This is a genomic window from Phaeodactylibacter xiamenensis, from assembly GCF_000759025.1.
In the GTDB taxonomy this organism is placed as follows: Bacteria; Bacteroidota; Bacteroidia; order Chitinophagales; family Saprospiraceae; genus Phaeodactylibacter; species Phaeodactylibacter xiamenensis.
In genome coordinates, this window is record NZ_JPOS01000012.1 from 1 (window position 1) to 57,671 (window position 57,671).

At 51.1% G+C, this 57,671-nt stretch carries 44 protein-coding genes, 1 other RNA gene and 1 pseudogene (1 of these 46 running past the window's edge); 16 read left to right on the forward strand and 30 right to left on the reverse strand.

Going from position 1 to position 57,671, the window contains the following annotated elements:
- The 8 genes and pseudogenes from IX84_RS03680 to IX84_RS03730 all read right to left on the reverse strand — a co-directional run.
- Positions 1-2,219: pseudogene (locus tag IX84_RS03680) on the reverse strand (hypothetical protein); the annotation flags it as partial.
- The gene (locus tag IX84_RS03685; RefSeq protein ID WP_044216680.1) at positions 2,204-3,217 is read right to left on the reverse strand and encodes a hypothetical protein; all 1,014 of its coding nucleotides are present in this window, start codon (positions 3,215-3,217) and stop codon (positions 2,204-2,206) included. The gene IX84_RS03685 and the pseudogene IX84_RS03680, both read right to left, overlap by 16 nt.
- Before the next feature lie 351 nt (positions 3,218-3,568).
- Positions 3,569-3,793 (reverse strand): flagellar basal body L-ring protein FlgH, encoded by a 225-nt coding sequence (locus IX84_RS03695; protein WP_044216682.1) that lies wholly within the window; start codon positions 3,791-3,793, stop codon positions 3,569-3,571.
- Between the two features lie 702 nt (positions 3,794-4,495).
- Positions 4,496-5,575: an Rpn family recombination-promoting nuclease/putative transposase gene (locus IX84_RS03705; protein WP_044216684.1), complete on the reverse strand. Its 1,080-nt coding sequence runs from the start codon at positions 5,573-5,575 to the stop codon at positions 4,496-4,498.
- Positions 5,576-5,651: 76 nt separating this feature from the next.
- Positions 5,652-6,203, reverse strand: coding sequence for a hypothetical protein (locus tag IX84_RS03710; protein ID WP_044216685.1), 552 nt, complete (start codon positions 6,201-6,203; stop codon positions 5,652-5,654).
- Positions 6,204-6,779: 576 nt separating this feature from the next.
- Positions 6,780-7,766, reverse strand: coding sequence for a succinylglutamate desuccinylase/aspartoacylase family protein (locus tag IX84_RS03720; protein WP_044216687.1), 987 nt, complete (start codon positions 7,764-7,766; stop codon positions 6,780-6,782).
- 363 nt (positions 7,767-8,129) lie between these two features.
- The gene (locus IX84_RS03725; RefSeq protein ID WP_044216688.1) at positions 8,130-9,374 is read right to left on the reverse strand and encodes an NAD(P)/FAD-dependent oxidoreductase; all 1,245 of its coding nucleotides are present in this window, start codon (positions 9,372-9,374) and stop codon (positions 8,130-8,132) included.
- Positions 9,375-9,633: 259 nt separating this feature from the next.
- The gene (locus tag IX84_RS03730; protein ID WP_044216689.1) at positions 9,634-10,455 is read right to left on the reverse strand and encodes a prohibitin family protein; all 822 of its coding nucleotides are present in this window, start codon (positions 10,453-10,455) and stop codon (positions 9,634-9,636) included.
- Positions 10,456-10,810: 355 nt separating this feature from the next.
- On the opposite strand from IX84_RS03730, the gene IX84_RS03735 reads away from it, so the two are divergent.
- Positions 10,811-11,455, forward strand: a complete 645-nt coding sequence (locus IX84_RS03735; protein ID WP_044216691.1) for a carboxypeptidase-like regulatory domain-containing protein — start codon at positions 10,811-10,813, stop codon at positions 11,453-11,455.
- Between the two features lie 17 nt (positions 11,456-11,472).
- Here the strand turns inward: IX84_RS03735 and IX84_RS03740 are convergent, their stop codons facing one another.
- Together IX84_RS03740 and IX84_RS03745 are read right to left on the reverse strand one after the other, a co-directional pair.
- Complete coding sequence (locus tag IX84_RS03740; protein WP_044216692.1) at positions 11,473-12,267, reverse strand: hypothetical protein; 795 nt, start codon at positions 12,265-12,267, stop codon at positions 11,473-11,475.
- 6 nt (positions 12,268-12,273) lie between these two features.
- Positions 12,274-12,759: a hypothetical protein gene (locus IX84_RS03745; RefSeq protein ID WP_044216694.1), complete on the reverse strand. Its 486-nt coding sequence runs from the start codon at positions 12,757-12,759 to the stop codon at positions 12,274-12,276.
- Between the two features lie 153 nt (positions 12,760-12,912).
- Between IX84_RS03745 and IX84_RS03750 the strand changes: the two genes are divergently transcribed.
- The 4 genes from IX84_RS03750 (at position 12,913) to IX84_RS03765 (ending at position 16,444) form a co-directional block, all read left to right on the forward strand.
- Positions 12,913-13,128 (forward strand): hypothetical protein, encoded by a 216-nt coding sequence (locus tag IX84_RS03750; RefSeq protein WP_044216696.1) that lies wholly within the window; start codon positions 12,913-12,915, stop codon positions 13,126-13,128.
- 2 nt (positions 13,129-13,130) lie between these two features.
- Positions 13,131-14,087 (forward strand): threonine ammonia-lyase, encoded by a 957-nt coding sequence (locus IX84_RS03755; protein WP_044217247.1) that lies wholly within the window; start codon positions 13,131-13,133, stop codon positions 14,085-14,087.
- Positions 14,088-14,198: 111 nt separating this feature from the next.
- The gene (locus tag IX84_RS03760) at positions 14,199-14,648 is read left to right on the forward strand and encodes a hypothetical protein (protein ID WP_044216697.1); all 450 of its coding nucleotides are present in this window, start codon (positions 14,199-14,201) and stop codon (positions 14,646-14,648) included.
- A gap of 17 nt (positions 14,649-14,665) precedes the next feature.
- The gene (locus IX84_RS03765) at positions 14,666-16,444 is read left to right on the forward strand and encodes an Ig-like domain-containing protein (RefSeq protein WP_044216698.1); all 1,779 of its coding nucleotides are present in this window, start codon (positions 14,666-14,668) and stop codon (positions 16,442-16,444) included.
- 92 nt (positions 16,445-16,536) lie between these two features.
- On the opposite strand, the gene IX84_RS03770 is transcribed toward IX84_RS03765, so the two are convergent.
- Positions 16,537-18,252: a M3 family oligoendopeptidase gene (locus tag IX84_RS03770; RefSeq protein ID WP_044216699.1), complete on the reverse strand. Its 1,716-nt coding sequence runs from the start codon at positions 18,250-18,252 to the stop codon at positions 16,537-16,539.
- Positions 18,253-18,542: 290 nt separating this feature from the next.
- On the opposite strand from IX84_RS03770, the gene IX84_RS03775 reads away from it, so the two are divergent.
- Complete coding sequence (locus IX84_RS03775; protein WP_044216701.1) at positions 18,543-19,292, forward strand: isoprenyl transferase; 750 nt, start codon at positions 18,543-18,545, stop codon at positions 19,290-19,292.
- A 242-nt stretch (positions 19,293-19,534) separates the two neighbouring features.
- Positions 19,535-22,123 (forward strand): outer membrane protein assembly factor BamA, encoded by a 2,589-nt coding sequence (gene bamA / locus IX84_RS03780; RefSeq protein WP_044217248.1) that lies wholly within the window; start codon positions 19,535-19,537, stop codon positions 22,121-22,123.
- 59 nt (positions 22,124-22,182) lie between these two features.
- Here the strand turns inward: bamA and IX84_RS33260 are convergent, their stop codons facing one another.
- The 6 genes from IX84_RS33260 to IX84_RS33265 all read right to left on the reverse strand — a co-directional run bounded on the left by IX84_RS33260 (position 22,183) and on the right by IX84_RS33265 (position 28,353).
- Complete coding sequence (locus IX84_RS33260; protein WP_160213649.1) at positions 22,183-22,350, reverse strand: hypothetical protein; 168 nt, start codon at positions 22,348-22,350, stop codon at positions 22,183-22,185.
- 58 nt (positions 22,351-22,408) lie between these two features.
- Positions 22,409-23,359, reverse strand: coding sequence for a ribosome small subunit-dependent GTPase A (gene rsgA, locus IX84_RS03785; protein ID WP_072013641.1), 951 nt, complete (start codon positions 23,357-23,359; stop codon positions 22,409-22,411).
- Positions 23,360-23,422: 63 nt separating this feature from the next.
- Positions 23,423-24,178, reverse strand: a complete 756-nt coding sequence (locus IX84_RS03790) for a phosphoglycerol geranylgeranyltransferase (RefSeq protein WP_044216702.1) — start codon at positions 24,176-24,178, stop codon at positions 23,423-23,425.
- A 61-nt stretch (positions 24,179-24,239) separates the two neighbouring features.
- Positions 24,240-26,138 carry a DUF3857 domain-containing transglutaminase family protein gene (locus IX84_RS03795; RefSeq protein WP_044216703.1) on the reverse strand — a complete coding sequence of 633 codons (1,899 nt, stop codon included), beginning with the start codon at positions 26,136-26,138 and terminating at the stop codon, positions 24,240-24,242.
- A 4-nt stretch (positions 26,139-26,142) separates the two neighbouring features.
- Positions 26,143-28,086, reverse strand: coding sequence for a DUF3857 domain-containing protein (locus IX84_RS03800; protein ID WP_044216705.1), 1,944 nt, complete (start codon positions 28,084-28,086; stop codon positions 26,143-26,145).
- Positions 28,087-28,188: 102 nt separating this feature from the next.
- Positions 28,189-28,353 carry a hypothetical protein gene (locus IX84_RS33265; RefSeq protein WP_160213651.1) on the reverse strand — a complete coding sequence of 55 codons (165 nt, stop codon included), beginning with the start codon at positions 28,351-28,353 and terminating at the stop codon, positions 28,189-28,191.
- A 201-nt stretch (positions 28,354-28,554) separates the two neighbouring features.
- Between IX84_RS33265 and IX84_RS03805 the strand changes: the two genes are divergently transcribed.
- Positions 28,555-29,013 carry a DUF6565 domain-containing protein gene (locus IX84_RS03805; protein ID WP_044216707.1) on the forward strand — a complete coding sequence of 153 codons (459 nt, stop codon included), beginning with the start codon at positions 28,555-28,557 and terminating at the stop codon, positions 29,011-29,013.
- A gap of 12 nt (positions 29,014-29,025) precedes the next feature.
- Here IX84_RS03805 and IX84_RS03810 read toward each other — a convergent pair whose 3' ends face one another.
- Positions 29,026-29,706, reverse strand: a complete 681-nt coding sequence (locus IX84_RS03810) for a hypothetical protein (protein WP_044216708.1) — start codon at positions 29,704-29,706, stop codon at positions 29,026-29,028.
- Between the two features lie 99 nt (positions 29,707-29,805).
- Positions 29,806-30,675: a nuclear transport factor 2 family protein gene (locus IX84_RS33890; RefSeq protein ID WP_081968598.1), complete on the reverse strand. Its 870-nt coding sequence runs from the start codon at positions 30,673-30,675 to the stop codon at positions 29,806-29,808.
- A 143-nt stretch (positions 30,676-30,818) separates the two neighbouring features.
- Between IX84_RS33890 and IX84_RS03825 the strand changes: the two genes are divergently transcribed.
- Positions 30,819-31,994, forward strand: coding sequence for a sensor histidine kinase (locus tag IX84_RS03825; RefSeq protein ID WP_044216710.1), 1,176 nt, complete (start codon positions 30,819-30,821; stop codon positions 31,992-31,994).
- 169 nt (positions 31,995-32,163) lie between these two features.
- Here IX84_RS03825 and IX84_RS03830 read toward each other — a convergent pair whose 3' ends face one another.
- The 4 genes from IX84_RS03830 to IX84_RS03845 form a co-directional block, all read right to left on the reverse strand.
- On the reverse strand, positions 32,164-33,591 hold the full coding sequence (locus IX84_RS03830; RefSeq protein WP_044216712.1) for a hypothetical protein: 1,428 nt from the start codon (positions 33,589-33,591) through the stop codon (positions 32,164-32,166).
- Between the two features lie 445 nt (positions 33,592-34,036).
- A complete protein-coding gene (locus IX84_RS03835) occupies positions 34,037-35,518 on the reverse strand; it encodes an OmpA family protein (RefSeq protein ID WP_160213653.1) in 1,482 nt (493 codons plus the stop codon).
- 367 nt (positions 35,519-35,885) lie between these two features.
- The gene (locus IX84_RS03840; protein ID WP_044216716.1) at positions 35,886-37,139 is read right to left on the reverse strand and encodes a Glu/Leu/Phe/Val dehydrogenase dimerization domain-containing protein; all 1,254 of its coding nucleotides are present in this window, start codon (positions 37,137-37,139) and stop codon (positions 35,886-35,888) included.
- Positions 37,140-37,199: 60 nt separating this feature from the next.
- Positions 37,200-38,369 (reverse strand): MFS transporter, encoded by a 1,170-nt coding sequence (locus IX84_RS03845; RefSeq protein ID WP_044216718.1) that lies wholly within the window; start codon positions 38,367-38,369, stop codon positions 37,200-37,202.
- A gap of 62 nt (positions 38,370-38,431) precedes the next feature.
- On the opposite strand from IX84_RS03845, the gene IX84_RS03850 reads away from it, so the two are divergent.
- On the forward strand, positions 38,432-39,526 hold the full coding sequence (locus tag IX84_RS03850; protein ID WP_044216720.1) for an arginase family protein: 1,095 nt from the start codon (positions 38,432-38,434) through the stop codon (positions 39,524-39,526).
- Here IX84_RS03850 and IX84_RS03855 read toward each other — a convergent pair.
- From IX84_RS03855 to IX84_RS03865, 3 genes are all read right to left on the reverse strand, one after another.
- A complete protein-coding gene (locus IX84_RS03855; RefSeq protein ID WP_044216722.1) occupies positions 39,519-40,823 on the reverse strand; it encodes a UDP-N-acetylmuramoyl-tripeptide--D-alanyl-D-alanine ligase in 1,305 nt (434 codons plus the stop codon). The genes IX84_RS03850 and IX84_RS03855 overlap by 8 nt on opposite strands.
- A gap of 106 nt (positions 40,824-40,929) precedes the next feature.
- Positions 40,930-42,429, reverse strand: a complete 1,500-nt coding sequence (locus IX84_RS03860) for an SUMF1/EgtB/PvdO family nonheme iron enzyme (RefSeq protein WP_044216724.1) — start codon at positions 42,427-42,429, stop codon at positions 40,930-40,932.
- A gap of 307 nt (positions 42,430-42,736) precedes the next feature.
- Positions 42,737-43,762, reverse strand: coding sequence for a PorP/SprF family type IX secretion system membrane protein (locus tag IX84_RS03865; protein WP_052515746.1), 1,026 nt, complete (start codon positions 43,760-43,762; stop codon positions 42,737-42,739).
- Between the two features lie 243 nt (positions 43,763-44,005).
- Here IX84_RS03865 and porU point away from each other — a divergent pair, with 243 nt between their 5' ends.
- Both porU and porV read left to right on the forward strand, forming a co-directional pair.
- On the forward strand, positions 44,006-47,887 hold the full coding sequence (porU, locus tag IX84_RS03870) for a type IX secretion system sortase PorU (RefSeq protein WP_044216726.1): 3,882 nt from the start codon (positions 44,006-44,008) through the stop codon (positions 47,885-47,887).
- A gap of 173 nt (positions 47,888-48,060) precedes the next feature.
- On the forward strand, positions 48,061-49,278 hold the full coding sequence (gene porV / locus IX84_RS03875; RefSeq protein ID WP_044216728.1) for a type IX secretion system outer membrane channel protein PorV: 1,218 nt from the start codon (positions 48,061-48,063) through the stop codon (positions 49,276-49,278).
- Between the two features lie 61 nt (positions 49,279-49,339).
- Here porV and rnpB read toward each other — a convergent pair.
- From rnpB to IX84_RS30660, 3 genes are all read right to left on the reverse strand, one after another.
- Positions 49,340-49,783, reverse strand: an RNA gene (rnpB, locus tag IX84_RS30725) — RNase P RNA component class A.
- A 30-nt stretch (positions 49,784-49,813) separates the two neighbouring features.
- On the reverse strand, positions 49,814-51,313 hold the full coding sequence (locus IX84_RS03880; RefSeq protein WP_044216729.1) for a GH3 auxin-responsive promoter family protein: 1,500 nt from the start codon (positions 51,311-51,313) through the stop codon (positions 49,814-49,816).
- A 90-nt stretch (positions 51,314-51,403) separates the two neighbouring features.
- Positions 51,404-52,087, reverse strand: a complete 684-nt coding sequence (locus tag IX84_RS30660) for a LolA family protein (protein ID WP_052515747.1) — start codon at positions 52,085-52,087, stop codon at positions 51,404-51,406.
- A gap of 248 nt (positions 52,088-52,335) precedes the next feature.
- Here IX84_RS30660 and IX84_RS03890 point away from each other — a divergent pair, with 248 nt between their 5' ends.
- The 3 genes from IX84_RS03890 to IX84_RS03900 all read left to right on the forward strand — a co-directional run bounded on the left by IX84_RS03890 (position 52,336) and on the right by IX84_RS03900 (position 55,177).
- A complete protein-coding gene (locus tag IX84_RS03890; RefSeq protein ID WP_044216731.1) occupies positions 52,336-52,986 on the forward strand; it encodes a hypothetical protein in 651 nt (216 codons plus the stop codon).
- A 104-nt stretch (positions 52,987-53,090) separates the two neighbouring features.
- Positions 53,091-53,588, forward strand: a complete 498-nt coding sequence (locus IX84_RS03895) for an FKBP-type peptidyl-prolyl cis-trans isomerase (RefSeq protein WP_052515748.1) — start codon at positions 53,091-53,093, stop codon at positions 53,586-53,588.
- Between the two features lie 23 nt (positions 53,589-53,611).
- Positions 53,612-55,177 carry an AAA family ATPase gene (locus IX84_RS03900; RefSeq protein WP_044216733.1) on the forward strand — a complete coding sequence of 522 codons (1,566 nt, stop codon included), beginning with the start codon at positions 53,612-53,614 and terminating at the stop codon, positions 55,175-55,177.
- Here the strand turns inward: IX84_RS03900 and IX84_RS03905 are convergent.
- A complete protein-coding gene (locus IX84_RS03905; RefSeq protein WP_152604906.1) occupies positions 55,167-56,495 on the reverse strand; it encodes a hypothetical protein in 1,329 nt (442 codons plus the stop codon). The two genes, IX84_RS03900 and IX84_RS03905, sit on opposite strands and share 11 nt — an antisense overlap.
- 296 nt (positions 56,496-56,791) lie before the next feature.
- Here IX84_RS03905 and IX84_RS03910 point away from each other — a divergent pair, with 296 nt between their 5' ends.
- Positions 56,792-57,671 carry the 5' portion of a T9SS type A sorting domain-containing protein gene (locus tag IX84_RS03910; protein ID WP_081968599.1) on the forward strand. The gene runs 326 nt beyond the window's last position, so only the first 880 of its 1,206 coding nucleotides appear in the window; the start codon lies at positions 56,792-56,794; the stop codon falls past the right edge of the window.

The window sequence follows — 57,671 nt, forward strand, 5'->3', positions numbered from 1 at the left end:
GCATTGGCAAACCCGTAGGCTTCGTTGTACACAAAACGGATTTTAGTCGCCCCGTCAGCCAGCAGGCCCACCGCCGTCTGCCCGCCGGTCTTCAGCTCCATGTTGGAGATAAAGGCTTCGCCCTGACCTACGGAGATTTTGGCATAATTGCCGTATTCCGCCAGGCCTTCCAGCAGCTCCACCGTATTGTCCCCGATGTCCAGGGTCGTATTGTTGCGCAGGCGCAGGAAGCGCTTGCCGATGCCCCGCCCTTCGATGCGGAAAATACCGCCCGTAAGGCTGAGAATATGGCTCTGGAAAAAGTCAAAGAAGCCATTGCCGCTGAAGTCGATGCTGCCCTGTACCTCCAGCTCGCCCTGCACTTCGAGCACAGCACGCCCGAAGGGGTCGTCCCCGTCCCAAAGCTGCACGATAGCGCCCGGCTCCAGTACCAGCTTGCCGCCGTCTTCCACCACGCACTTGGAATCCTGGCTGACGCGCAAAATGCCGCCACTGCCAATGCGGGCTTCGCCCCCTTTCTCGATGCGGACCTGCCCGCCAAAGCCTGCGCTGAGCAGACCATCAGAAAGTACCTCTGTATAGCCCCCCTCCTGTACGATAAAACGGGAATCTTTATTGATGTACAGCTCGCCCTGGGCTTGAATGGAGACCGTCGCATCTGCTTGCACGTAGACCTGGGCGGTGTTGGTGATGCCGGCGGCGGCGTCCCATTGGCCGAGCTCCATGCGGGCGGTGGGGGCGATGGTGAGGGTGGTGGGGTCGCCCTCGCAGAAGCTGCTGCGGATGAAGACCTCAAAATCACTGACTTCATCGTTATTGAGATTGGCTGCTATATCCGTAAAGCCGATTCGCCCGGCCCGGTTGACCCAGAGTTGCCCGCCGTTGATGATGTCGGTATCTTCATCGATAATGGGCTCTGTGCGATATACCGGGAAAGGCATAGGAGGGTTGGCGTAATCATAGACCTCCGGGCTGTCCCCGTGGTTGAAGGTACGGTTGTCGAGCGTGGCAGGGGTTACTGCCCCATTGGAAGCTACGGAGAGCAGCATGCCGGTGTTTTCAGGGCTAAAAGGGTTATCGTGTTCCCCATTTGCATTTTCTATGTCTGGATCATCGTTGGCCACCATGTAGTCCATGGTCGTTTGTGACAAGGCCAGCACCGCGTTGTTATCATTGATAGGCTGGAAGGGGTCGCTCAGTGGCCCTGCTAAAGACTGATAGGGCCCCACTTCTAAAGCGCTTATGGTTGGAATAAAGCCAAAATTGGGCTGAAGCAGGCCTGGCAATGCCCCGCCTTCATCATCAACCAGAGCGGAACGTCCTGCCGGAGCACTATCGAAAGGCTGGGTGCCCGAAACTCGGACTTTTACGATGTCGAATACTACGGGAATAGTAAACACACGTACAACTGTCACGTTGCGGTAGATAAACTTTGGAGACGAGGGCATATCTGGCAAGGACCAAACATCAAAGTCCAAATATCCACCTGTGCCAAGAAAAAGATTGCTGGCAATATCAATTGGAAGGCTCCAGCCACTGCCCAAATTAGAAAACTGGGTCAGAAGCTGACCTGAAGTCCCTGCCAGAGAGACAAGTTTATCATGCGGATCAAAGCCCTGCCCAATGCCTATCTGAGAGCCAGCGGCTATCGCCAAATGCTCACATTGCTGTAGCTTGCCCAGGCTCGTGAAGTAATCATAGAAACTCCGGTAGGAGTTATTGAACAGCAGGTCCTCTTCACTATGGTAGGTCAACAATTGACGAACCGAAGGGCGTTTTAGAGTAAAAGCAGCCCCAGAAAGGTCTGGCACTAACGTGCCTAGTGAGATACTTGCAACGCCCGGGACAACATGCACCTTTAAACCATTCAGGTGATGGACCATATGCTGCAACCCAAGCGGAATGTTCGCCCCGCGCAGTGGGGAATCCACGCTGACGAACAAACGGGCATCATGGTCTTCCCCATCGCGCTCCATCTCCAGCAGGGCCAGCTTGCCTACTACTCCGCCCATGCTTAGGCCAGCAATCACCAATGGCTCATCGGTGACTTTACGGTTATTGATTTCCCGGATGGCTTGCTTGACCACTTGGGCATTTTGCTCCAGAGGTTTAGTCTCATCGTCAAAGTCCAGGAAAATGAGGTCGTAGCCGTCGTTGAGTAGGTCTTGGATTATGGGGTTCCCAGTTGGTGTTGGAGCCCCTCTCAACCTTTCGAGCATAAAATCAAAGCATTATCAATAAAGAAAGGATGCCCATCCACCTTATTATCCTCGATATCCGGATCGAATAAAGTGGGCGTTTCAAAGCCGCCTATAATTAATAAGGGCCGACGGATGATGTCATCGCAACAGGAGGTTTGAACAAACAGCCGATCGGTTTCATCATCCCAGGCAGGCTCTGTAGATCCAAGATCAATGGTAAACTCTTCTGCTGCGCAATAATCAACCGGATCAATCGGAGAAACCGGTCCGATATCCGGCACTACCGCCATTTTGCTCCGGCTGAGCAGTACCTTACCATTGGTCAGCGTTACCCGGGCTTCAAAATCCATTTCGCTGCCCGATGATGCCGTAAAGGTGTATACACTGCCCGGTGCAACAGCGGTGAACCCCTGCCCCGTATTGATTTCGTACCCCGTTACAAACTGTGCCGGAATATTGGTCGCCACGGTGGGGCTGAATGCATAAACCTGCCCGGCCGTCAGCGCCTTCTTGCGCCACGGAGCAGCCGCAATGGCAAACTCCCGCTTGTAAGGCGAATCCTGAGGCCCGGAAATATCTACCAGCTGATTATTGGTGATACTGATGAGGTTTTGGCTGACCGCATCCGGTTTAAGTTTATGGTAAGCGTAGAGCAGAATTTGGTAATCGAAGGTATCAGAGCCAGACTCCGCAGGAAGCGCGGCCGTATCCACCTGCGCATTGGCATTGACGGTGGCACTGAGCAAAGTGGCCTGCACGAGGCGGCAGCGGAGGGGCGTGGAAACGGTGGTGCTGTCCGGGTCGCCGTTGAAGGCGCTGAGGCGCGTGAAGGGCGTACCGTGATCCTGCAGCAAGCCGGTAGACAACCCACTTAAATTGAGGTTAGCAAAGACCCAGTCCGGCGTGTAATATCCGGGGGGGGGGGACGTATCTATGGTCTGCTGCGCGCAGAGCGCAGGCGCTGCCAGGATGAATACTCCAAGCAGCAGGTTTCTGAAAATAGCGGTTAGTCGCATGTGATCAAGATTAAAATAGGTTAATTAATTGGCCCAGTCGTAATCGAAACGGCCATCGGTGATAAAGAGCGTGTCGCCGCATCCCTCATGCACCAGAGTGCACTGAAAGGTGCCGGAGACAATGAATTCGTCGGTGTCCAAATTGAGTATCTCTACCCAGTTGCTGGCACCTTCTTGTAGTACATATGGATCTGCAACATCTTGACAATCAAGATTAAAATCATCAAAGTGAGCCCTTTTCAAAGGATAAAATCCTGCTGAGTCAACTATAGCGTTTAAGTATATTGAATCATCAAAGCCCTCACAGCTTCGTCTCATCCCAGAAATCTGAAAAATCTTATAATTCGGAGACTAGTTTCCAAGTATACTACTCTGAAGGAACCCGCCCCCACAGCGCTGCCAGTTCACCCCATTGATTTTGCAGGCGAAGGTGCCCTCGCCGGTCGTGGTGATGGGCGGCAGCTCATCGGGCTGCGCGATGGAGGCTTCATCGGTTTTAAAGAGTGGCTTGTCGCACCCGCCCCACAGCAGGGGCACGGCGAGCAGCCAGGTGAGGAGTAGGAATTTGTTTTTCATAGGTGAAGGTTTTTATGTGTGAAAAAATAGAAATTGACTTGGATCCACCCCCGCCCTACGGGCACCCCGTGTCCCGGCGCTGTAGCAAGTAGCGCTGCCGGAAGCGCCCAGCGGAGCATAGCACAGACAGAGGATTCAGCTACCGGCTGTCCCAGGCATATCTGTTTAATGCCAATACTAATGGTACTGCTATAGCTCAAGGCTTTAGCAGGGCGGTTATGTTTTTTGTTCAAGTAAGTGTGGCGGTCACACAGGGAGCGCCGGTTTTTGTTGCTGCGCGCAGTGATTCGTGCAATGGATTGGTAATATACTGCTTAGCCGTGGTAATGTCAAGATAAGGGGGGGAAACATTGTTTTTTTTTGGGGGGCTTGGGTGGGGTTAGGTGGAGCGTTGGTTCTGGCTGGGTTGTACATGCGACTTCTACGAAGTCGGGCTGGATTGAGTGCCTGAGAGATCAAGATGTGACTTCTACGAAGTCCGGTCAAGATAGAGTTCCTGAGAGGCCAGGATGCGACTCAACCTGTCTGCGCCGGGTAGACAGGTTCTACGAAGTCGTTTGGTCGTTTTGTCCGGGTTATTAGGCAGGCTCCCCGTTCTTTGAGTAGCTGAAGGTGTCTGCGCCAGACTCCGGAGGAGGCGCTATAGGTTGTGCTATAAGATTGGGTGCAGAAGATGCGTTGGCAGAGCTTTTCTTCATGGCTTTATCCACCCGCCAACTGTACAACAAGCCGGTCCAGCTTTTCCTCATCTTCCGCGCTCAGTGGGATGTTGGCAAGCAAATCCTGACGGACGTACCTGCTCAGTACTGCCGAATCCCCTTGCGATTTGACAGACAGGAAGGTAGCAACAACCTCCATGCTCAGCTCTGTGAAGTCTGCTAATTTTTTAGCGGGCCAGTCTGGGAAGTGCACAGCGGTTTTGAGGAGGTTGAAGATACTATTTTTGTATACCCCCCTGTCCATACCTTTTTCTATGCCCTTTTCCATGCCCTTCTCCAGCCCTTCTTTTCGGCCTCTCTCCAAAATTTGCTCCAAAGTACTCATGACTTCTGGTTTTATTATGAATGTTGTGTCTTGGATCTGCTTCAGGAACTCTGCTTCCGAACGCTCTGCCACCCCCAGGATGTAGGTCGTCACTGCGCTGACTTTTTCTTTCCCGTCCGTCCCTTCAAAGATAAGCTGAAGGTATTTGAATATCAAGTGCTGCCGGTGCCGAAAAGCCATTGACATCAGTACACTGCGGAAGTAGCTCAGGTCAAGCTGCAACAGCGCTGCCGGGCTAAGGCGCGTAGCGTCCTGAAATAGAAAACGGAAGTTGGGGATATAGGGTTCCAAAGCAGTGTAATGCGGATGCTTCTGAAATAGCTCGCTTAGTGTTTGCGGCATCCATTTTTCCTTGCCGTTATAAAAAATGAGGGGCAGCACAGGCTCCAGTTCCCTGCTCTGTTTTTTCACCATGCTGGACAGTAGTTCCATAATGTACAGCCCAACCTGCACGGCAACGTACTTATCGGGCTTGGACTTATGCTCAAATAGCAAACAGAAATAGAAGTGGTCATCCGCATCTCCCTGAAACCGGCAGCGGTAAATGACGTCCGCCTCGAACCGCTTCAGGTTGGGGCGCAGACTGACGCTATTTTCCAGCTTCAAGCTTGCAAGATCTGCAATAGCTGCAATTTTAGGATAGAAATGCTGAAGATAAGCTTTGACCACCTCCGGGTCGCTCATAGCCGACTTGAAGAAGCGGTCATCGGGTTGATGGACATTCAGATTTTGGGGCATAGTACAGAGATTAAGCACACCCTAAAGATAAATAGCCTTGTATTAAAACCAAAATAAATTAAACAAATAAATTCTATTAATTAGCCCAGTCGTAGTCGAATCGGCCATCGGTGATAAAGATCGTGTCGCCACATTCCTCGTGCACCAGGGTACACTGAAAGGTGCCGGAGACAATGAATTCTTTGGTGTCCAGGTTGAGTATTTCTACCCAATTGTCAGCACTATCCAATAGACTATAGAAACTAGGCCATCTATCTAAACAGGGGAGATCAGCGTTGAAATAATTTCCACGATGAAGATCATAGCGCCCCAGGCTATCCAAATAGGCAGAAATAGAAACACTATCATTAAAGCCTTCACAATCTCTAAAAGCTGACAACTGAAAAATCTTATAATTCGGAGACCAGTTTCCAGAGAGGCTGCTGTCTTTCAGGTTCCCCCCACAGCGCTGCCAGTTCACCCCATTGATTTTGCAGGCGAAGGTGCCCTCGCCGGTGGTGGTGATGGGCGGCAGCTCATCGGGCTGTGCGATGGAACCTCTGTCGGTTTTAAAGAGTGGCTTATCGCACCCGCCCCACAGCAGAGGTACCGCAAGCAGCCAGGTGAGCAGTAGGAATTTGTTTTTCATAGGTGAAGGTTTTTATGTGTTAAAAAATAGGAATTGACTTGGATCCACCCCCGCCCTTCGGGCACCCCGTGTCATGGCGCTGTAGCCAGCGGTGCTGTCGGAAGCGCCCAGCGGGGGATAGTACAGACAGGGGATTCAGCTACCGGCTGTCCCAGGCATATCTGTTTAATGCCAGTACCAATAGTACTGCTATAGCTCAAGGCTTTAGCAGGGCGGTTATGTTTTTTGTTCAAGTATACGCATTGCAAAGTGGTATGCTATTCCAGGGCATACCGCTTCAAGGCGTATATGCCGCCCCTCCTGCCTTTAAGGTAGTCAAAGCCTAAAGGCGATGAGACACGGGCAAGCATTGGGTGGGTTTACCTCGGCAAACCACTTAATCGTCGGTATAAGTGTGGCGGTCACACAGGGAGCGCCTGTTTTTGTTACTGCGCGCAGTGATTTGTGCAATGGATTGGTAATATACGACTTGGCTGTGGTAATGTCAAGGTTGCGGCGTGAAAACATTGTTGTTTTTTTTGGGCTTGGGTGGGGGTAGGTGGAGCGTTGGTTCTGGCTGGGTTCTACATGCGACTTCTACGAAGTCGATACGATTTTCGGATTATGGCCCAAATGTACGATCCGGCTACCAGTAGGATTAATAGGGCTGACACTTTTGCCAATAATCACGCCCACTTTATCGCTGCGATAGGTCTTGGTCAGGGTACCAAAAACCGAGCGGACTTCCGCCAGGGTGTCTCCTGGTGCAACCAGTTGCCCAAGCTTAGGGATGACAGTAAGAATCCCCCCTTCATCCGTGTACCACCAATTGGATTTGGGGCAGACCACAGTGGTATCCACAGTATGTTCGACCTGCCCTTTGAGCATGCCCAAATCGTGCAGTACATTACGGACGCCGAGTAGGGCATCTTTGATTACATCATGCTGAAACACATGGGGGTCGCGAAGCTCAAGGGTAATAGCCGGAATACCAAGATTGGCAGCGGCCCCACGAAAAGTACGGTCATTCGGCAGGTTGTGAAGGATAATTTCCGGATTTTGCAACATGGCCATCCGGGCCGTTTCAGGCTGGCTCATATCCGCACGGATGTACCATGAATTGATACGGCCGGCACTCGCAGTATGCAAATCGATCAGGTAGTCAAAGTGCCGCAATACCCGCTCTATAAGGCGGTAGATGTAGACCTGGCTCAGGTTACCATCAGGATCACCGGGTGCGATGCGGTTGAGGTCTACCCCATCGTTAAACTTACGCTGTTCCAGCATGAGCCCCGGAATATTCATAACGGGCACCCCAATTACCGTTCCGGACAACTCGCTGGCATCAAGGGCAGCAAACAAGCGCTGTATGACCGGTATACCATTGAGTTCGTTGCCATGTATAGCGGCGGTCAGCCCCAACACTGGCCCTTCTTTTTTACCGCGTGCAATCAGTACCGGAAGGCGCACCGGAGCACCTACCCCATCTGTGATCATGGGCAGCCAATACTTCTGAATAGTACCTGCAGGCACCTGACCGGGGTCTAATTCAGAAAGGACAGCGTAGGTTGCAGACTGGTACATTGCGTTTTTCGGTAATTAACAGGCTTAATGTACACAAAGGTCAGGAACTTACACCAGTTTTCGGAAAAACGCCACAGTTAAGCGATAAAAAAAGGCAGCTCCCTGAATTAACAGAAAGCTGCCGCTTTACACTCACTAGTTTATGAAACTTTAAACCAACGTTAAAAGTCAATTTGATATATATATAACTCTGAAGGTCGATTTTTATTGTACTGACGAGAAAGCTCGCAAGATTATTTCAATATGCACCTAAAATAATGAATAATCCGGAAAGATTCAATGCCAGTCACCGACAAAATGACGCTTTCGTCAATTTAATTACGATAAGGAGGGGAATTGGCCTTTAAAGGTTGGTCGGGGCTGTTATTTTTTCTGGAAAAACATTTTCAACCAGAAAGCCGGGCGTACCAGTTGCTCACGGAGGCTAAAGTCATTGTACATACCGGACAGGACTTCGATGACTTTTTGGTTGCCGGCAATAATGCTAGCGATGAGGTTGACGATAAAGGGGTACATCAACATCTTTTGCAGGCGGTAGCTCAGGCGCATTTCGGAGCCGAGTACCCGGTCCACCCGTTTGTCATAAGCTTTGAGAAAAGCTGCAGAGAAATCATTGGCTTGCAGGCATTGCTCCAGCTGTTCGGCAGCGATGAAGCCACTGTAGAAGGCATTGCCAATACCCTCACCTGTGAGCGGGTCTACCAAATGCCCGGCGTCTCCCACGAGCATATAGTGGTCGCCGGATATGGAACGGCGCTTAGAGCCCAGAGGCAGCCCAAAACCCTTGATACCACCAATCAGCTCAGCATCTTTGAAGCGCTCCTTAAGTACCGGGTGGGTTTCCAGCAACTGTAGCATCTCTTTCCGGAGGTTCACTTTCCGGCGGTTGAGAATGTCACTGCGCATACCCAGCCCTACATTAGCCTCTCCGTTAGGCAGGGGGAATATCCAGAAATAGCCCGGTGTGACAGACTTGATAAAGTGCAATTCGATGAAATTGTCCTTATCCAGTGCTTTGACGTTCCGGTAGTAGGCCCGGACTGCTGCGGCGTAGTGTTTGTTGTCTTTCTCCAGGCCTGCCTCTTTGCGGCTGAATGCAGAGTATGCGCCATTGGCTACGATCAGCATGCGGCAGTGCACCGTAAAATCACCAGACCTGGTACCCACAGACCAGCCGGTTTCAGTGCGCTTAAATGTGACAATCTCTGTATTGCCAAAAAAACGGATATTATCCCGGCGCTCCACTTCTTTGACGAGAAAATGGTCAAAATCCATACGTTTCGTGACGTAACCGGGTGCTTCAGCGGCGTTGCGCACATAATTCGGCCGGAATGGAATATTGAGGGCCCGGTTATTAGGGGAGACAAACTGAATGCCCCAGACATCTGACTGCACCGGGCTTGCGTTAAAGCGATGGAGTATTTCCGGATCAAGCCGGTTGAGCAGGGTGGTTACTTTACCACTGATAGCATCACCACATACCTTGTCCCTCGGGAAAGAAGCCTTATCCACCAATACAGAAGGTATACCCAGATAGCTGAGCTTAAGGGCTGTGGCGGCTCCTCCCGGACCCGCTCCAATAATACAAGCATCAGTGGTTAGTTGCATAGGAGGGATGTTGAGTGCGCTAAGATACAGAAACTCATAAAAAAACGTGCGCCCACCAGAAGGTTAGTTCTAGCGGGCGCACCGTGATTCCCCCTTACCTTGCAATCCGAAAATTGCACGATAATATCAAATTGTTATAACAAAGATAGGGGGAGCAGACAAAGTTTCAAACCCCATTTTCATGGGGCCACCTTGAATCTGCATTGTTTTGTCATTTTTTGTGACATGGCAACATTACAACTGACCAGGCTTTGCTTTTTTAATTTCCACCCAGTATCAATGGTAGCCCATTGCCACCTTCGCCACCGACAACAATGACTTTCGAGTTTTGCGAATTGGCCAGTTGCAACGTGGCTTCAATACCTTTATCCTGGAGGATTTTATCGGTCAGGCTGGCACTGAGGATCCGGTTAGACTCTGCCTTGGCTTCTGCCTCGATGATCTTACGCTCCGCTTCTTTGCGTTCCTGTTGCAGGATGTACTCGTACTTTAGCGCCTGCTGCTCTGCCTCTATTTTGGTTTCAATAGCCGAGCGAACTTTATCGGGTAATTCGATATTACGGATCAGCGTTGCCCTAAGCTCGATATAGTTGCTACCCAGGTTTTCTTTAAGGTTTTCCTGGATCAAAGACTGCACTTCGTTTCGCTTCGTGGAGTAAAGTTCCTCAGGAGAAAATTGCCCGATGATTTCCCGGACCGAGGAACGCACCTCCGGCCTTACCAGGCTCTCGACGTACTGAGGGCCAAATTTTTCATGCAGGTCGCCGATATTGCCGTATTCTGGATTGGCCCGGACGGTCACGTCCACCTTTATGTTTAGTCCATTGCTGGACAGCACGGTCATGTCTTCGTCAATTTGCTTTTCGCGGATATCATAGACGTACATGATGTTCCAGGGCGCGATCACATGGAAGCCCGGATTGTAGATATTTTCCTTGTCCAGTCCTCCACCGAAGCGCTGGAAAAGCACCCCACGCTCCCCGGCCTCAATGGTCAGGAAGGTTGCGTTAGAGAAGGTCAGGATAGCGATGAGGGCTACAAAGACAATGATGCCGTATGTGATTAATTTACTTTGGCTCATAATTGATTTTAATTGGTGAAATGAGATACCTCATTGGCATCTGATTATGTTAAGGTAACAACTTTTTAGAAATCCGGTTTTGCCTACTCTACTGAAGGTTGGGGAAATCCGACTAATGCTATATGCAAAAGCCCCCGTAGCCTAATATCGCTAACCATAGTATCTGTTGGTACCGGGTAAATCAGGTCAAGGCTATGCTAACCATGCGTATACTGAAAAGCGCCCAACTGCCAAATATTTTCTACATTCGTTTGGGTTTATGAGGAGCTTAACAAACCTTTGATGGACCTGAGTAGTCTTATATAATGATAATGTACGGTTAAAATATGTACATTAGGATAAAGCCGAGCAAAATATGAATATCCGATTTTCCATACTTTTCCTTTTCCTGCTGGGAACGCTGAGCCTTAATGCGCAGCAAAGTAAAAACCTGGTACAGTTCTCCGGGATGGTACTCGATGGCACTGATGACCAACTCTTCCCGGTGCCTTACACCAATATTCTTGTGAAGGACAAAGGGCGGGGCACCTACTCTGATCTGCGTGGCTTCTTCTCCATCGTAGTGGAAAAAGGGGACATCATAGTATTTTCTGCTATTGGCTACAAAACCGTAGAATACCAAATCCCTGAAGACCTCGATGACGAACGCTACTCTATCGTGCAGCTGATGACACAAGATGCCATCAACCTGCCAGAGACAGTTGTGTTCCCCTGGCCGAGCCGGGAGCATTTCAAACTTGAATTCCTCGCCATGGACGTAACGCAGGAACTACAGGCGCGTGCGCAGGAAAACATGGCCAATGATGCCCTGCGCCGTATGCGGAACGAAGTTGTGCCAGATGGCAGGGAAAATGCAGATTTCTATCTACGGCAGCAGTCCCGCGATTTCTACCATATTGGCCAGCAGCCACCGATGAATATCTTCAACCCGATCGCGTGGAAACGGTTCTTTGACTCCTGGAAAGCAGGAGACTTTAAGAAGAAGGATCAGAATGAGTAGCAGCCTTGCGGGCTGCATCATCCATTTGTTTTTCCAAAAACCTTCCGGCCCCAAATCAGGACCTGAAATCCGTAGGTGCCCATCCAATAGCCCAGAGCGGCAAAGGATAGCATGCCCAAAGCCACATAGGACTTGACGGCACGCAGGTTGATTTCCAGAAATTCATAGTAGACAAAGTCCGTCAGCACGAAAACCGTGTGAATAATGTAGAGCACCAGCAGTACCCGCACCAGCGTACGCAGGTACAGTACTTTTCGCCACTCATGCGGGTTGCGCTCCTGCCGGACCTCCAGTCGCCGCTGCCGAATGTAGCGGTAGGCAAAATAGAGATAGGCGAAAAAGGACGTCAGGTAAAGCCCCTGTTCAAAAGCGCCGTAAAAGGGATTGAAATAAACACGCCCCATTGCCGCTTTCACTGCCACCGGCTGCAAAAACATGACAACAAAGAACAACAGCTGCCCAACCGGCAGGATAAAATGCTTGGCGTCTGTCCACCGGAGCTGATAGGAAGGGTAAAGCGATAACTTGGCGTGAAAAAAAAGCAGGACCGGAAAGGACAACGTAAAATAGAGCGGCAGGAACTTCCCCTCCGGCCAGATCTCGTAGAGCTCAATAAAATTGAAAATATTGTGGATCAGGGTGAGCCCAAAAGTAATGAGCAACACCCCGAAGAACCAGTTTGACCTTCGGTCACCGGAACGCTTAAAGAAGAACAGGCTGCCTACTGTAAGCGCCTGTACAACTCCGACCAGCAGAAAAAAGAGCAATAAGTAAAAAAATATGCTGCGGTCTCCCGTAACCAGAAAGTCCATATAAGATTAAGTGTTGAACTTCACATTAATTTGGTTCCAAATGGCTTCAACCTGACGGATTTTAGCCTGAGGGCCGGTAATGCTGATCAGCACATACACCCCATTGCGGGCCCACATCCGGATAGCTTCCACATCGGCGCCGGCAGAAAGAATGGCCTGGAAACCGCCGGCATCCGCTTCGTACTTCAGTTCTTTGGTCCCTCCCTGATGTTTGTCCTGAAAAGCTTCTTTCTCAAAGCCGTAGATTTTTTCCGGGGTCCAGTCCATCACGTTGTGCGAACCAGCGATTATCACCTGTATGGCCCCATTTTCTGCCTCCAGTGTAATACCATCCCCATTGATCGGACGGTCCTGTGCCAGGTGAAGGTCGCCCGGATATTCCACACAGAAGCCGAAACGGTTGTTGCAATACTCCAATGGGCCTTGCGCAAATGCAAACTGCACGCCTAAAATGGCGAAAAGAAAAGATAAGGTAATCTTGAGGTTTTTCATGGTTTTATTTTTGACCATTTAACGGTTTAAGGGATTGTGATGGTAGAAAGATACGGCTATTTTGGCTTTTCTTTAACGTTGCCGGATCGCTTTACCTATTCCTACCGGAAAGATAACCTTATCTTTGCACACCAAATCATAATATAACTGATTATGCAAGTTTTCCTTAGGCGGGCACTCCTTTTTCTGGCTTTTGTTAGCATTACAACTCTGACGCTGGCACAATCTGAAGGGGTTGACACCACCTCCTCAGGCTACCAAATCGGTTACGAAATCGGCAGCTGGCTGCCCTTTATTATCCTCTTTACCCTTGCGCTGATGGTTATCATCCGCAGCTTCCGTTTATCACAAAAGAAAGGCCCCCAATAATGATGCGACCACTTACTGCTATTCCTACCCGTGCGGACATCGAAGCCACCCACGAAGCGATTGAGCCGCTCATTCACCGGACACCGGTACTGACCTGTTCGGCCATTGATGAAAGGGCCGGGGCATCCCTGTTTTTCAAGTGCGAAAATTTCCAGAAGGTGGGCGCCTTCAAGATGCGCGGCGCCAGCAACGCTGCAGTGCGGCTGAGCGAAGCAGAGCGCCGGAAAGGCCTGGCGACTCACTCCTCCGGCAATCATGCACAGGCCGTAGCGCTTAGCGCAAAAATGCTGGGCGTACCGGCTTACATCGTTATGCCGGAGAACGCCCCTGCTGCCAAACGGGCGGCCACCGAAGCCTACGGGGCACAAATCACTTCCTGCGAAAACACCCTCGCTGCCCGGGAAAGCACCCTGCAAAAGGTAGTTGATAGAACGGGCGCTACTTTTATCCACCCCTACAACGACTACAACGTCATTGCCGGACAGGCCACCTGTGCCAAAGAGCTGCTGGAAGATGTGGAAGGGCTGGACATGCTGACTGCCCCTGTTGGCGGAGGCGGGCTTATGAGCGGCACCGTACTAAGCGCACGGTACTTTGCTCCGGGTGTAAAAGTGTACGGAGCAGAGCCCGAAGCCGTTGATGATGCCTACCGCTCCCTCCAAAGCGGGCAATTGCAATCCAATACCACCATTGACACCATTGCCGACGGGCTGCGCACCAACCTGGGCGAAAAGACCTTCGACATCCTGCAACGGGAACTCGACGGCATTTTCCTGGTCTCAGAAGCTGAAATCCTGCAAGCCATGCGGCTGATCTGGGAACGCATGAAGATCATCATCGAGCCCAGCTGTGCCGTCCCCCTTGCCGCCATTCTCAAACACCCCGAAGTGTTCGCAGGGAAGCGGGTTGGCGTGATCCTCACAGGTGGAAATGTGGACCTGGACCGGCTGCCGTTTTAGGAATTGTTCCCATTATTAACTTTATGTTTAAACACAATTCCCCTGCTGAAACGTTACTTTTGTAGCCCGGTAATATCACCGTGGGCTTCAAAACCAGCTAACATATCCGGTATGAGAAATTTTCTGATCGCCATAGTTACCCTCTTGCTGAGCAGCGCTGCCCTTCAGGTACAAGCGCAGGGCAAGACCTGGAAAACCTTGTCTAAAATTACCTTCAAAAAGGAATACAACGAGATGATGGGCTTCAAGGTGGATGTCCCGGTATTCAGTGAGGATGTACTGGCGATGGAAGGCAAAACCGTAGACGTACGGGGCTACATCATTCCGGTAGAAGGCTATAAAGGGCATAAAGAGTTTATCTTCTCCGCCTACCCTTACAACATGTGCTTTTTTTGCGGTGGCGCTGGCCCGGAAACGGTCATGGAGGTATTTGCCAATGAGCCTATCGAGTACACTGCTGAGCCCATCACCATCCGCGGTAAGCTGGAGCTCAATGCCGATGATATCAACCGCCTGATCTACGCCCTGACCGATGTGGTCAAAGTGGAAGAAGACCGCTAAACGTACCGCCTCTTTTTATGCAAATCAAGACAACGCTGTTTCGGTTTTTACTGCTGTCCCTGACTGGCTTTCTGCTTTGGCAATGCGCTAACCCTGGCCGGCCCGAGGGTGGCCCCAGGGATGAAACGCCCCCCAAACTGGTACCGGAGAAATCTTCCCGCAACTATCAAACCAACTACAAAAAATCGCCCATTGAGCTTACCTTCAACGAGTGGGTGGAAATCCGGGATGCCTTTAATCAGGTCATCATCTCCCCGCCTTTGCAGTACAAATACGAGCTTTCCATCAAGGGCAAAACCATCATCTTTGAATTTGATGAGCAGGAAGAACTACGGGAAAATGCCACCTATACCATCAATTTTGGAGAAGCCATACAGGATATTACGGAACGGAACCCGGCCCAGGACGTCCGCTACGTTTTTTCTACCGGTGACTACATCGACTCTCTGAGTGTTCGCGGCATCATCGTGGACGCACGGACTACTGAGCCAATTGAGGGTGCCTTGTTTTTACTCTACGACAATACGGCTGACTCTGTAGTACGCACCGAGCGCCCTTTTTACTTCGGCCGAACCGGCGCCGACGGGCAGTTTATCATCCGTAATGTAAAGGCAGATACGTTCAAGGGGTTTGCTTTGCTGGACAACAACCTCAATTACCTTTTCGACCAGGCTCAGGAGGCGATTGGCTTCCCCGACAGCCTGCTTGTGGTCAGCGACAGCCTGCAGCCTTCCCTTTCTATCCGAATGTTTACTGAAGCGCTCCCCTTGCGCCTGACCACCGGTGATGACAGTCAATACGGGCGGGTCAGAATCGCTTTTAATCAGCCGCGCCCCGACGACGTTTACATCACCCACGAAAATATCAGTCAGCGTAAGATTCTCTACGAAACCCAGCCGGATACTACCAAAATCTGGTACGAAACCACCACCGATCAGCCCTGGCAGATTTATATACAGCAGGATACCCTTTTTTATGATACAATTGATGTGCGGGTACGCGACCGGGCTGCTTTTTTAGAGAATGCAACACTCACCTTTGAAGGGCGGGGCGGCAGCAGCAAACAGCACCCAAGGGAACCGCTAGCCCTCTCTTTCAACCACCCCATACTAGCCTATGATACGAACCTGATACAGTTATACGAAGATACTTCCAAAACCCTGGTGAGGCCTTCCTTGAGCCTGGATACAAATGGGCAACGTACGCTTGTTCTGGACTACAAATGGAAGTCAGGCAAACCCTATTCCCTGGAGCTAATGCCCGGTGCAGTAACCGATATCTACAGCCTGAAATCAGATACGATCCTGCAGGATATCAATGTGGACCTGCTGAAGAACTATGGCAACCTGTTCCTGACCGTAGACAGCCTCTCCGCCGACTCAGCTTACATTATTGAATTAATGGATGGGGAAAACGTCATTCACACTTACAAGGTGTCCGGGCAAACGAGCTTCGGGCAGGAGCTCCGATACCTGCGCCCGGCTACTTTCACGGTACGCCTTACAGAGGACTGGAATGGCAACGGGCGGTGGGATTCCGGCCTTTATGACACCTACCGGCAACCCGAGCTCATGTACACCCGCGATTTGGAACAGCTCCGGGCCAACTGGGACCTTGAAGCCGTCGTTACGCTGGATCAGATGCAGCAGCAAGCCCGGCAAAAACGGCAGCCGCCTCTTGCCCGGCCGGAAGTAACGGCGATAGATTCGACCGCTACAGACAGTACCGCTGTGGACACCCTGCGCAATCTGGATAATCTACCGCCTTCCGTACGGGACCGGATCGAGAAAAACTAGCCCGTATTGTCTGCTCATTTTATTGCTCCTGAAGCCCTGACTGCCCCGATTGCTGCCGGGGTTAAGTGGCTAAGTATTTACAGCTCAATCCACTAGAACGAGCGGTCATCCACCTGCTCCAGCCAGTCTTTGATTACATCCACCACTGAAGCGACGCAGCCATCCCCGAAGGGGGAGCTCAGATTGGCCAGTTGCACCAATTCCAGGAAGGACTGACTGCCGCCTGCCTGGCACAGCCGCAGGTAATCGCTCCAGGCCGTTTCGTGCCCCTCCTGATCTTTTTTCCAGAACTGGAAGGCACAAATCTGCGCCAGCGTATAGTCGATGTAGTAGAAGGGCACGTTGAAGATGTGGCTTTGCTTCTGCCAGAAGCGCCCGGCATCCAGAAAATCATACCCATCGTAGTCGCGCTGTGGCAAATATTTCTGCTCAATCCGCCGCCAGCCGGCGTTGCGCTCTTCCGGCGTAATGTCCGGGTTTTCGTACACGAAATGCTGGAATTCATCCACGGCTACACCGTAAGGCAGGAAGTGGATAGCGCCCGCGAGGTGACCAAATTTGTATTTCTCAGTATCTGCTTTGAAGAAGGATTCCATCCAGGGCCAGGTGAAGAACTCCATACTCATGGAGTGTATCTCACAAGCCTCTGTTGTGGGCCATACGTATTCTCCTATGCCCTGATCCCGGCTGCTGTATACCTGAAAAGCATGGCCGGCTTCGTGAGTTAGTACATCGATATCACCACTTGTGCCATTAAAGTTAGAGAAAATGAAGGGCGCTTTGTAGCCGTCGATGAAGGTGCAGTATCCTCCGGTGGCTTTACCGGGGCGGGTTTCCAGGTCCATGAGTTTGGCTTCCTGCATAAAGCGGAAAAACTGATGGGTTTCCGGTGAAAGCTCCCGGTACATTTGCTCTGCCTGCTCTACGATCCAGCCCGGCTCGCCTTTAGGGTCCGGATTGCCGGAGGCGAAGCGGAGGTCTTCATCGTAAAAGCGGAGTTTGTCCAGCCCCAGGCGGTTGCGCTGCCGTTCGTACAGCTGCTGCGCGATGGGCACAATATGCGTTTTGACCTGTTCCCTGAAGTTAGCTACCATCTCCGGGTTATAATCGGAGCGCAGCATACGGTCGTAGGCCAGCCCGATGAAGTTGTCGTAGCCCAGTTTTTTCGCAATCTGATGGCGGACCCTGACCAGTTGGTCGAATACGCCCTCAATGGCTTCAGCATTGGCTTCATAAAAGCCCCACTTAGCGAGCTGTGCTTCCCGGCGGGTCGCCTGATCTCTATCCGTCTCATGCTTAATGATGGAAGACAGGTTTTCCTCCCTGCCGCGAAACTCGATCTTTGCCCCTGCTTTGATCTTGGTGTACTGACTGCTCAGTTTATTCTCTTCCTGCAGCAGCTCCAGCACGGAGTCATCAAAAGTTTTCAGGCTCTGCCCGGCAATACGAAAGAGCTGTGCTCCCCATCGTGCTTCCAGCTCCTGCCGGAATTTTGCGCTGAGCAGCTGAGCATAGAATTTATTGACCAGCCCCTGATAGGCCGGGGTTTGCTGATCGAAGTATTCGTTTTCCTTCTCGTAAAATTCATCTCCGGTGTCCATTGTATGCCGGATCATGCAGAGATTGTACATGGTAGAGAAGGTATTGCGCAAATCGTTGATATGGCGCAAAGCTTCGTGTTGTTCCTCTGCGTCATGAGCGTGCTCGAAAGCATCAAGGGCAGTCTGAAAGTCTTCTTCGAAGCGCTTAAAATCGGGGCGCTTGTACTCAAACTGGTCAAATGTTGTATTCACGGCTAAGGTTTGCATAGTTTAGTTGCGGCTTTCAAATGAGATAACAAAGCGGTAAGATTAACGGGGAGACAAGCACCTCTGATCGGAAAGACAGAACAGGTCCCGGCCAGCAGCGCCTGCTAAAGGAGATCAAAGATAAGACAATTTACAGCCTATCTTCCCCTTACTTGGGCGGAAAGTGTGTACATTTGTGGCTGTTTCCCCAATCCTGACCTTATCTTAGCCTGCTTAAGATTCAGGCAGTTGCTTAACAGGCCGTATAGGCAAAAGTTTAGGCAACGAGGGGCCAGCATAAAAGCGATGACGTGGAACAGCAAGCATTAAAATCACAAATAGACCTCGATAAACTCCCCCGGCATATTGCAGTCATTATGGATGGCAACGGCCGGTGGGCTAAGCAGCACGGCAAGCCACGGGTGTTTGGCCACAAAAACGGGGTAACCGCCGTGCGGGAAGTCACAGAGGCTGCTGCCGAACTGGGGGTAGAATACGTTACACTCTATGCTTTTTCCACAGAAAACTGGAAACGCCCGAAGCTGGAGGTAGGTGCACTGATGCGCCTGCTCGTTGAAACGTTGTCCAAAGAAATTGAAACCCTCAATAAAAACAACATCCGCCTCAAGGCAATAGGTGACCTTTCCAAACTGCCGGATATTACCCATAAGGCCCTGCTCGATGGCATTGCGAAAACCCAGCACAACAAGCGGATGACCCTGGTCCTGGCACTCAACTACAGTGGCCGGTGGGAAATCACGGAAGCCGCCAAAAGCCTGAGCGAACAGATCAAAAGCGGAGAACTGGCACCGGAAGACATCAATCAGGACACCCTGGGGCGCCACCTCAGTACGAAGGGTATGCCTGACCCGGAACTGCTCATCCGCACCAGTGGAGAGACCCGGATTAGCAATTTCCTGCTTTGGCAGATTGCCTATGCAGAACTCTACTTCACTCCTACCTACTGGCCAGAGTTCCGCAAAGCTCATTTCTACCAGGCTATTATCGACTATCAGCGGCGAGAGCGGCGGTTTGGGAAAACCAGTGAACAATTGGTGTAAAACAGACTGCAATAAGAGAATTTTCACCGGGCCCATACAACCTCAGGTGGCAGCAAGGCGTCCCCTTAAGGTAGTTTTTTCTAATCCACCACCGGAATATGCGGTTTTGCTGATTACAACGCTTATTTTTGCGGGCAAATCCACTGAAAGCCAATGAAAAACGGCTTCAGAAAAGTACCAGCGCCAGCTGTGCCCCTGCTTTGGGAGCGCTAAAAAAGCACAGCAACTTGCAACAGAAGCACATGAAACAATTGACATACCTGCAAAGCGATTCTATGCAGATGAAGACAAAAGCCTTTTTTCTCAAGTGCCTGATGAGCCTGCCTCTCCTGGTGCTGAGCCTGCCACTCCGGGCACAAGCTGATCAAGACAGCATCCCGGTACTCGAATACGGCGAACCGCTGGAGTACGAAATCGGCGGCATTAAAGTCGTTGGCGCAGACTATAGTGATGATAACGCTGTGATCAGTATCGCGGGCTTCCGCGTAGGTGATAAAATCCGCATTCCAGGGCCTAAAATCCAAAAAGCGATTAAAGCCCTTTGGAAACTGCGCCTGTTCACGGATGTCAAAATCGTCAAGGAAAAAACAATCGGTGATATTGTTTTCCTGGAAATTCATGTTCAGGAGCGCCCCCGTCTCACCCGCCACTCCTATCAGGGCGTGAAAAAATCCGTCCATGATGACCTCAACGACGAAGTGAACAAATACCTGCTCAAAGGCGGGATTGTCACTGAAAACGTCAAGACCAACGCTCGCGAAGCCATTGAAGACTATTTTATTGGTAAAGGCTATCTGGATGCCGTAGCCACTGTTCGGGAAATCCCGGACTCCATCCGCCCGAACTCGGTCCGCCTGGTCTTTGATATAGACCGGAAGGACAAAGTGAAAATCCGCAATATCAACTTTGTGGGCAACGACAACGTCAAGGGCAAGAAGCTGCGCAAAAAAATGGAGGACACCAAGGAGAAGCGCCGCCTTTTCGCCTCCTCCAAATTCATTATGGACGAATACGAGGAAGATAAAGAGGCCCTCGTTGCTTTTTACAATACGCTGGGCTACCGGGATGCAGCCATCGAAAGCGATAGCCTATACCGGGATGAAGACGGCTTGCTCAACATCCAAATCAATATCGATGAGGGCAATCAGTACTATTTTCGGAATATCGCCTGGAAGGGCAACTCCATTTACGATGAGCAAACCCTGGCCAACGTACTTAGCATCTCCAAAGGGGATATTTACAATCAGGAACTGCTGCAGACCCGCCTGAGTTTTAGTCAGGATGGACGGGATGTCAGCACGCTTTATATGGACAACGGCTACCTCTTTTTCCAGGTAGACCCTATTGAAGTGGCGGTGGAAGACGATTCCATTGATTTGGAAATCCGAATATTTGAAGGCCCTCAGGCGACGATCGACAAAGTGGTGATCAAAGGCAATGACCGCACGCACGAGCATGTGGTCCGCCGTCAGCTCCGGACACTTCCGGGCAAGAAGTTTAGCCGTTCCGATATCATCCGCTCGCAGCGGGAACTAATGAACCTCAACTACTTCAACCCGGAGACGTTGGGTATCAATACGCCGGTCAATCCGCAGCGGGGCACTGTGGATATCGAGTACACACTTGAAGAAAAACCCTCCGACCAGTTGGAGCTTTCCGCTGGCTGGGGTGGCCTTCAGGGTGTGATTGGTACGCTGGGGGTTTCGTTCAACAACTTCTCCATGCGCAACTTCTTCAACAAGGAAGCCTGGCGCCCCTTACCGCAGGGTGATGGTCAGCGCCTGTCGTTACGTGCGCAGACTAATGGTGCTTTCTTCCAGTCCTATAACGCTACTTTCACTGAGCCATGGCTGGGTGGCAAAAAGCCCAACTCTCTTACCGTGGCTGGTTTCTACAACAAATTTTCGGGCAGCTTTAGCAGAACTAACCCAAGCAGTCTGAGTATTGCTCAGCTATCTGTTAGCCTTGGTAAGCGCCTAAGGTGGCCGGATGATAACTTCGTCACCAGCACTGCCCTAAATCTACAGCAACTCACTTTGATTCAATGGGCCGGACAAGCGTTCACTACCGATCAGAATGAATTTGTGAATAATGGAAAGTTCAACAACTTTAGTATTACACAGACTCTGGTCCGCTCTACGGTTAATGATCCGATTTTCCCGAAAGATGGATCCCGGATTTCACTTTCTGTACAGTTTACCCCACCCTATTCTCTTTTCAACCCGGACCGGGACTACGCCTCAGAGCCGGTACAGGAGCGCTTCCGCTTCGTAGAGTATCACAAGTGGCGGTTTGATGCGGATTGGTATACGCCAATCGTGGGGGACCTCATCTTCAAGGCTCAAGCCAAAATCGGTATGGTGGGCTCTTACGACTCGCGTTTGGGTACCTCCCCATTTGAGCGCTTTCTGCTGGGTGGTGATGGTATTAACAACCAACAGTTCGGTTTCCAGGGTGTGGATATTATCTCATTGCGGGGCTACGAGGAAACGGAACTTCCTGCCAATATCAACCCGGCACGCCAAGGTCAAACGCTGGCCACACCAGTATTCAGCAAGATTACATTAGAACTCCGGTACCCACTTTCGCTCAATCCGAGCTCAACGATCTACGTTTTGGCTTTTGCACAGGGGGGGAATGCGTGGAGGTCCACCCGGGAGTACAATCCCTTTGATCTCCGCCGCTCAGCCGGTCTTGGCCTTCGGGTCTTCCTGCCTATGTTTGGTACACTTGGCTTCGATTACGGTATCGGCTTCGATAAGCCTGGTGCGGATCGGACCATTCAGGGCCTGGGCAACTTCAACATCATACTTGGTTTCGAGCCGGAATAATCTACCGTAACCAAAGACGGAAAACGGGGGCAGCCACCAAAGCTGTCCCCGTTTTTTATTTAGTACATGTAAGTCTTGAGATAGGCCCAGATATCGTGGCGGTTCATAAGGCCATACAACAGGATGGCAATGAAGAGGAACAGGAAAAACAAGCGGGTTTTGCGCATAGTATCCTGGAAGCGCTCCCTGCGGCTCCTGAAGTTTCGTTTTCGGCTTTTATACCCCATTGTTCAATTTTTCGCAAAGGTGCGCTTTTTTCAGGAGTGAAGGTGCCTGCGGCTGGAATTAAATCCCCTTATGGCGCTCCCAGTAATTCTGGTCTTCCACTTCTTCCAGAATTGTCAGGTAGTTTTCGTAACGGAGCACGCTTAGCTCTTCTGACTCCACCGCATCCCGGACGGCACATCCGGGCTCAGAGCGGTGCAGACAGTTGCCGCCGAATTTACAGTCTTCAGAGTACTTGAAAAACTCCTTGAAATTGTGGGCAACATCCATCGGCTCCAAATGAATGAAGGACAACGACTTGATGCCTGGGGTATCAATGATCGCACCACCCTCACGCAGCGCATGCATCTCCGCAAAGGTGGTGGTATGCTGCCCTTTACCCGAATAATCACTTAACTCCTGTGTACGAAGCTCCAGGTCGGGCTCCACGGCATTGACGAGCGTTGACTTGCCCACACCCGACTGGCCTGTAATGAGCGTGGTTTTATCTTTAAGCAATGCCTTGAGTTCGGGTATACCCTGCCCTTCCAGAGCAGAGACCAAAATCGCTTGGTAGCCAATGTGCCCGTAGATGTCGCGCAGGTATTCAAATACGCCCACATGTCCGGTATCGTAGAGGTCGGCTTTATTAAAGACAATGATGGCAGGAATTTCATAGGGTTCCGTCATCAGCAAAAACCGGTCAATAAACCCCTGCTTGAGGTCCGGCTGGGTAATGGTCATAATGACGATGGCCTGGTCGATGTTGCTGGCCAGAAGATGAAGGTCGTGACGGCGGCGGGGCGACTGCCGGACCACATAATTGCGGCGGGGCAGGATATTCCGGATGGTCCCGTTATCTTCTTTTTCACTACGTTCTACCTCGACCCTGTCGCCTACTGCTACGGGGTTAGTGATTTTCTGACCTTCGAGCCGAAATTTCCCGACGATACGGCAGTCCAACACGCTATCATCCGCCATTTGTACCTGATACCAGCTCCCTGTGGATTTAACGACAGTTCCTTGTTCCAAATCTGTTGTGTTTTGAATTTCAGTAGTGCAACCATGCTCAACCCGAGAAGGTTCCCGAAAGCATCAGCTTGCACCGGCATGCACAGCTTCGGCCATGGCACGGAGCAGGCGGCGGTCGTTTTCAATAGCATTGCCTACCACGATGACATCAGCGCCGGCAGTGGCAGTCTGAAAAGCCCGTTCCGGGGTCCGGATACCGCCGCCCACGATGAGCGGAATCTGTGTATTAGTGGCGACCCGGCGTATCATGGCCTCCGAAATGGGGTATCGGGCACCGCTGCCGGCATCCATGTACAGCAGTTTCAGCCCCAGCATCTCTCCGGCGAGAGCCGTCGCCATAGCTATGTCAGGCTTATCAGCCGGAATGGGCGTGGTATTGCTCATGTAGGAAACAGTGGTGGCGGCCCCTCCGTCAATCAGCATATAGCCGGTCCCGATCACCTCAAGATCCGCATGATGGAGATAGGGTGCACTAATGACCTGCTGCCCGATGAGGAGTTCCGGATTGCGGCCGGAAATGAGGGACAGGAAGAGTAAGGCATCCGCATTATCATCGATTTGCAGCGGGCTGCCCGGGAATAACACCAGCGGAAGATTGCAGGACGTACGCAATTGCTGCAAACATGCCGAGAGGGTATTATGGACCAGCAAGCTCCCGCCTACAAACAGAAAATCCACGTTTGTTTGTTCGCCCAGCTCTGCCAGAGCAGGCAAGCCATCTATGCTTACTTCATCGGGATCGATAAGTAAGGCGAAGCACTTGCGGCCCTCTGACTTAGCCTGGCATATTTGCTTATATATAGGATTCGGCTTGGACATATTTTCATTGCAGCTTAGACCGCTAAGATAAAATATTTTTACAGTCCGCTTAATAGCCGGTTCAAGTACGTTTTTGGACCAGCACCGCCATCGACCGCTCCAGCTTTCCGACTTCCAGCCAAAAGGCACGGAATTCTTCGTAGGCAGCAGGGGGCAGTTCTGCCATCTTGCGCTGGAGCACCCTGACTATGGTTATGGTCCCCGGCTGATGGTCAACTTTTAGCTGATAGTAGCCTGTAGGGTGCTCAAGGGTGGCTGTTTCTTCCATGATGCTCTCCACTTCATAGCCATCAGGTAGCTGGTAACTCACGGTGTCGCGGCAGGTAAAGCCTTCTCTTATGGCTATCGGCCAGCGGCGGTTTTCACACGGAGGCGGTGCAGTGCCGACAGCAACCACTGGCAGCAGCGGCAGGAATAAACGCTTTCCCCCTTTGGAGGCGAACCTTTCAGATTGGCCCTCCAAAAACACCTGGCAAGCCGCTTTATCGGGTTCTGGCAACACCTCCAGTTTTTCGATGAGCAGCCCGGGCGCAGCCAGCAAGTTTTCCCGGGCGGCATCTTTCAGTTCTGTTTCCGAATAATAGGCATCCATAGCCCGCCAGCGTTCTGCATCCCTTGCGGCCATCTGAAAGCGCTGGCTGAGGCGGGCATCTCCGGTTTCACTGAGTTGTACGGAGGTCTTTCCACTCCGGATGTTGTCCAGGTACCCCAGATGGGGCGTATGGTATAAACCTCCGCCTTCTTCTTTCACAAGCAATACCTTCCGGTCGTGGTTACCGAAATAGATGTACTGTGGCGGCCCAACCGGAACCGTACATTCAAGCCAGTTGTCCTGCCCGGGCAGGTACAATAAAACATGATTAAACTGGCTTTTGACCAGGGCGGTATCCAGCTTGACCGGTGCACCACCTGTCCGGATGAGTGCCGGGTATGCTTCAATCCCCACTTCCCTGAGCATAGCCCACATGTAATTGGTCAGGGCTTTGCAGTCACCATATTTGTTTTTTGTTACGTATTCGGCATCAAAGGGCTGCCACCCCCCAATGCCCAGCTGTACACTGACATAGCGCATATTCTGCTGAAGGTAGCGGTAAAGGCGGGCAATCTTCTCTTCATCTGAAGTAGCCCCTGCAACCAGTTGTTGGATTTCTGATTTTACCGTTTCAGGGAGTACGCCCCGCCCTTCCCAAAGCGTGTGTATGTACTTACTAAGGGCTGCCCAACTCGAAAATTCCCCTTCGTAACCCTCAATACTAACCCGGCCCGGCACACAAATGGCCTTGGGCAGGAGCTCCTCAGCTTGCGGGGCATATGCTTCATAAGGCAGGGCTTTGAGATACTGTACCTGCCAGGTACAAGACCATTCATCACCGGCATTAGACAGCATTGGTTCAACCGGCAGCCGGTACCCCTTATAATTGACGGGGAAATCCTTCGGTGCACTAACGGAAAACCGGGCAGCCTCTACGCTGTAACCAAAGTGCTGCGGGTACCACTCTTCCCCTGCAGCAAAGTCAATACCTTCCAGCTCACGCTCGTAGCGGTAGCTAATTGTGTAAGGGTAAGTATTATGCCTGACCTCCACGTGCTTGATACGGCGGTCACCATAAAGGGTGCCTCCCGAAACAGCAGAGTAGTCCTTCACTTCGTCTTTATCCACTACCCGCAGTTCCCGGCCCAGTGCATCGTACAGCACAATTTCAATTTTACGGACCCGGGTCCCCTCATCGTAGTAAATAACCAGCTCATTGGCACTGCTTTTTTCATTAAGCAGTGTTAATGTTTTTTCCACTTTGAGATACCCTTTTTTCCCGGACCGGATATCCAGGTCCACATTATAGTCCCGCACTACCACATTAGCGCCTTCTGTCAGGCTGTCGGGAATAGTAAACGCGGCATAGTGCTGTGCCGCAGCAGGCAGCGCAAAAGCCAGGGTGATGGCCAGTATCAATGCTCTCATGGTGCTAGGTCTTTTTTCGGAATACGAATTGCTCGCCCTGCTTTTCGATGACAAGGTCCAGGAACTGTTTTAACGCTAAGTATTCTTCGGGTTCGAAATGTGTTTTATCGAGGCGCAGGCTATACACCAGGTTGACTTTACCTGTAGTTTCGGTCGGAGTAAACTCAAACCTGCCCGCCTTGCCGGGGAGCGCAAAACTAGCAGATTCCGGCATCTCTTCCAGCACATAACCTTCCGGGATTTCAACAATGAAAACATCCCGCACGTCGAAGGGGTGGGCCAGGTCTACCGGATAGCTACGTTCGGCCTTCTGGAAAGGGTTTTCTTCGAAATAAGGCAAGATACAGGGCGAGAAATAAATAAAATCATTGAAGGCCTGAGCTGCACCCGGCACTTGCGCAGTGTAGCCCCACTTCACTGCATCCACAGGGTTATCAGGCAGTGCAACCTGCATTCCCTCTGCCTGGCTTTCCGGAAAGTGCTTTTGCAGCTCCTTTGCCAGCGCCTGCTCCCCTTCTGCTCCGGAAACCAGGTCCCGTATGTCTACAGCGTGGTAGCCTTCGGATTTCGTCTGTAGCTGGTACGACAGGTCACCGTTTTCAGAAAGGCTCATCTGAAACATCCTTGCTGTACTTGCCCCGGGAGGAGCAATATTTATCCACTGTGGGTTCGTTTCGCTAACCAGCCAGCCCACTTTGTTGAGGGAGGCTTTGCGGGGTACGCCTGCCGGGCGCTCATCATCGCTGAGATCCAGAATAAGCAGCTGATCATTGATCCTCGCCACTGTAACCATGTGATTGAACTGCCGGACGATAGGATACAACTGTAGCATTTTACCATGACTGCGGGTGCTTAACAACACTGGATAACACTCCACATCCAGCGCTTTCAGTACGGTCATCAAAATAAGGTTTAGCTCTCCGCTGGAGCCTCGTTTCCGATCAAAGCATTCGAGGACACTCTCCTCTGCGTTGTACCAATACGACCCGTCCCACTCCAACGCATCCTGCAGGTAATAATAAGCAGCAAGCGCTTTTTCTGAGGGCGTCCCCTGTTCAGGGAGGTAAGGAGCAAGCGCTTCCAGTAACTCTTTTTGATTGCGCTTTTTTTCGAATTGAAGCCCAAAAGAAGTCGAGGTAAGCAGGCGCTTCGACACATCCGGCCAGGAAGAAAGAATCTGATCCACAGGCTGGTTCGGAAATCGCACTGCCTGCAACTGAAAACGCAGGCTGGCCCGATAGTCGTCCATTGTGGTAATAAAGGCTTCTTCCTTTAGTGCAGGGACATTTTCCATGACTAAACGGTAACGGGTCACTTCTCCGGACATCGTAGTCGTACCTGAAGCTTGCTTTACAGTGCCCGACATGCCCGCCTGTTTCGTTTTATACTGTACCACACGGAAGTTTTGCGTAAGCCGCTCCTGCTCGTTGATATCCGGGCTGCGGCCATTGGTCAGGAACAAGTATTCGAACCAGACCGGAATATCTATATGCAGTTCGCTCCAGCGGACCGGAATATCGTGCTGATAGTACCAGGAGCGCAGTTGTACGATCCGGTCGGAGGTGATGGTGTAGGTGTACTCAATGACCGCTCCTTCCTCCAGGTTCGGAAAAGTAAACTTTAGTGCTTTCACTTCATCGGCAACCTCCTCTTCATAGAAATCCCGGCCTTTAAGCCGGAAGGTCTGCCCGGACCCCCGTGAAATCGTTTGCGCTTTGAGCCCGCTGATCTGGTCATCGCCATAGAGGTAAAGCTGCACATCACCATAATTAAAGGCAGATTTATCCAGAATCTTGATACGGCGGTGGTGCTCAAAAATATAGCGGGTGCCTTGCCCGAAGTCAAACTTCAGCGTGGCATAATCCCCAAGAATTACAGCAGCAGCAGTGGTGTCTTCCAGGCAAGTGGTCATGTTCAGCTCTTCCAGGTCCACTTGCCCCCACTTCATTGGAGGCTTTTGAGCATTTGAGGTGGTTAAAACAATAATGCTTAGTAATACTAGCGCGAAACGTAGATGGTTCATCATCCAGGGTTTAATGAAAAGATAATATTATGGCTTACGCAGAACGACCTGCGCGGTTAGCTTTTCTGAAAAGGCCTTCATAGCTAGCGCCTCCGGTGGAATTTGCCCAAACCGGGCTTCGGACTGTGCAGAAATGCTGATGGCGACAAAAAGTCCCAAAAAGCTAAGGGTAAAAAGAGCTTTGATTTTCATAGTTCAACTTCAAAGAGCAGCGCGACCACCTTTTGGCATGCTTATCTGGCACCGGACTTTATTTATGCGGAACAGAGAGCGGGCTTTTGGGGGTCGTAGCGCTTCAAACAACAATGAAGCCTCAAAATACAGTTTTTAACGTAATTTTTGAACAGTCAAACCGTTATTTTCGGGTTGACATTACCGAATAAAAAAGTTCCTATGCTGGCACAAACATGCCGATACCTTTGTATTGCCGGGCTTACGGCACTCTTCTTTAGTGCCTGCACACGTAGTACATGCGGGGCAGACAAGACTGCTTTCCTGGACCAGTACCACGATTTACTGGAGGAGGCCAAGTCAGCTGATTTACCGGCCTCTGACCCCGGGTGGTCCAAATACGATGCGGCCTTCCGCAGCTATGTGGAAGAATGCTATGACCTGCACGAGCCGGAAATGACAGGAAGGGAAAAGCGGCGGTTTTGGAGGCAGTCGCTGCGGTACTATTATCAGCGCTATGGCGATGGGCTTGTGAAGGAGCTCAAAGGAAAAGACAAAAGCACCCTGCAAAAGATACAAGAAGAAACAAAAGCCATTTTCGATGAGCCGGATGCCCTGTTTGATGATGCAGCGAAGGGGCTCAAAGAGGACTGGCAGGAGCTGAAGGAGCGGTTTGAATAAAGGAGGAAACCATTAGTTCCAGCGAACTTCATCATCGTCAAAGAAGAAATCGAAGTCATCGAGATCATCGAAGAGGTCATCTCCGAATGCACGGTCTGCGTCGAGGCCCCATTCCTCTTCATCGGTTTCGTCCCACTCTGCCCGGTAACGCTCCAGGGAATAGTCGTCCTCCTGAGGCTCGAAGAGAAAAGCAGGCAGGCTCGCTGCGGACTCAGCGTCCGGTCCACTGCTTTTGAGCTGATCCAGCCAGCGTTCATAAATCTGGCACTGGCAAAAAGCCTCCCCGAACGGGCAGCCTTTGGGTTCGTATTCACAAAAATCCAATTGCCAGATGTTGTATTGCAATACCGGGACCTCCTTCTCCAGCTCAGCCAGCAATACCTGGTAACGAATGGGGGCAGGCAGACCAGCTGGAAAATTAACGATAAAGGAGTGGGCATCCAGGCAGTCCGTCAGTGCCTCCGTAAGCAATAGCATTTGAGCCTCTGAAAGACGGCTGCCAGGCGGAAACCATTCCCGCTTTAAGCCAACCAAGTTGGCGAGTATCTCCCGGGGCGCCATCTTAGCCTCCTCCTCCGCAGTAATAAAGGGGGTGTCTTCGTCATCATCGTAATCAAAAGACAGCACATGTACAGGAAGGCTTACAGTAGCCGCTGCGATATCCGCGAGCAGGTAGTTAATGTATTTATCCATCAGACTTTACTTCCGTGAATGGAATCAGGGTCCATTATTGGCAAGGTAAATATAAATTTCAACGAAATCCAGTCTGTGGAGAATAGTTTTCCACAGTAGCTACTCCTTTAATGCCTTTTGGACGGCTTCCATGCGCTCATTGGGCACCATTAGGGCCAGGTCGTAGTGGCGGATACGCCAGCCTTTTTCGGTATTGGTAAGGACTCCCGAGCCCCGGCAGATGCCCATATGCGGGGTGTCCAGCAGCTCTTCAAACCAGGCGGTCTGCCCGTCTTTGGAGAAATAAACCTCCCGGTCGTAGGGCTTGAAAAGCCAGGCCACTTCCCGGTCGAAGGCTTTTACAGACCATGCCTTCAGCTCGTCACGCAGCCAACGTTCTGTAGCATCGGTGCCCAGATAAATACCGTCTTTGGTCATTTTGCTAAAGAAACCATCCGCGTCAGCTGTTGCAGCAGCTTTGTGCCAGGCATTCAGCAAGGTATCAATGTCTGCTCGGTTATTGGGCGCTTCGGTCAGGCAGCCCTCTGTGTTACGGGTATCTGTAATGTGGGAAATCTTCCAGCCGTCTGCTGTTTTGAAGAGCTCAAAGGCGTTGGTCCCACAGTGCGAAAGTGCTCCGTTATTAAAGAAGGTGTAAGAAGTCCAGGCCGTAGCCAAAAGACCATCTATACGAATGTCATAGCTCCAGATTCGCTCATCCATTGCGTTTTCCTCTACCTGACCTACGTAGTCTGCAAAGCGGTCGAGACTGCCTTTGCGCAAGGTAGGCACGCCTTCCTTATTGATTACAGCTGTAAACATGCCTGCATCTGGCATAAACGCATCGCGCACAGCAGTGCTGTCAGCAGCGCGCATTCCATCAAAAAGCTGCTGAATGGGCTGCTGCACAGCGCTCCACTCCCGGCTGTGCTGAGCCAAGAGCATAAACGGCAGCAGCGCTGCGGCAAAAACAAAACTGTAGTACTTCATGTCCTTGTTGTTTGTGGTACCCGAAAATAAAACTTTCCCGCTACCGTTCTAAAACAAATTACAAAGCTAAGCCGCCAAAAAACCGTCCCCGGGCAGATTATTGCTAATTTGCCGGTACAATAAGCTCAAGACTGATACCCCATATGGATATCTACAACCGAAAATCCCGCTGGAAAATATATTTAGGCATCGCCGGCGCCATTATCGTTGCCATCTCTATGGCTTATACGACCTACCTTTCCAATAAGCTGGCAGAAGAGGAACGGCACAAGGCAGCTCTTTATGTAATGGCTCAGGAACGGCTCAACAACCTGGACGAAATCGCTGCCATCATCAATGACAGTTGCCCTCAGCCAGACCTAACGCTCCACCTGAATATTCTGCAAGCCAACAACACTATTCCTGTGATCGCAGTCAACGACCGGGGCAGGGTGGATTTCAGTGTGAATACCAGTGATACTTCCCAGGCCTACCTGATGCAGGAAGTAGCCCGTATGGAAGCAGATGGGTTTGAGCCCATCCAAAGTACTGCCCACCGGATTTACTATAAGGAGTCTACCCTTTTGCGGCAATTGCGTTACTTTCCGTTTGTACAGTTTGTCCTCATCGCCGCTTTTGTAGGCTTTGGATACATGGGCTTTAGTTCTGCAAGGCGGGCAGAGCAAAACCGGGTATGGGTGGGCATGGCCAAGGAAACCGCTCATCAGCTGGGCACGCCCATTTCAGCTATCGTAGCCTGGATTGAGCACTTGAAGCTCATCCGGGAGTCTGACGAAGAGGTACAGGAAGTGGTGGGTGAATTGCGCAATGACGTGAGCCGACTGGAGCTCATTGCTGACCGGTTCTCCAAAATTGGCTCTGCTCCCAAGCTGGAGCCCATTAATATCTACGAAGAACTGGACGACTGCCGGGCTTATATGCAGCGCCGGGCTTCGAGAAAAGTGGAGTTTCGTTTCCCTGCACCGGATGAACCTGCCAAAACCGTCCACATCAACCCTCATTTGTTTGACTGGGTAGTGGAGAACCTGCTGCGCAATGCCCTGGATGCCATGGACGGCAAAGGGTTCATCGAAGCTGAAATCTATGATGACCAGGACTTTGTGTATGTCGACATCACAGATAGTGGCAAAGGCATACCGGAAGGCAAGTTCAAGACAGTATTCAGACCGGGCTATACCACCAAAAAGCGAGGCTGGGGCCTGGGGCTTTCACTGGCCAAGCGCATCGTGGAGGAGTACCACAACGGCAAGATATTTGTCAAGCGGTCAGAAGAGGGCGTAGGTACCACCTTTACGATTCAGTTGCCGAAAAAGGCCTAGTGGTCTGTCAAGTGTTAATTTATGGGTTGAGTGGGAGCGAATTTTGAGACTAATCGAGACGGATGTTCCCGCGCATAGCAGCGCTACGTAAGGGGTTGTCCAACGAAGAGTAGCCTCAAAAGTCGCCGCAGGCAACCCCTAGTTTTAGCCTTGACAGACCACTAGTGGCCTATTCGTCGAGTAGTTGGAGCGCAATATCCCAAAGCTGTCCGAAAGGAACGATCTCGGATTCAAGGTCCTGCCGTGTTTCGGAAATGGGCATTGCCTCCATTCTTTTCCGCAACTGAGCTGTTCTCCGTACTACTGCAATCCGATTGAACCCGCAGGCAGGTATCTTGTGCAGCATTTTCAGGAAACAATTGCGCCGAAAATCATCATTTTTTCTCAAGTATCGGTGGGTGTATGTCTTAAGGGCTTCCATCCGGTCTATGATCTCTGAATACTTCCTCTGCTGCAGCAGAAAAAGGACGTGAATGGTCAGTATCGTTATGTTCGCTCCTGTCTTGTCTTTGGTATATTTAGGTACATTATTCAGCAGCCGTGTCAGCCGAAACCTCCTATTGGAAGTTGGCTGCTGGCTTACCATGCCTATTTCAAAGAACAAATGGAGATAGGCATCATAAATCCGCCATGCTTCGAGGCTTTGCGCAGGCAGCCAGTCAAACTGATCTGTATTATAAACGGTTTCCAGGACCTCTAGTGCACGCTCATACTGCTGCGAATGAAAGTATAAGATAATGGCATACTCCTGGACTTTAAAATAGTTGTTCTTTCCTTTCCGGGTCAGTCCCAGACAGTACTCGATTTCCTGCTCGGCCCGTTCAAAAGCATGGAGGGCAATGAGGCTTGGTATTTTCTTGAAAGAAAAAGAAAACAGCGCAACCGATGAGGAACGGTCCTTCCTGCTTTTGAAGTAAGCAATTGCATGGTCACAGCTTTTCAGCAGTTCTTTGTGGTCATAAATAATCTGGTGCTGAATCGTAGTGATGGAGAAACCATATAAAAACAACTTGTACCCGCTATAAACACTCATTTGGTGCTCTGCTATTCGGGCATAGTCTTTGGCTTTATCGTAAAACTGTTCCCGGTTTGACTGAGGCGCATTAAAGTACATCACTAACTCAGTATACTTACCTTCAAGGCTCAGCTCCGCCTGATAGACAGGTTGATAGACTTGAATTAACTGGTCGAAGTATTCAAATGCTTTCACCTCACCTTCCATAGCTCCATAATGGTAACGCAGGATTTTGGCCATTTGCAGTATGATATCAGAAAACTCGTATTTGACAGCTTTTCGGATCGTCATTCTGGCGAGTGCAACCGCTGCTTTGCGGCTATACCCCGCTATCAGTATCTGCACAGCGGAGGCGTAACGGTAACAACTGTAGTAGGCACGTTGGTATTCAGAAAAATCCGGCTGGCTTAAATCGACGAGAAAGAGCGTGTTCACCAGCTTTTCACGCAGTTTCCGCTTCAGGCGGTTGAAATAATGCCTGTGGTATCTCGAATGGCCGTAAAATGCGCTCGAAGCTTCCTCCTCGTTTTTGTACTTGTCTTTTTGCAGGCTACGGTACAGTTTTTCTACACTGGACCGCACTTCCCCCCGTATTCCCCAACACCTCAATCTGTTTGATTTTATTAGGAGAGACCACTTTTGCCAGACTTATCAATTCGGCGAACTTCATCAAAGCATGATTTTTATCCCCTTTAAGTTACTGTTTTCTAAGTTGTTATTGCCCGAATTTTTAAAAAATCAGCATAATCTGCCCTGTCTTACTTTTGCTGATGTTCATAGTAAGTGAACTGTAGAGCTCGGAGTAAATGTGTACCTGGAAACGGAAGAACTGCAAAAAGCAGACGTGATTCCCCTTTATTTCGTTCCTTATATCTTCCAAATCCAGGGCTCACATTTCTCTTTCCTCTCTAACATGAAAAGCCCTTTCGCATTTGATTTGCGAAAGGGCTCTTTCTTTTGAGTCTTGTCTCTAAACAAACTCCCCGGAGTACTTCACAGAAAATCCGGCGGGCGGTTACTCCTTAATTTAGAATCCGCCTTCTTCCTTTTTGACACCTGCAGGCGGGTCCATCTCCACATCATCTGGCTGCGCCACCCGGAATTCCACACGGCGGTTCATGTAGCTGTTGCCGCTTGGTACCAGCAGCTCAGACTCGCCCTTCCACTGAACGACAAAGCGGCCACGGCCGATGCCATGGTTGGACACCATATGATCAACAACTGCTTTGGCACGAAGGTAAGACAGCTCATCATTATAGGATTCCGGTGCAGATGCATCCGCAAAGCCGGTCACCACAATTCTCAGCTGAGGATTGCCTTTCATCATACGGGCGATGGAAGCCAGCGTTCCGTAGTCTGCATATTTAATGCGGTCACTATCGGTGCCAAAGTGGATCATTGGCAGAAACCATTCGGTCATTTGACCACCACCGGCTCCACCGGACTCATTCTGCCGCAGCTGGTAATTTTGCAGCTCTTCTGAAATAATTTCCCGGACACGGTCTTCGCTCACGCCACCGCCAGGCACAGAAGTAGGATTGACCACTACGCCTTCCTCGTTCACCCGCTCACCCGGGCGTGGAGGGAAGTAAGGCTCCCGGTCTTTGTAGTCGGGCACGCCATCGCGGTCGCTATCAAGCGTGCGGCCCTTAGTATCTACGGGTACATCAGGTGGGGTGTTTGGCTCCTGGTCAATAGCATCAATCACACCATCACCATCGGAATCCTGAAGGGCAGCGCCCTGGTTTTTCTTGATGTTATCCAGCTCGTTCATCACGTTTTCCATTGGGTTTACCCAATACAACGGAGGAGAGGCTTTGGTCGCATTGCCAATATTGAAATTAAGCCGGACACTAGTGTAGTTGAGCATGTCCCGGGAAAGGGTGCGGTTGCCGCCCCCCTGAATGGTTTGCCCGTCAATATTGTCGCCCAGGGAGCCCATTGGGAAAAAGATCTGATGCTCCAGGCCAATATTCATCCGGTCACTGATACGGAAAGCTATACCGGCACCGGTAGCTACATGAGGGGCAATGGAAAAAGCAGGGTCTGTCAGGTCACCACTGCGCTGATCTACATTCACTCTGGGCTTGAAGGCAGCACCACCTACGCCAACCAGGGCGTAGAGATTGGTCTTACGGGTAGACCGGTTCCAGCGAAGGTTATTGGCTGAGATAATACCAAAAGCCGTACCGGAAATATAGGTGGTTTCGTGCTCGAAGAAATCGTCATCAACCGGATCACCTTCTTCTCCACGGGCTGAGCCGTAAAAGCCATCGAAGCGGACCGAGAAAACGTAGTCCAGTGATTTTCTAACGTGGAAACCCACGCCATAACTGGGCTGATGAGGCACATCGCCACCTACAAAGAAGTAGCCACCGTGCAAACCAAATTCAATCATGTCTTTCGGGGTACCGTAATCGGCACCAGATTCTTCTTCTTCCTGAGCATGGAGGACGGCAACTCCAATGAAGAATAAAAGAGTCAGCAGAAGGGTACTTCTCTTTGTCATAGTCATAGGGATTAATGTTAATTTAAGATGAGATAACAGAAAAGGCTTGATAGGCTATGCCTGCCAAACCTTTAACGTTGCCGCCATTTGGGGGGCAATTGTACATCTTTTTCTTTTCGTTTAATTACTTAAATCGGTAAAATGATCGCGATCTGCCGGCAGCATATGATGCCCTAAGTGCATGCGCACAACTGCCGTACAGAAAGATTAAGACGCAAAGTTACTGCATAATTCTACGCAGTCCAAACCATTGGGTTGCATCTACTCATATAAATTCGATCTAAAAATAGCAATAATTTTGGTTTCCTGTACTATTCACTAATTGTTCGCCTCTATTTTGAAGGCCTCACCACCCGGGAAAACAAGATCAAACGGCAACCGGCTCCGGTAAAGCCATCAGGTGCTGCAGTGCATCGCTTAAAGCATTGGAAGCAATACGGTTACTATTGTCCGGGTATTGTTCTTTCAGCCGCTCCAGTGCACCACGAATCGTAGCCGACACATCACTAAAGATGGCTTCATCCGTCATTTCTGCCTCTGCCTTCATGAAGTAGGCAAACACCCGGGCCATGCCACAGTTGGCGATAAAGTCGGGAATCAGGCTGAGTTGCTGATCCGTCCAGACCGCTGTTGGGCCAAAAAATACGCCATCATCGACAAAGGGTACGTTGGCACCACAGGAGATGACCTCTGCACCACCTTCAACCAGCTGCTCTACCTGCTCGCGGGTGACCAGCTTCGAGGCTGCTCCCGGAATAAAGATGTCAGCACCCAGGGACCAAATCTTTTCATTGACTTCTTCAAATGGCAATAATTCGTCCGCAACGAGTTTATTCCCCTGCTTGCGGACAAAGAGCTCCTTTACTTCTTCCATGCCCAAACCTTCCCGGCTAATCACGCCGCCCTCCCGGTCGATAATGCCCAGGATGCGCGCGCCCGAAAGCGAAAGGTAGCTTGCTGCTGCTGAAGCGACGTTGCCCCAGCCCTGAATAATGGCGGTTTTGCCTTCCAGGGAAGTACCATGGTAGATCTCATAAAAATGGCGGACCGACTCTGCAACCCCAAAACCGGTAATCAAATCCGCAACGGCATACTTATGCCCATCGGGCACGAAACGGGGATCCTCTACAATTTTTGCGCAGCCGTAGCGCAGCTGTCCGATAATTTTCACCTTATCGCCACGGGTGGAGTTGAGATGGCCATTCACAATACCTTCCTGCGGATGCCATAGCCCCAGGCGCTCGGTAATGGGGATGACGTCTTTAAGCTCATCCACATTGAGGTCGCCACCGGTGCCGTAGTACGTTTTCAGAATAGGAAGTGCGGCCGCGTACCAACGTTGCAGTACCTCATTGCGGCGGGGATCGGAAGGGTCGAAATTGATGCCGGACTTGGCGCCGCCAATCGCCGGGCCGCATACGGAAAACTTTACTTCCATCACCTTAGCCAGAGAGATGACTTCTTCTTTGGTTAGCCCTTTACGCATCCGTGTGCCACCGCCCGCAGCACCATTACGAAGGGAGTTGATGACAATCCAGCCTTCGGCTTCCGTCTCGGCGTCTTTCCATTCAAAGACAATCTCAGGCTGCTTGGCTTTATACTGTTCGAGTAGATTTTGCATGAGCTTTGGTTTTCCTGGTTAACAAGGCCCTGCAAAAGTACAAAATAGTTCGTACACTAACTATCTTGCATGGGTGCGTTTTCGCCATTCCAGATAGCCCAGCGCCAGGAGGCATAGCAAAGCGGAAGCCAGGAAAACTTCCGCAAAATTAGCAGGCGTATTATCGTATACCCAGGCAGAATAGAGCGCGCCTCCCCCAATGCCCACCTCCAGAGCGATATAGGCGGTGGCCATTGCCCGGCCACGGTAACGGCTGTCACTTCGGTCTACCACCCAGGCAAATGCAGTCGGGCCAAGTACTCCGGTACAAAATCCGAGGGCTCCAGCCCCCACCATCAGCATCAGGGGGCTATTGGCGTACCCCAAAAGCACTAAAGCGCCGGCAGTAAGGATGAGGGATAGCTGCAAAACAGGCTCCCGCCCGAACCGGTCGGAGGAACGCCCGGCAATCAGGCGGGACAGCAGCCCCATCGCGGTGAAACTGGTAAAAAACAGCCCTTTGTTGGCCATACCCAGATAATCTGCCTGATCGGGCACAACGGTAAGCAATACTCCAAAACAGGCGTAGGACAAACCAATAATGATCGCTGGCGGCACCGCAGTAGGCTCAAGGAAATCCTTCCATCCCACCCTTAGCAGCCCTGGCCGGAAAGCCTGCCGCTCAGGCAGCGTCTCCTTCATCCCCATCAGAATCAGAATGGAAAGCAACGCTAATCCGGAGGACACGTAAAACATCAGGTCTATGGAGTAGGCCAGCACCAGCCAGCTGCCTACCGGCGGAAAGATAGAGGAGCCCAGGTTCATGCTCACTCCCAATATACCCATTGCTTCGCCCCGGCGGTATGGGGGCGCAATATCAGCTACACAAGCGGAAGAAGCCGTAGGTTTAAACCCGGTGGAAAAGCCATGAAAAAACCGTAGCCAAAGAAACCCGGCTACCCCGGAAACCAGGGGGTAAAGCAAACTGCAAACTACACACACCATGGAGCCAAAGACCATGACCGGCACCCGCCCCACTGTATCGGTCAGCCGGCCGCTGAAGGGGCGGGACAACCCCGCCATAAGTGTAAAGAGCGCGATAATCAGCCCCTTGTAATCTTCACCGCCCATGCTTTCGAGGTACGCAGGCAGCTCCGGGATAATCATGTTGAAACTTCCCGCAAACAAGGCATGGCTCAGGCATAACAGCCAGAATTGGGTCGTGTAGAGTGGCTCCTTTTCCGTATGCATGCGCAAATATAGAAACCACACCCTATCTTTACCCGCCGTACAGACAAAACCTATGCCTTCTTATGCTTCACAACTGGCTACAACCACTTAAACCGCTGGCTTCTTCTTTTCCTGATGATTGCCTGGGCAGTACTATTCAGCGGTACGAACGGACTTTCCCGGCTCTGGCCAAGGGCTCTGTTGCGATCCTCGGCCTGGGCGCCGAACAAGCCGATGTGGTCCGGCAAAGCCTGTATGCCCTCAAAAGCCCCTTTGAAGGTTTGCCTATCGCGGATCTGGGCAATGCCCGCAAACAGGAAAGCATTTTTCTTATCCCGCTTATTAAGGAATTGCTGGAAAGCGAAGTGATGCCCATTCTCATCGGCAGCCATCCGGCGCAGGCACTGGCACAATATAAAGCCTATCAGGAACTGCAGTACCTCATCAATCTGGTGGTGGTAGATGAGAAGGTGCCTTACCACACTACTGTACGTGATACCGGCACTTTTTACCTTCAGGAAATTATCGATAGCCCGCGCTCCAGCCTTTTCCACCTGAGCTTTATTGGCGGGCAGGCCCATTACCTTTCTCCGGCCACGCTAACGGCACTACAGAAGCGGTACTTTGACTATGTCCGTTTGGGCAAAGCCCGTTCAGAATTGCCGGAGCTCGAGCCGATCATCCGGGACGGGGACCTGCTGAGCTTCAACCTCTCTGCCATCAAGGGTATGGAGGCCCTGGGGCAGGAACGCCCCTCCCCTAACGGCTTCAGCAGTGACGAAGCCTGCCAGATTGCCCGCTATGCCGGCATGAGCGACAAGCTGAAATCCTTTGGTATTTATGGCTTTGAGCCACAAATGGATTTCATGGAGCAGACCGCCCAGCTCATGGCTCAAATGATTTGGTACTTCATTGATGGGTACCTCCACCGAAAGGGGGACTTCCCGTCAACGATGGAGGGCCTGGCGGAGTATATCGTGGAATTCAAAGACCACGACTACCAAATCACTTTCTGGCGGAGCGAGCGCAGCAACCGGTGGTGGATGCAGGTACCTGTAAAAACGCACCATCAGCTGCAAAGGCACCGCCTCGTACCTTGTTCCTATAACGACTATCTGGAAGCTTGTCAGGGTAAACTGCCCGAACGCCTGCTTCAGGCGCTGGAACGCTTTAACTAAGCAAGCCCTCCAGCTTGTTGCTCCGCGAGCCTTTGATCATGATGTGCACGCCCTGATAATCCTGCTGCTCAAACCAGGTCCGTAAGGCTTGTACATCAGGGAAGTACGGCAAACCAGCTGCCTTTGCCGGTGCCTCAAATGCCTTGCCAACCAAAAGCACAGACGCCAGGGGCTGCTCCAAAGCAAGCTCTACTATTGCGGCATGTTCCTGCTCGCTATCTGCCCCCAGTTCCAGCATTTCCCCCATAATTGCGATGCGCTGCGACGCTTCCATCTGAGCAAAGGCCAGCAGGGCATTGCGCATACTTGTCGGATTCGCGTTATAGGCATCCATAAAGTAAGTGTTCCCGCCTTTTTCAAAAATCTGCGTCCGCATATTTTCAGGGAGATATGCCTCTACCGCTGCCTTTATCTTTTGCCCCGGCACCCCAAAGTGCATCCCCAGGGCTGTAGCAGTCATTATATTGTTGAAATTATACCGCCCGATGAGCTTACTACCGGATTCCACCCTGCTGCCGGAGACCGGATCCCGAAAAGCGAAGGACAAAAAGGGCTGTTCTCCTGTTAATTCCACCGGGAGATACTCCTCAGCATCCCATGCACCGCTTCCGTAATTGACATGCCGCTTACAGGGGGAAGCCAGGTCCTGCAAAAATCGCTCGTCCTGATTGATGAAAACCAGCCCCTCCCGCTCGGCCAGAAAGCGGTACAGTTCTGACTTGCCTTTTTTTACGCCTTCTATGCCACCGAAGCCCTCCAGGTGCGCCTTCCCGATATTGGTGATCAGCCCGTGAGAAGGTTCTGCAATCCGGCTTAGCTCATCAATCTCACCCTGATGGTTAGCCCCCATTTCGATTACAGCAAACTCCGTATCCCGGGGCATCGCCAGCAGGGTCAGAGGCACACCGATGTGGTTATTGAAATTGCCCTGCGTGAAGTGCAGCTGATACTTTTGGCTGAGCACCGCCGCTACCAGCTCTTTTGTAGTGGTCTTCCCGTTGCTCCCGGTAATGCCCAGCACCGGGATATCAAACTGCCGCCGGTGGTGCCGGCCCAATCCCTGAAGGGCCTTCAGGGTGTCTTCCACGAGCAGGTAGCGCTCTCCATTCACTACGGCAGGATCATCAACCACCGCGTAGGACGCCCCTTTTTCCAAAGCCTGAGCGGCGTACTGATTCCCATCAAAGCGATCGCCTTTCAAGGCAATGAAGAGATCGCCGGTATTGATTTTCCGGGAGTCCGTGGTCACGCTCCCGCATGCAACAAAAATCTGATAAATTTCCTCGATTGACTTCATGGTAGTTTGAACGTATTAAAAAAAGCCTTCATCCCGGCTCGGACCGGAATGAAGGCTTTCAGTATACTTCACTGATACTTAGTCGATACAAGCATCAGCAAGTTGGTTAATATCTTCTGCTGCCGCGCTTGCGCTTGGTGTTGAATTGGTGCCCTCCAACATCATCATTGCCGCTCGGTGAGCCGGTACGGGTCATCGCACACCGGAAACCAATGGTACGCGAGGATTTGTTCTGATCCAGGTAACGACGTGCACCCGGAGACAACCAGAATGCACGGTCTGCCCAGGACCCGCCTTTATAAACACGGGTCTCATCACTGACTAACGTATGCTCACCCGTGGCGTAATAAGCCTGTGACTGCTTATCGCCGTCCAGGTAGTTGTATACTTTACCCGTTTTGTAGTTGTCGCGGGTAGCAGCTTCTTCGTCAGTCACATAGCGATAGCGCAAACGGCCGAGGCTGTCTTTCTCCACCGGGCGGCCATCTTCATCCAGCTCCATTTGCTGGAACTCGCCACCACGGTAGGCATTCAGGTCGTGGTTCTCCGTATCAGACAGCGTAGCGCTTGTCAGTGGGCGGTAGAGGTCCAGCACCCATTCATTGACGTTGCCTGCCATATTGTACAGGCCAAAGTCATTAGGCATGAAAGAACGGACCGGCGCGGTGATATGCGCATCGTCATTCAGGTTACCGGCCATACCCATGTAGTCACCTTTGCCACGCTTGAAGTTAGCCAGGATTTCACCCTGATACTTGTCGCGCTTCTGGTAGCGAACGGTATTTCCATCCCATGGATAGAAACGGCGGTCAGAGATCCGCTCGTCCTTCTCCGAGGTTTGATTGCCCTGCAGGGCCAGCGCCGCGTATTCCCACTCTGCCTCTGTGGGCAGGCGGTAGTCCGGCATCACGATACCATCCTCGAAACGTACCGGGCGCTCTCCGCCGGTGCGCAAATCTTTCAGGTTCTTACGGACATCCCCCTGATACTGACCAACAAGGTAAGACTCCGTTACGAAGTTGTCTTCGTCTTTTTGCTCCGTGTTGAGGTTGAGGATACCTTTTTCAACCAGGATCATTTCGTTCACCCGGTCAGTACGCCACTTACAGTATTCGGTGGCCTGTACCCAGCTCACACCTACCACGGGGTAATTGTCATATGATGGGTGACGCAGATAGGTTTCTACGAAAGGCTCGTTAAAAGCCAGTTCTTCGCGCCAAACCAGGGTATCCGGCAGGGCATTGCGGTAAACCTCCGGGTAAGACTCCCCAAAGACACGGTCAATCCAATAGAGGTATTCCCGGTAATCGGTATTGGATACCTCCGTTTCGTCCATATAGAAAGAGGAGACGGTAACCCGGCGTGGGATGTTGTTCCAATCGTAAGTTACGTCTTGCTCAGTGAGGCCCATTGTAAAGGTACCCCCTTCGATCAGCACGAGGTTAGGCCCTGCGACCTGCCCATCGTAATCGAGTTTTTCATAGCCTCCCCATTTAGTGTCGTTGTACTTCCAGCCTGTTGTGGCAGAGCGTTCCCCACCGCCACAGGAGCTGAGCACGAGCGCTGCACCAAAAAGAAATGCGCTAAACTTCAGCAGATTTTTCATTAGTAGAAAATTTGTTTTTGAGAATCGACCAACAAATACATTTAATATCAAAAACAGCTTTTTCAAAAGCCATTATTTGAGCATGAAGTGGCAGGCACTCAGGATTGGAGCGTAGTACGTTACTATTATCCGACCACCACATTTTCCTTTGAGGGCGGGAAATTAGCAATTTATGATGGCATAGGGAAATGAACGCTGCAAATTAACGCCATTTACATGCCGATACACCAAATCCGGCGCTGCCGTAAGCCGAAAATTTTTAAATAGTGGCGAGCCACTGTTTTCCTTCGCGCCCAACCAGCCGGGGCTAGTTGAACATTTTAAAGCAATTGTTATAGCGGGACGTTTTGCGCCGCCGCTGAGCTTCCTTGCTGTCCTCAAAATTAATCGTGAGGGAAAGCTCGTGGGTCCCTCCGGTATTGCCTAACGTCAGGCTATTGAGCGTGAGGTCAAAGCTGTAACCGAAGCGGAAGACGCCGTAACGGACGCCAAAAAGGGCGATCGCTGCATCGGCATTATTAATGGTGTGCCGGTACCAGGCACCTCCAAAAAAACTTCCGACCCCAAAATACGCACCTCCGTTGATTTGTGCAAACTCTCCTTGCCTTACTGCAAGGAAGTTCGGAGATACAAACGCACTATTGCGGCTATTATTGCCTGCAATCAGGGGGATTTGCCAGCCACCATGCAGCGTAATACGCAACGGCAGCCCCGCTCCCAGGTTCTCATTAATATCAAGAAGGCTTTCGTCCGGGCTGTTCAGGTGTTTCAGGGACAAACCCGCGTAAGCATTTTCGCTGTTGAACAGCAGCCCCGCTCCGATATCAACTGCGGTATTATTGAGGTTGACCGGGCGCTGTTCCTCGGTGGGGGCAGGCACACCGCCCCCGCCGGAAGCGCCAGTGATGGGGTCGAGCTGATCCAGAAAAATGAGCTGATCCCAATCGAGGCTCGACTGAATCATCCCGGCTTCCACCCCTATACGGACAGCGGATGTACGGTTAATTTTTATGCGGTAGCTGTACACCCCATGAAAGCGAGTAGTATTGTAGATGCCATTGCCTGCATCATCGCCAAGAACAACAATCCCGAAACCGCTGTTCAGGTCCTCCAGCGACTGCTCGTAAGCTACGGAGTAGGTTTCGTACCCACCTTCGTAGTCCGCCCACTGATTGCGGTAATTTACGGTAATACGGGGTGCAAAAGTCGTACCTGCAAATGCCGGATTAACCTGCATAGGGGCGGCAAAAAACTGACTGAACACCGGGTCCTGTGCATCAAGTGCAGTTGCCGTCAGTACTGAACAAAAAAGTATGGTGAGTAGTCTTCCCATTAGGCTGTTTATTGGTCAATTGGTTCCCGCAACAAGAGAAATCATGCGGAGGCGACATTTCCGTATCTCTTAACGAGCAATACACGCTAACCTTCGCCGTTTTTCTGACAAACCTTCTAATTTTACAAAAGGCTCAGGCAACATACCAAATTTTTCGAAACTGGTTCGGCATGAGACTGTTAATTTTAAGGCTTAGCTAATTGCTTGACAAAAGAACTGCCCAACTTTTCAAAGAAGTATACTATGAAAATTTTTAACACCTTGTGTTTATTCCTGATCCTGGCAGCGCCCCTCCGGGCACAGCTCCCTATGGAAATCTCTAAAGAACTGGACTGGACATCCGAGCCACAGCGCGTTCTGGCCGATGGCCGGGTAGCGCATTACTGGGCTTTTGATGGAGCCATTCAGGGTGATGATGTCCTGCCGATCTTTTACCAGCGTTTCAAGGTGGAAGGACAGGGACAGATCCGGGTGGAAGTGCTGGATGCCTCCTATACTTCCTTTGGTTGGGAAAAAGCGCCCCTGGCTGCGGAAAACCTGGGCGAACAGCTGAACTTTGAAACCCGGGTCAACCGCCACCGGGAGGGGTATTACGGCAGCCTGAGCTTCGTGCCCATCATTAAAAGCGGTAGCCGTTACGAGCGGCTCAGCAGCTTTAAATTGCGCATCAGTTTCCGGCCGGACCCGGGCAGCAACCTCGCTTTCCGCGGGCCCAACAATACCGAGACCTCCAAGCTGAGCGATGGCGATATTTACAAAATTGCCGTTACCGAAACGGGCATGCATAAGCTGACCTACACCTTCCTAAAGGATAAGCTGGGCATGGACATTGACAATATCGACCCGGCCCGGATTCAACTACTGGGCATACCGGGCGGGCAATTGCCTTATTACTCTGAAGCTCCAAGAACGGATGACCTCGCAGAATTGCCCGTTTGGGTGTCCGGTGGCAATGACGGCAGTTTTGACAATGGCGATTACCTGGTATTTTACGGGCAGGGGGCTAGCATATGGGCTTACGACGAAGACGAAGGGAAGTTCTTTTGGCAGCAAAACCCTTACGATAGAGCCAATTACTACTTTATAAAGGTAAGCAGCAACAACGGGCAGCGCATTGCCGAGCAGCCTTCAATAAGCAATACAGCCTACACCACTTCCTCTTATAACAACCGTAGCGTCTTTGAGCCGGAAGAAATCAACATCTTCCACGAGTGGTCCAAGACACAGGGTGCTGGCAAGGCATGGTTTGGCGACCACTTTAAAGTAGCCCGGGAATATACCTACCCGAACCTGTTCCAGTTTGACAACCTCGTACAAACCGAGCCCGTCTATGTGGATGCCCGGCTTGCCTTGCGTGCCCGTATTGGCTCTTCCTTCCTAATGGATGTGGCAGGTCAGACCCTGGAGAGCAACCTGGCGAATTCCACCCCCGCTATTAATACGTCCTCTGACAATACCTCTCAATATGCCCGCTACGCCAGAATATCCGATTCTATTTTTGTGAACACCAATAGCAGCGACGTCACCTTGCGCTACCCCTTTCCACAGGGCAGCGGTGATAACAGTGAAGGATGGGTCGATTGGGTGCAATTTAATGTACGGTGCAATTTGATCTACAGCTTTACCGGCGCTCAAACGGCATTCCGCGACATCGAAACCCTGAATTATCCTTCCTCCTCCTTTGAGCTGCAGAATGCCAATGAGAACCTGCAGATTTGGGATGTTTCCGCTCCTCTGCAGCCCCGGGCGCAACAGTACAGCCTCTCGGGCAACATTCTGCGCTTTGGAGTGGAAACCAGCAGCCTGCGCGAATTCGTGGCTTTTGACCCTGCTGGCAATCTGTTGGTCCCCGAAGCGATTGGAGCGGTGCCGAATCAAAACATACACGGCATCACCGATGCAGATATGATTATCATCTATCATCCGGATTTTGAGGCAGGAGCCTTGCGCCTGGCTGAACACCGGGCAGATTTTAACAACATCTCCATAGAGCTGGTCACGCCGGAACAAATTTTCAATGAATTCGGCGGAGGCCGGGCAGAACCTACAGCGATCCGAGACTTTTGCCGCATGCTTTACGACCGCTCCGATAAGTTCAAATACTTGCTCCTGGTAGGAGATGCCTCCTTTGACAACCGGGATATTTATGAGCTGGGCGGCAACTTTGTGCCCTCCTATCAGGATGACAGCCTGCACCCGGTTTTTGCTTACCCTACGGATGACCTCTACGCGGTGCTTTATGGCAGCAGCTCCAATGACCCGCTGCGGGGCGACCTGAATATTTCGGTCGGCCGGCTGCCCGTAAAATCCAATCAGGAACTGGAAGGCATCGTCGACAAAATTGTACACTACGACGAAAGTGCAAGTACCCTTGGAGACTGGCGAAATCAGCTGGTTTTTGTAGCCGATGACGGAGATACGAATACGCATCAACGGGACGCAGATGACGTCGCAGAGGCCGTTCAGGCTCAGGCACCGTTCATGAACCTCGAAAAAATTTATCTGGATGCATTCCCCGAAGAGTCTACGCCCGGTGGAGAGCGCTACCCACTGGCTACCGAACAGCTCAACCGGTCTGTCTTCAAAGGTGCATTTGCCGTGACCTACCTGGGTCATGGTGGCCCCAAAGGCTGGGCACAGGAGCGGGTGCTCAATATTTCGGATATCTTGGGCTGGGACAATAAAAACAACATGCCCATCTTCATCACTGCTACCTGTACCTTTACTGGATTTGACGACCCCTCCTTCGTTTCTGCAGGAGAAGAAGTGCTGCTCAACCCGCGGGGAGGAGCGCCAGCTTTAATGACTACCGTACGCCCTGTTTTCACAGGGGGAAATAAGCGCCTGACGGCCAATGCGATGGAATATATCCTGTCAAAGTCGGAGGAAGGGCTGCCCTACACGGTGGGAGAAGCTTATCTGCTCGGAAAAAACCAAACAGACGATACAGATAACACCCGAAAGTTCACCCTCATCGGCGACCCGTCAATGCCTTTGGCGCTGCCCAGGTACAACGTAGCCACTACATCCGTCAATGGCGTGCCGCTCAACCCACAGGATTCTTTGCGAAGCGATACCCTGCGGGCACTGCAAAAAGTAACGATTGCAGGAGTCGTACTGGATAATAACGGGAATGTGGATACCGACTTCAACGGCATCGTCTACCCCACCCTGTTCGACAAAGCGCAAATCGTCAGCACTCTGGGGCAGGGCGAGAATAGCGTATTCAATTACCGTATTCAGAATAATGTGATTTTCCGGGGCCGGGCGTCGGTCGCTAACGGGCAGTTTGAGTTCACCTTTGTAGTGCCTAAAGATATCAACTACGAGCTGGGCAGCGGCAAAATCAGCTACTACGCAGCCGATGAAAGCCGGATGCTCGATGCTGCCGGGTCTTACGAAGCCATTCAGATCGGCGGGACCGACCCTAATGCCATAGCCGACGATATGGGGCCACAGGTGGAAGTTTACATGAACACAGAAGACTTTGTATTTGGCAGTGTGGTAGACCCCAAACCGACCCTGCTGGTTAAGCTTAGCGATGATAACGGCATCAACGTGGTGGGCAACAGCATCGGCCACGATCTGGAAGGCGTGCTGAATGAAGACACCCAAAATGCACTGCTTCTCAACGACTTCTACGAGTCAGAGCTCGATGACTACACCAAGGGGACCGTTCGCTACCCGATGAATGAACTGCCGGAAGGCCGTCACCGCATTGAGGTCAAAGCCTGGGATGTGGCCAATAATTCCGCGACGGGCTATACGGAATTTGTCGTCGCCGGATCAGGAGAGGTCGCCCTGCAGCATGTACTCAACTACCCCAACCCGTTTACCGACCGCACCTGTTTTCAGTTTGACCATAACCTGGCCAATCAGGAAGTCGACGTGCTGATTCAAATCTATACCGTTGCCGGCCGCCTGGTCAAAACCCTGCAGCAAACGATGGTTACCGATGGTGCCCTGCGGCAGGACGACTGCATTGAGTGGGATGGCCGGGACGACTTCGGCGATCAGCTGGCCCGGGGCGTTTACTTGTACAAGGTAAAGGTAAGGGCACTTGGCACCGGCTTGCAGGCACGCACCGGCGAGAGCGAGTTCGAGAAGCTCGTAATTTTGAAGTAATTTGCAATATGTTAATTTTTTTAACTCCTGAAATGCAACCTTTGGTACGCCGTTTGTAGTATGTATTTCAGTGAGACCCGATCCTCCTATGATAAGGTCTTGTCAGAAACACCCCCTACTAGTCTACAAACTTGTATATTTGCAACATCAATTGGAAAAACCGTGAGCGTCTCATGAAAAATTTACTCTTTAAACAACTCCTTCTGCCCGTAGCGGCCCTGTTTATTTTCGTTGGGCAAGCGGACGCACAGTGCTACGAAGAAGAAGGCAGGTTCTACAACCTAGACGGTACACCTTGTACGAATACCGTTGTTTCTGCTGTCCCGTTCCTGCGTATCGTAGCGGATGCCCGCTCGGGCGCGATGGGCGATGCAGGGATTGCCATATCTCCGGATGCCAACGCCATCCACTTTAATGCATCCAAGCTGGTCTTTGCCGAAGAAACCTTCGCGATGTCAGCAACTTATACGCCCTGGCTGCAAAACCTGGGGCTGAATGATGTCTACCTTGCTTATCTGACCGGCTTTTATAAGCTGGATGATTTGCAGACGCTCGGCTTTGGGCTGCGTTATTTCTCCCTGGGCAGCATTCAGTTTACGGACCAAAATGGCGAGCCCCTGGCAATCGGCCAACCGAACGAATTTGAAGTTTCTGCTGCTTATGCCCGTAAACTGACAGACAACTTCTCTGCCTCCCTTACGGGTAAGTTTATCTACTCCAACCTTGCTGCCGGTCAGCAGGTGGAAGGTGGCGAAACCATTGAGCCTGGCGTTGCCGGTGCTGCTGACGTAGCCTTTACCTACCGCACAGATATAGACACCGACCGCGGTGATTCAGAGCTTATGGTAGGGTTGGCATTGACCAATATCGGGTCGCGTATTACTTACACCAACTCTGTTGTGCGGGACTTTCTACCTGCCAACTTTGGCCTGGGCGCCGCTTACACTATGGAGCTGGACGAGTACAACAAACTGACGCTGACTGCCGATGTCAATAAACTGATGGTTCCTACCCCTTGTCAGGGAGATGGTTGTGATGAAACCGGCGAAATCGGTATCGATGATTACCGGGAGCAATCTTCCATCAGTGGTATTTTCTCTTCCTTCAGCGATGCGCCGGAAGGATTGCGGGAAGAGCTCACGGAGCTGATGTACTCCTTCGGCGTTGAGTACTGGTATGATAATCAGTTTGCCGTTCGTGCAGGTTATTTCAATGAACACCTACAAAAAGGTGGACGGAAGTACCTGACGGTAGGGTTGGGCCTGAAGTACAATATTTTTGGCCTGAACTTTTCTTACCTCGTACCGACCACCAATCAGCGGAACCCGTTGGACAATACCCTGCGGTTCTCTCTGCTGTTTGACTTTGGTTCAATGGGCGAACTCGAATAAGCAGCAAGGCTAACAAGAAAAACAAAGCCCGGCACTTCACATGGAGTACCGGGCTTTTTGTTTTTGCTGCAAGCCTGTAAGCCGGATTCTGTATCCCGGTCAAACCGGGACCTCTGTCATTTATCTAGCCCTGCCCTCACGAGCAGGGTCGAGCTGTCTACCCCTCCCGAATCACCGGAGTGAGCTGAGCGAGCAACTCAGCCAGGCGTATGCCCGATCGGGATGTACGTGACATTTCAACCCACGAGGTTTACCCCTCCGCTTTGTTGCCAAAGCAGAGCGTGCGCTCTTACCGCACGTTTTCACCCTTGCCCACCGAAGCCTCGGCGAAGGCGGGCTTGCCCACCTGCCAACAGCTACGGTATAGGCGGTATAGCTTTCTGTGGCACTTTCTGTCCCCGGCGTAAGCCGAAGCCCACCCGTTAGGTGGCGTGGCGCTCTACGTTGTCCGGACTTTCCTCACCTGCCGGGCGTACCCGGCAACCGCGACAGAGCAGCCGGCAGCAGCGGGCAATGTACAACTTTTTCCTCAATGCTATGCTTTCCAGGGCGACAGCAGGTCTGCGATCTTGCGGTCATTGCTCAAACGGGGGACTTTGTTCTGCCCGCCCAGCTTGCCTTGCGTTTTCATATAATTTCGAAAGGCATCCTTTTGCATGACCTGAATTTTGAGCGGCCGAAGGATATTCCCGTCGATCAGGTCCTGGTAATAGATATTTTGCTGCACCATTTCCCGGTCCAGATCAGCAGCAAACTGCTCCAGGTCATCCGGGGCTTCCTGAAACTCCACGAACCACTCATGGTAAGGGGTACCACCCTCAGGCGGGCTCACCTGCGGAGCCACGGTGTATTCTACCACCCGCACCTGATGCCGGGCCGCTGCCGCATTCATGGCTTCTTCCACTTCCTTGCCGATAACGTGCTCGCCAAAAGCCGAGATATAATGCTTCACCCGGCCGGAAACCACAAGACGGTAAGGGTCTTTGGAAACAAACTGCACGGTGTCGCCGATATTATAGCCCCAAAGCCCGGCATTATTATTAATGATGAGTACGTAGTTCACGCCTACTTCCACCTCATCCAGCCAAAGGCGGCGCGGATGGTCGCTATGGATGTCCTCCAACGGGATAAATTCAAAGAAAATACCGGAGTCAGCATTGAGCAAAAGCCCGGGCTCCGTTTGCGAATCCTGGAAAGCGATGAACCCTTCGGAGGCCGGATAGGTCTCCACACTATCTATGCGCTCACCCACCAGGTTCTCCAGGGCTGCACGGTAAGGCTCAAAATTGACGCCACCGTAAACAAACATGGAGTAATTGGGGAATACCTCCTTCACAGTGCGCTTGCCCGTGCGCTCCAGCAGGCGCTCGTAGTACATCTGCACCCATGGCGGAATACCGCTGATGAGGCGCATATCTGCCTGCATGGTTTCGTCTATAATCCGCTCCAGTTTTTCTTCCCACTCCTCTATGCAATTGGTCTTGTAGCTCGGCAGCTGATTGGTGCGCAGCCAACCGGGCACTTCATGGTTGACGATGCCAGAAAGCCGGCCGGTAGGAATGCCCCCCACCTCTTCCAGCTCCGGGCTGCCGGACAGAAAAATCATTTTGCCATCCAGAAAGCGGCCATTGCCGGTGCGGGCATAGTAGTTGAACAGGGCATTGCGGGCAGACCCGAAGTGGTTGGGCATGCTGTCTTTGGTCAGCGGAATGTACTTGACGCCGGAAGTCGTGCCGGAGGTTTTGGCAAAATACTTAGGCAAGCCCGGCCAGAGCACGTCCTTTTCCCCTTGCTTAATGCGTTCCACATAAGGCTTCAGCGCCTCGTAGTCCCGTACCGGCACCTGATCACGGAAAGCCTCGTACGGCATTCCCGCCTTCAACTGATGGTCTCGGCCGAAACGCGTATGCTGCCCCCTGGCCAGCAATTGTTGGAAGACTTTGCGCTGAGCACCTACCCCATCCGCGGACCAGCGGTCGATATCGCGGGCAATTTTTTTTGCAAATGGCTTGAGAAGGAAAGACTTAAACCCCATACGTATCAGAATTTCCTGCAAAGGTAGTACAAATCAGAAAGGGCACAGCCTGTGCCGCACCCTTTCAAGATATAACTATGCGAATTTTTCTTACTCTCTTAAATCCTCAACGTAGTAGTCAGGATAATCAGATTTATTGAAGGCAAAGTGCCCGGCGGGGAAGCGCTTATTAGGAACAAGGCTGTCAAGGCTGAGCTTATAGCGGGACCCATCGCGCCCAAAAGCTGTCACACTAACCACATCCTTGCTCGCTTTGCTGACATTCATGCGCAGCTTAGTATACTCCGCATTGCGGTCCATGGGCTTAAACTCAATCTGCTGAACGACCTGCCCCGCTTCCCGTGCTTCACCGGTAATGAAGTAGGCAAAATCGCCATGATCATAGAAATTAAGCAAGGACTCCGGAGAAAGGACCATGCCCCCCATCTCTGCCTCATCGGGCATATTGTTGATTTGAACCTCCTTATTGTGGTCGAAAATCATCCACAGCGTTTCCCCATCGGAAATGACGGTCTGACTCGCCATGCTCATGCGGAATTTATCACCCTGCTTGGCAATTTTCCCTTTTTGAGATTCAGTAGGCTCCTCCGGGAACGTGATATCAAGTGTAAAATCGGCTCCAAGGGATTCCAGGCTCTCGAAGCGCTTCCGGATTTCATCCAGAATGGCCTTGGCGCGCGGGTCAGAATCTTCGGCACTGCTTACTGTATTGTCCTGGGCGAAAGCCGGCATGAGATAAGCCAGGAATGCGGCGGAAAAGAGCAATTTCTTCATGTATGTCTGTCTTATGGTTTGTCCTTAAACGGGCAAATTACGCCGTTTATTGACCGCCTAACAAGAGCATTGGGGTTAAAGTTTTTTTAAAGGTGAGCGCTGAAGGCCGTGATCGGCCGGCTTGGATAGCAAGCCATAGTCACGCCCGGCGTACGGCTTGTTCTTTTCCGAAACCTTTTGCCCTGTGCCGCGTTTAGGAATAAGCCCACCAATCGTACCATCATTTATTAAGGATATATTCAATCTGAATGGAGCGTTCCACATCTCTACAGGAGCAGGGTGTTGTTGATGCACTCGCCCATAAGCTTAAAAAGCACGGTTATGACTGGCTGCCCAGGCTGCATCAGTTCAGGCGGAGCTCAAAGAATGGGTTTAGCTGCCTGATTTTGTCCTCCAGCCCGGCTAGTTCGGGCAGTATTATGGAAGCGCATGTCGGGCTGCGCATTGATGATGTAGAGAACCTGGCTTTTCCGTTCACCAATGGGCTGCCTGGGTTTCAGCCGGATAGCATGACGCTGGTCACTCCGATGGCACGGCTCTATGATCAGCGCTTCCAGCGGCTCAACGTCAAAGATGAAAAAGACCAGGAAGCAGCTGCACTGTTGTTCGGTACGCAGCTGGAAGAAGCAGGTCTGCCATTTTTCAAAACCTACCATACACCTTCGGCCCTTGACCAACTCTTCAATGAGTCTCCATCAGAAGTATTACCCCTTGTTCATAATCAAATCAACCGTTGTTTCCGGGGCATAGTCCTGGCAAGGCTAACCCACCGGCCAGATTTTGAAGACATCGTTCGAGCCTATACCACCGCATTGGAAAGTCACCTTTTTGCACCCGCTCCCACCCTTTCCAAGTTAGAAAGGCTGGCTGCATTCCTCCGGCATTATTCTATGAATTAAGCCTGTCCCTTCTACCAGAAGTTACAAATCCTGAGCCAGCACCGGGCTCAAAAACAATTCCGGCACTTTCCAGTTTAAAGGGTACAATTTGCAAACGCTACCTTATGCTTGTAGAAGATCAGAATATCATCACTATTGCCTACGATTTGCGGGAAGGCCATGCTAAAGGCCCTTTGCTGGAGCGCATGGACCCCAACTGGCCATTCAAGTTTTACTTCGGGAGCGGAAAGTTGCTTCCTGCCTTTGAGGAACAACTCAGAGGGCTTGAAGAAGGTGAAAGCTTCGAATTCACGCTCACTCCGGAAGAAGCCTACGGCCCGGTGGAAGAAGGGAATATTATTGAAGTGCCGCGGTCCGCATTTCAGGGGCTGGGCGATAACGTCCTTATTGCCGGTAACTATGTCACCCTGACGGACGACCTTGGCGATGCCCACAACGGAAAGATTTTATCCTGGACAGCAGAAAAAGTAAGGGTAGATTTCAATCATGAGATGGCTGGCCGCACGCTTCACTTCTCCGGTGTGGTACTTCACGTCCGTGAGGCGACTCTTGACGAGCACATTCGCAAGAACTATATTGAGGAAGACGGCGTCAGAAACTAATCTCAAAAACACGAACGCAGCTCATGCCAACTACGCTTACCAATACACCTGTACGAAAAAAAACAGAGCAATTGCTCAACGGGCTTTGCAGCGGCCTGTACGAGCGGGAGCAGTCCATCAAGCTTGCCCTGCTTAGTGCGGTGGCAGGTGAAAGCATCTTTTTACTCGGCCCTCCGGGAGTTGGCAAAAGCCTCATTGCCCGCAGGCTCAAATACGCTTTCCGCGATGGTACAAGCTTCGAGTACCTCATGAGCAAGTTTAGCACGCCCGACGAGATTTTTGGCCCGGTGTCTATTAAAAAACTAAAGGAAGAGGACCGGTACGAGCGCCAAACCAAAAATTACCTGCCCAGTGCCAATATTGTCTTCCTGGACGAAATCTGGAAAGCCGGGCCTGCAATTCAGAATGCCCTGCTCACGATTCTCAATGAGAAAATCTACCGCAACGGAGGTGAAGACTACAAAGTAGACATCCGCGGCATTATCACCGCCTCCAATGAGCTGCCTCCGGGCAACAGCAGCCTCGACCCGATCTGGGACCGCTTTCTCATCAGGCTGGAAATGGGCAACATCCGGCAGTTTAAGAACTTCCTGAACATGATCACGGACACGAAAGATGTGTACGAAGATGATGTGCCGGAAGACGTAAAGCTCACCGTAAACGAACTGGAGGCATGGAGCAAGGAAATTGATGCCATAGAAGTCCCTGCGGAGGTTCTAAACACCATACAGGTTGTCAAAATCAAGATTGAAGAGCACAATGCCCGGTCTGCGGGCGCTGACCGTCTGATCGATGTGCACGACCGGCGCTGGAAGAAGATTGTTCGCCTCCTGCGTACTTCCGCCTTTCTTAATGGCCGAAGTAAGGTCGACCTGATGGATTGCTTCCTGATGGTGCATTGCCTTTGGAGCCAGCCCCAGCAGACCGACAAAATCCGGGAGATCGTAACGGAGGCCATCCGCCGCCATGGCTATACAATGGCCGTCAACCTGCAAATGATCAAACGGGAAACCCAGGATTTCGAGGAGGATGTGGACCGGGAAATCCGGGTGCGCCATACCGTTACCGAAGAACAACTGCAGCCGATCAAAGATGAGTACTACGAGCTCGTTAAGGAAGACGACAAATTTGATGGCGTGCTTCTCAGTGTGAAGCAGTTCAACCAGCTGCAACTGGACACCCCGCAAGTGACCAACTTTTATGACCGCGAATTCAACCTCGTCAACCGGCTGAAAGCCCAGAAAAGCAGCCAGCAATTCACCGTTGAAGTATTCTACAACTCTGAGCGCTATGCTTACCCCCTACGTACGCGCAAGGCAGAGCGGACTGAGGTGATCACCAAAAAGCCGCATCATATTGTACAACAGCACTGGGACGAGCGCCACCAACGCCTCATGGCCTACATCACGCAGCAGGAAGAGAAAATACATTCTCATGCACCTGATGAGCTCAACCATCTGCAGGATAACCTCTTCGTGCACAAAGACCACAGTGAGGTGGTAACCCGTAACCTGGAGGAAGTGCGTGAAGCCCTGGAACAGCTAAAGCTGCGCCTGGAAAAAGTCCAGTACGCCTACACTAATATCTAGACACGGGGCTGATCTTTTGCGCCTTCAGAGTCGTTAACAGCCAGTTGCGTTCTGCCAGTGGTTTCGTCTCTTCTATCTCCCGGATAAGCTTCTCTTTTTTCTGGTCTGAATTGACCTTTAGGATTTGGTGAAGGAGTTTACAGAAGTTGAGGCAGGTTTGCTGATAGGTGCTGGAAAGATTGGTATCCCTTTTCAGATAGATGGTAAAGGAGGCCAGCCGGGCCAGGAGGGATTCTTCCTCGTTGAGTTCGTAGAAGGTCTTAATCATGATCATTCTCGTCCCCAGGTTATAGTAAGGGTCTGAAAACGACAAGTGCTGAATATGATCCAGCACTTCATTGTACAGGCCTTTCGTGAAGTACAGCTCGGCCAGGTTAAAGTGGAATGCATCTTCATAAAATTCTGGCTGCAACTCCTCTTTATACCGGTTTATGAACTCCTCCACCCAGTCATAGCGGTGCTGCAATAGTCCCATTTTAACCACATTGGTATAAGTCCAATGGGACAAGTAGCCATTCGTATGCAGGTATTTATGCCGGATGCCTTCGTCGTAGAGGTTCAGTACGATAGTGGAATAGCTGTTTTCCCCCTTCCTGATCTTCCTTGCACAGAAGTTAATCGCATACAGATAAATCTCTTTAATTTCATCGTGCTCGATGCGCTGCTCGTACTTTTCCAGATAAGCCAGTAAATTCTGGAAGTGCAGCCCATTCTCCTCCTCCCCTGTGACGATCGCCTTATAAATGCTTAGATAAATCAGGATCAGAGGGTACTTCGGCGGGGCTTTATACAGGTCTTCTATCAGATTAGTCGTCACTTTGGACAGCTCGAACTTACCATTGACAACCAGCTGCCAGCTGATCAGGGCGCAAGAGTACTGCAGCACCCTTGTGTAATAATAGAGGTTCAGTTTTTGATAAACCTCCTGCATGATAGGATCTCCCCGGCGTACCTTCTGATTGGAAAAGTGGAACATTTTCACCTCCGCCAGCCGGAACTGCCTGGACAAGTGAACTGCAGAAATTTTATTATCATCTTTACCAAGCTGCTTTTCGAGCTTGCGGAGCAGGAAGTCGTAGTGTTTGGAAAGCTTACGGTCAGACAATTCCCAGAGCTGATCTTTCACAGACTCAAAATCATCCTTCAGGAATTTTTCCACGGATAAGAACTGCTCGGCCAGCTTAAGCAGGTAATTCATAAGCGTACCCATCCGCTGAGTGTCGAACGGCTGCCCGGGGAAGCAATGCCGGTATACTTCGGCTTTAGTAATGGATTCGCTGCCCCTAAGCTGATAAACACTCTGCCCGAGCCTGATCACATCGGTATTGGTATTGAAATACGGAGATTCAACAAAGGTGAGGAACCTTTTCCAGTCCGATGTATTAAATGTTAAAAGTAATTGTCCTAATTTACTGGTATACACAACCGCGATCTTTTTTTATTTTTGTTTGAGCCCCTCCTTCATTCCAAGCCTCAAACCAAAAAAACAAATGATTCACATAATAAAAAATTAACATATAAACAACACAAAACATACATAACCAACACTTTAGACATCTGCCCAAAAACTAATTAATCATTTGCAGCTGGAATCTAGCTGAAAAATAGCAAAAAATGTACTTGTTAACCGGTTTTCCCCACTCTATATTTGTAAGCGTAAAGAAAAAACGACATCCTGTGAAGTTTCCAAAAACACATATCAAAACAGTCTTGGGCATTGCCTGCTCCCTCCTGGCATTTTTGCCGGTCCAAGGTCAGCAGCTTTACCCCGGAGATGTTTCTGGTAATGGTTTTGTGGATCATCAGGATGTTTTGTTCTGGGCTTATGCCCGGGGTACAGAAGGTGCTCCACGCCCAAATGCTACTATAACATTTGAAGCGCAGGACATTGATTTGACAGGTTGGTCAGGTACTTATCCCGGAACAGAACGCAGCTTTGCCTATGCAGATTGCAATGGCGACGGAAAGGTGGATGACAGCGACTTACTGGTTATTGAGAGTAATTACTATAGTGCGGTCGATGGGCCTTATCAGCCTGATCCATTTCAAACCGGCGCATCCAGTATCGGAAGTCAGCTCGTACTCGGCGACAGCGCTTCTATTGATGTCACGCCCGGAGAGTTGGCGGTAATACCTTTCAACCTTGCCACACAGGAAACTCAGGATATAGAGCTTGGCTACATGGGATTTCAGCTCAATTATGGTTTGTCACTTGTAGCAGAAACGCCTGCCGGAGACCCGGCTATCGAGTTAAACTTCGATGTAGATGGCAATGAGTGGTTGATGGAAGCAGAGCAGGGCGTAGAGGTTTTCGTTTATCATCATGAGAACCTGGGTTACTCCGATATTGCGCTTTACATGGGCAGTCCGGGTGATTATGTTGTAGGGACTGGTGCGATAGCTGAGTTTAGTATTGTTGTGGAAGAAGTGATTTTCGGTTTGCAAAGCGTTAATATCGATATTCCAGTTATTCTCAATGGTGGATTCAAGCGTT

Excerpts from the sequence above, each read along its gene's own strand:
- IX84_RS03685 (WP_044216680.1), bottom strand. The coding sequence starts at position 3,217 with ATGCGACTAACCGCTATTTTCAGAAACCTGCTGCTTGGAGTATTCATC.
- IX84_RS03695 (WP_044216682.1), bottom strand. The coding sequence starts at position 3,793 with ATGAAAAACAAATTCCTACTCCTCACCTGGCTGCTCGCCGTGCCCCTG.
- IX84_RS03705 (WP_044216684.1), bottom strand. The coding sequence starts at position 5,575 with ATGCCCCAAAATCTGAATGTCCATCAACCCGATGACCGCTTCTTCAAG.
- IX84_RS03710 (WP_044216685.1), bottom strand. The coding sequence starts at position 6,203 with ATGAAAAACAAATTCCTACTGCTCACCTGGCTGCTTGCGGTACCTCTG.
- IX84_RS03720 (WP_044216687.1), bottom strand. The coding sequence starts at position 7,766 with ATGTACCAGTCTGCAACCTACGCTGTCCTTTCTGAATTAGACCCCGGT.
- IX84_RS03725 (WP_044216688.1), bottom strand. The coding sequence starts at position 9,374 with ATGCAACTAACCACTGATGCTTGTATTATTGGAGCGGGTCCGGGAGGA.
- IX84_RS03730 (WP_044216689.1), bottom strand. The coding sequence starts at position 10,455 with ATGAGCCAAAGTAAATTAATCACATACGGCATCATTGTCTTTGTAGCC.
- IX84_RS03735 (WP_044216691.1), top strand. The coding sequence starts at position 10,811 with ATGAATATCCGATTTTCCATACTTTTCCTTTTCCTGCTGGGAACGCTG.
- IX84_RS03740 (WP_044216692.1), bottom strand. The coding sequence starts at position 12,267 with ATGGACTTTCTGGTTACGGGAGACCGCAGCATATTTTTTTACTTATTG.
- IX84_RS03745 (WP_044216694.1), bottom strand. The coding sequence starts at position 12,759 with ATGAAAAACCTCAAGATTACCTTATCTTTTCTTTTCGCCATTTTAGGC.
- IX84_RS03750 (WP_044216696.1), top strand. The coding sequence starts at position 12,913 with ATGCAAGTTTTCCTTAGGCGGGCACTCCTTTTTCTGGCTTTTGTTAGC.
- IX84_RS03755 (WP_044217247.1), top strand. The coding sequence starts at position 13,131 with ATGCGACCACTTACTGCTATTCCTACCCGTGCGGACATCGAAGCCACC.
- IX84_RS03760 (WP_044216697.1), top strand. The coding sequence starts at position 14,199 with ATGAGAAATTTTCTGATCGCCATAGTTACCCTCTTGCTGAGCAGCGCT.
- IX84_RS03765 (WP_044216698.1), top strand. The coding sequence starts at position 14,666 with ATGCAAATCAAGACAACGCTGTTTCGGTTTTTACTGCTGTCCCTGACT.
- IX84_RS03770 (WP_044216699.1), bottom strand. The coding sequence starts at position 18,252 with ATGCAAACCTTAGCCGTGAATACAACATTTGACCAGTTTGAGTACAAG.
- bamA (WP_044217248.1), top strand. The coding sequence starts at position 19,535 with ATGAAACAATTGACATACCTGCAAAGCGATTCTATGCAGATGAAGACA.
- IX84_RS33260 (WP_160213649.1), bottom strand. The coding sequence starts at position 22,350 with ATGGGGTATAAAAGCCGAAAACGAAACTTCAGGAGCCGCAGGGAGCGC.
- IX84_RS03790 (WP_044216702.1), bottom strand. The coding sequence starts at position 24,178 with ATGTCCAAGCCGAATCCTATATATAAGCAAATATGCCAGGCTAAGTCA.
- IX84_RS03795 (WP_044216703.1), bottom strand. The coding sequence starts at position 26,138 with ATGAGAGCATTGATACTGGCCATCACCCTGGCTTTTGCGCTGCCTGCT.
- IX84_RS03800 (WP_044216705.1), bottom strand. The coding sequence starts at position 28,086 with ATGAAGTGGGGGCAAGTGGACCTGGAAGAGCTGAACATGACCACTTGC.
- IX84_RS33265 (WP_160213651.1), bottom strand. The coding sequence starts at position 28,353 with ATGAAAATCAAAGCTCTTTTTACCCTTAGCTTTTTGGGACTTTTTGTC.
- IX84_RS03805 (WP_044216707.1), top strand. The coding sequence starts at position 28,555 with ATGCTGGCACAAACATGCCGATACCTTTGTATTGCCGGGCTTACGGCA.
- IX84_RS03810 (WP_044216708.1), bottom strand. The coding sequence starts at position 29,706 with ATGGATAAATACATTAACTACCTGCTCGCGGATATCGCAGCGGCTACT.
- IX84_RS33890 (WP_081968598.1), bottom strand. The coding sequence starts at position 30,675 with ATGAAGTACTACAGTTTTGTTTTTGCCGCAGCGCTGCTGCCGTTTATG.
- IX84_RS03825 (WP_044216710.1), top strand. The coding sequence starts at position 30,819 with ATGGATATCTACAACCGAAAATCCCGCTGGAAAATATATTTAGGCATC.
- IX84_RS03835 (WP_160213653.1), bottom strand. The coding sequence starts at position 35,518 with ATGACAAAGAGAAGTACCCTTCTGCTGACTCTTTTATTCTTCATTGGA.
- IX84_RS03840 (WP_044216716.1), bottom strand. The coding sequence starts at position 37,139 with ATGCAAAATCTACTCGAACAGTATAAAGCCAAGCAGCCTGAGATTGTC.
- IX84_RS03845 (WP_044216718.1), bottom strand. The coding sequence starts at position 38,369 with ATGCATACGGAAAAGGAGCCACTCTACACGACCCAATTCTGGCTGTTA.
- IX84_RS03850 (WP_044216720.1), top strand. The coding sequence starts at position 38,432 with ATGCTTCACAACTGGCTACAACCACTTAAACCGCTGGCTTCTTCTTTT.
- IX84_RS03855 (WP_044216722.1), bottom strand. The coding sequence starts at position 40,823 with ATGAAGTCAATCGAGGAAATTTATCAGATTTTTGTTGCATGCGGGAGC.
- IX84_RS03860 (WP_044216724.1), bottom strand. The coding sequence starts at position 42,429 with ATGAAAAATCTGCTGAAGTTTAGCGCATTTCTTTTTGGTGCAGCGCTC.
- IX84_RS03865 (WP_052515746.1), bottom strand. The coding sequence starts at position 43,762 with ATGGGAAGACTACTCACCATACTTTTTTGTTCAGTACTGACGGCAACT.
- porU (WP_044216726.1), top strand. The coding sequence starts at position 44,006 with ATGAAAATTTTTAACACCTTGTGTTTATTCCTGATCCTGGCAGCGCCC.
- porV (WP_044216728.1), top strand. The coding sequence starts at position 48,061 with ATGAAAAATTTACTCTTTAAACAACTCCTTCTGCCCGTAGCGGCCCTG.
- IX84_RS03880 (WP_044216729.1), bottom strand. The coding sequence starts at position 51,313 with ATGGGGTTTAAGTCTTTCCTTCTCAAGCCATTTGCAAAAAAAATTGCC.
- IX84_RS30660 (WP_052515747.1), bottom strand. The coding sequence starts at position 52,087 with ATGAAGAAATTGCTCTTTTCCGCCGCATTCCTGGCTTATCTCATGCCG.
- IX84_RS03890 (WP_044216731.1), top strand. The coding sequence starts at position 52,336 with ATGGAGCGTTCCACATCTCTACAGGAGCAGGGTGTTGTTGATGCACTC.
- IX84_RS03895 (WP_052515748.1), top strand. The coding sequence starts at position 53,091 with ATGCTTGTAGAAGATCAGAATATCATCACTATTGCCTACGATTTGCGG.
- IX84_RS03900 (WP_044216733.1), top strand. The coding sequence starts at position 53,612 with ATGCCAACTACGCTTACCAATACACCTGTACGAAAAAAAACAGAGCAA.